The organism is Streptomyces coerulescens, assembly GCF_042657965.1.
GTDB classification, from domain to species: domain Bacteria; phylum Actinomycetota; class Actinomycetes; order Streptomycetales; family Streptomycetaceae; genus Streptomyces; species Streptomyces coerulescens.
Window position 1 is genome coordinate 230,687 of record NZ_JBHSKM010000044.1, and the last position, 57,671, is coordinate 288,357.

The window sequence follows — 57,671 nt, forward strand, 5'->3', positions numbered from 1 at the left end:
CGGCCAGGCCCGCACCGCCGGACTCGGCACCGGCCGGAGAACCCACATCGTCGCCGCCGAGAGCCGATTCCCCGTCCCACGGTGCGGCGCTGGAGTCCAACAGCCCGGAGGCGTCCGTCGGTTCCGCCGTCAGGCCGGCCCCACCCGGCGACCCCATGCCGCCCATGCCCGGCAGATACGGCATGCCGCCTCCTGCCAGGCCCGAGGGCAGGCCGGACTCGGTGGACAGAGCATCGCCCAGGCCGCTTCCGAGTCCGCTGCCCAGACCGTTGCCCAGACCGCTTCCGAGCCCGCTGCCCAGACCGTTGCCCAGACCGCTTCCGAGCCCGTCGCCGAGGCTGGTGTCGCCCGGGAAACCGGCGGCCGGGATGTTGTCACCCCAGGTGGCGGGGTCGGACGTCGACACGCCTTGGCTGAGGGAGCCGAGGCCGCCGGTGTCGGTGCGGCCGCCGAAGCCTGTCGGGGACAGCAAAGACGGGCCGACGCCGCCAAGGCCGCCGGCACCGAGACCGCCGGCGCCGACATCCGTATCGCCCGGGAAAGCGTCGAGGCCGGCGCCGTCCAGACCGGCGCCGTCCAGACCGGCGCCGATGCCGGTGTCCGGAAAGCCGGAGAGGTCCGACAGGTTCCCCGAGCCCAGGTCACCGAGGCCGCTACCACCACCCAAGCCACCCAAGTCACCGAGGCCACTGCCCTCACCCAAGCCCCCACCGAGGTCGTTGCCACCGCCCAGGTTGCCAAGGTCGCCGAGGTCACCGAGGTCGTTGCCACCACCCAGGTTGCCGAGGTCACCGAGGTCGTTCCCACCCCCCTGGTTCCCGGTCCGATCGTCCGCGGTCGGGCCGCCCGGCCCATCGAGGGGCGACACCACAGGGGTCGGCGACTCGATCGCATTGATCGTGACCTGGTAGTGATCCGCCAGGCTGACAAGCACCTTTCGCATGTCCTCGGTCATCATCGCCACCAGCTCCGGCCGAAGGCTGATGGGGATGAGGCCGTTGGACATCGCCCTGACCCCCATGTTCCGGGCCTGATTGGCGTACCAGCTGTCGATCTCGGCGATCGTCGCCCTGGCGTTGGTCAGATTGACCGCGTTGTTTGCCAGTTGCTGAGGGACCGAGTGTCTGCCGGTCGAACCGCCGGACAGCACATCGACGTTCGCCTGCACCTGCCGGGAGAAGTTGGTCATCATGTCGAGGAATGAGTCCGCTGCGGGACCCCTCCACGGTCCGTCCTCCCCTGCGAGCGCCCTGGCCTGTTCGGCGAGGCTCTTCGCGACGGCCTCCAGGGTCTGCTGGACCCGGTAGAAGGCGTTGGCCGCGTCCTGGAGCGTCTGCGGGTCGGAGACACCGCCGGCGTGGGACAGGTTGGCGCTCGATGCCACCCCGGAGGACATGCCGAAGATCGCCGCTTTGATCTGTTTCCAGTCCCAGATGAGGTAGTCACTCGTACTGCCCGGGCTTTCGCCCTCGGAGTGGCCGAAGACGGTACCGTCGCCGCCCTGGCGGAAACCGCCGCCGTTGTAATCAGGCACTTGTACTCTCCAGACGGTCCGCTCCGGTCAGGCGGCTGTCGTGGTGGCCGTGTTCGCCGTGTTCGCCGTATTGCCGCCGACGCTGACGTTCCCCTCGCCGCCCTGTGCCTCCATCATGGCGTTGAAATCATTGGCGGCACTGGACACGGCGTCCTGAAGGTCTCTGGCCGTCATGTTGTTGGCCTCGTGCTGCGTCTGGAACATCGAGCTCAGCTCCCGTACACCCGTACTGACATCGTGAAGACCCCTTTCCAGCGCGTCCAGGACTTCTATGAGCTTCTGCTTGAGCCCGGAGTCGGCGTTGGGGCCGTTGATGTTGTTTTCCATGAGATTGGCGTGGTAAAAGGCGCCCGGGGCGATATTGATGGGGCTGAGCGCCTCGGAAGCGGCTCGCACGGGCTGGATCAATCGCTCGATGTTGGCGGCGAACATGTCCATCGGCTCCGTGCTGACCGTTGTTCCGTTCGAGACGCCGACACCGTTGACGGGCACCGGCGGGAGATCGACCGGACTGTCGTTGCCGGCAGTTCCGTGTCCCTCGCCGATGTCGGGGTTGCCGGTCCAGGCCGGGGAACCGGTGCCGGACGAACTGCCGGCGGGGTGGGAATTCTGGTCGACAGTGGTGGACGGGGTGTTGTTGTCCTGGCTCCCGTACCCCATCGGTCAGAGATCCCAGAGCTGGCGACCGTAGTTCTGGCCCGCGTGGTATGCCTCAGTGATCACGGTCAGGCTGCCCTGCGCAGTCAGGACGTTATTGGTCATTCGGGTGGCCGCCTGGTCCCATTCGAGTTTTACCCTGTCGTAAGGCTCCCGGACTTCGTCAGCCCACTCATTCAGGCGCATCCTGCTGCCGTCGTCCAGGACCCTCAATGTCTCATTGAGTTTCTGGGTGAGCATGCCCATCTCACCGATGACGTGTTCCAGTTGGTTGTTGAAGCTGAATGTCGGCATGTCGTGGCTCCTTCTTGTTCGCCGTGTGAGCTGTCGATATGACGCAGGGGAGGTTCGAGCCGGATGACGGTTCAGAAACCCGGCAGGATTCCCGGCTGGGCCATGGTCTGGTCGATTTTTATGGCGGCGTCCAGGGTGGCCTCGTGTGTATTGGAGTTGATACCGGTGTTCTCCCGGAGTTTCTCGAGTATGACCTCCAGCTTGCTCCTGATCAGTGCGCAGTCCGTCAGCCAATCGTTCATGGCCCTGACGTAGATGTCGCGGGACTCCCCCGTCCAGTTCGCTATCAGGGTTTGGATTTGTCCCTCCATGCTGGCGTGGGCATTACCGACATCGCTCACCGCCTCCTCGAAGTAGGGCTGGGCGGCCCTCATCCCTTCGACATCCACTACGTTGTTTCCGTTGGCGGGCATTGCCGCTCCTTTCGTCTCCGGTCGCGTTGACCGCCATGTTTGTCCGTTCGTCACCGGTCGGGAAGCGAGTCGTGGGCGCGCTGCCCGATCGTCCCGGCGGTTCTGCCCCTTCGCCCGTCAGTGCCGGCCCCATCACGAGGGCACCATCGCGGGGCCGGCCGGAGCCTGGCCGACCTCCCGGTGCGCGGCGAGCGGGAGGTCGGCCAGGGTCACGGTCCGGGCACGGGCACGCTCGGCGATGTGGTCCGCCAACCGGTGCGCGCCGTAGGCGCCGTGGGCCGGGTCCTGTCCGGCCAGCGCCCGCACCGCCTCCTCGTCCACCTCCAGGCCCAGGGCCGCCAGCCGCCGCCGGGTCAGTTCCGCGAGTCCGGGGCCGGTGTAAGCGGGCAGCCGCAGGTACTCGGCGAACGGCCCGGCCAGGTCGGTACGGTCGCTCAGCAGACCCATCAGATGCGGCGGGCCTCCGGAGAGCACGAGCACGGAGCCGTGCCCGTCCCGCGCCACCGCCGCGGCGGCCAACGCGTCGATCACCGCGCTCCGTTCGACGTCCGGGCGGCTCTCGAAGCCGGCGTCCGCCTCAAGCAGCAGGACTCCGCCTGCGGCCTGCCGGAAGACATGTCCGACGTATGCGTGCGGCTGCTCCGGCCAGCGGGCCGGGACCGAGGACAGCGCCAGCCGGTCCAGTGCGCCGGTGGCGATCACGCCGAGTTCGGCGAGGGCTCTGCCGTACGCGGCGGCCACCGCACGGCGGCCGCTTCCGGGCGCGCCCTCTAGGACGATGTCCGCCAGGCCCGCGGTGCCCTGCCCCAGTTCGACGAGAGTGTCGAGCCGCGCGGCCAGAGCGTCCCGGACAGGGTCGAGGCCGGTCAGGGCGGCCAAGTGGCGGGCAGCCCGCACGGCCACGGTCCCGGTGGACACGCTCCGGGCCGACGGGACCTCGGTGGAAGGCTCCGTCTGGGGGGCGGAAGGCTCCGACGGGGACTCAGCGGAAGGCGACACCTCGGCGGAAGGGACGGACGGGGACTCAACAAGAGGCGTCGCCGGGCCGGAAGGGGTCGACGAGACCGGTGTCACCAGGATGTCGGCGGCGGTCAGCAGGCTCAGTTCGCTGTCGTACGCCGGCGGGTGGACGGCCAGCCGGGACGCCTGGTTGCCGATCATCGTCTCGAAGACCTGGCGGGCGACTCGGCCGTTGCCGAAGGTCGGGCCCTTGGGGACGTCCACGAAGTAGCGGGTCAGCGCCGCGAGGGCGTCGTCGCTCAATTCGTACAAGTGCTTGGCGCACAGGCCCCGGACGATGGTGACCAGTTCCTCCGGGTCGTAGTTGGGGAACTCGATCGTGCGGGCGAACCGGGACGCCATGCCGGGGTTGGAGGCCAGGAACTGGTCCATGTGCGCGGAGTAGCCCGCCGCGATGACGACGATCTCGTCGCGGTGGTCCTCCATCATCTTCATCAGCGTCTCGACGGCCTCCTGGCCGAAGTCCGGCCCGGTGCCCCGTGACTGGTTGGTCAGGGTGTACGCCTCGTCGATGAAGAGCACCCCGCCCAGGGCCTTGTTGACGACCTCCGTGGTCTTGATGGCGGTGCCGCCGATGATCTGGGCGACCAGGTCGGCGCGGGCCACCTCGACTATGTGGCCCTGGCTGAGGACGCCGAGTTCGGCGAGCACCGCCCCGTACAGCCGGGCCACGGTGGTCTTGCCGGTGCCGGGCGGCCCGGCGAAGACCAGATGACGGCTCATCGGGGGCATCGGCAGGCCCATCTCGGTGCGCCGCTGGGTCATCTTGTTGAGGTTGATCAGGCCGGTGACCTCCGCCTTGACGCTCTCCAGGCCGACCAGGGCCTCCAGTTCGGCCAGCGGCCCGGTGCCGGACCGGGCCGCAGGCTCCTTGCCTGGAGCGGCGGGGGCGTTGTCGCGGACCTCACTGTCCTGCAGGTGTACGGAGTCGTCGGCGCCGACGGATCTGACACCGTCTCCCGCGTTGTCGAAGACGGCGCAGTTGCTGAGGTCGGCGCGGGCGCCGTCCTCGATGCTGACGCCGTCGCCCCGCGCCCCGGTCATCCGGCAGCCCACGGCGGTGAGTGAGCCACCGGCGAGGACACGGATGGCGTCGGTGCCGGATCCGATGAACTCGCTGTCGCGGGCGGTGAGTTCACCGCGGTCGCCGACGACCGCGCCGCAGTCGCGCAGCGTGGAGTCGGTCAGGAGCGCGGTGGCCCCGCCGTCCAGGCTCAGCCCGTGTCCCTTGCCGGTGGTGGTGAGCCGGACACCGGTGAACCGGCCGTCTGCCCCGCCCGCCAGCTCGATGGCGTGACCGCCGCCGAGGGTGATCTCGGCTTCCCTCAGGGTGAGTTGCGCGCTGCCTGCGGCCCGGGCACCGGAGCCGGAGGTGCCCGTGACGGTGAGCCCGTCCAGTTCCGCGGCGGCGGACTCCGTGACCTGGACGGCGGCGGTGGCGGCGTCCCGTACCGCGAGCCCGGTGGCCATGGCCTCGCTTTGGGCACCGCTGACCTGGAGGCCGATCGGGGTGTCCGTGATCTCGCAGTCCTCCAGCCGGGGCCGGGCGCCTGCGGTGACCTGGACGCCGACGCGGGCCGCGCCGGTGACCTTGCAGCCGCGCAGCCGCGGCGCGGCCTCACCGCTGACGTGCACCGCCTGCCCGGCCGAGCCGGAGAAGACGCATTCGGTGATCGTGGTCTCGCCCCGGCTGGTGAGGTACGCGTCCACTGCGGCGCTGCCCGTGACCGTGACCTGGTGCAGGACGGCCCGTCCTTCCTGCTCGACGGCGAGGGCCGGCTTGCCGCTGCCGGTGATCCTGGTGGCCGCCACGGTCGCCCGGCCGCTGCCGTTGACGCAGATGCCGTTGCCCCCGGCGCGTTCCAGCAGACAGTCCCGGATGTCGAGGCGGCCGTGCTCGGCGACCACGATCGCCGACGAACCGGCTTCGGCCACCTCGGTGTCCTCCAGCACGTTTCCGCCGCCCGAGGTGACGACCACGCCGGCGCCGTGCGGATTGGTCACCCGGCAGCCGCGGGCCGCAAGGGTGCCCTCGTGCCAGGCGAGCACCGCGGTCCAGGCCTCGCCGGCGATCCGGCAGGCGTCGAGGGCGGCCTGTCCGCGGCGCACGTCGAGCACGGGAGCCTCCCGGTCGGCGCCGGACAGCACCAGGCCGGAGAGCTGGACCGCCTCCGCGTCCACCACGACGGTGCTCCCCTTGGCCGCGTGCACCTGCACGGTCCCCGCCCCGCCCTCGGCGGCCACGGTGACCGTGCGGGTGATGTCGAGGGTCTCCTCGTACCGGCCCGAAGCCACGGTGATGAGCGCACCCTCGGCGGCCTCGGCCAGCGCGTCGGCGATCGACCGATGGGTTCCGGGGCGGTCCGGGGAGACCAACAGGACCTGCCTGCTCACGACTTGGCTCCTTCTTTACGGCGGGCGACGATCAGCCCGGGCGGGTCGGCGCTCTCGGCCCGGTCGTCCGTCCCGGCCTTCTCCAACGCGTCGAGGATCTTCTGCAGACCCTGCAGGGCGATCGTGTCGAGCTTGCCCCGCTGGACCTCGACCCTGCCGTCCTCTGCGATCTCCGAGGGCGACAGCTCGCGCAGCAGCACGGTGGTGCCCTCGGTGCGCAGCACCTTGAAGCTGGTGCCGGGCAGGAACAGCACACGGTCGGCTACCGCGGGGTCGAGCTGACTGGTCCGGCGGGCGGTCATCGACCAGATCAGGAAGTCCGTGCCGCCGCGCGGGCCCTCGTGCAGCACGGTTCGGGCGTGACAGAACGCCCACTCGGTGGCCAGCCTGCCCTCGCGGTACCAGGCCCGCTCGGCCGCACCGAGCCGGGACCGCAGCAGGGCGGGGCCACGGTAGGAGGGCAGTCGCCGCAGCCCGGCCGTCACACAGCGGGCCAGCGGCACATGCGGGCCCGCTGCGGCGGCGCGTACGGCGTCGTCGGCCCGGCGGTGGTCGCCGGACAGATACAGGCGCACCGCGACCAGTTCGGTCAGGGCCTCCGCCGCCTCGCTCTTGGATCCGCCGCGCAGGCCCGGCGACTCGGAGATCACCCGCGCGACGACTCCCGCCGCCGCGTTGTACTGCTCGCTGAAGGTCCGGCGCACCCAGTCCCGCTCCTGCCCGACCCCACGTTCGGGCGGCAGCGCGCAGGCGGCGGCCTTCGGCGTCGGCTGCACACTTACGCCCGTGCGGGCCGGGCTCGCCGGGGCGGGCGCGGGGGGCGCAGCGGCCTCTTCGGGTGCGGCGGACTCCAGCCGGAACCCGGATGCGGCGGGCCGCGCGGGGATCGCGGTCGAGGGCCGGCCAGGGCGCGGAGCCGGAGCGCCGACGGCCACATCGGCTGCCGACGGCTCCGGTACTCCGGCGGTCGACGGAGGCTGCAGGGTCTGCTCCGCGGTCTCCGAAAACTGCGCTGGGGCCGCCGGAGCGGGGACAGGATCCGGAACTCCGGCCGTCGGCGCAGGCGGCAAGAGCCGCTCCGCGGTCTCCGAAAGCTGCGCTGGGGCCGCCGGAGCAGAGACGCGCTCCGGAACTCCGGCCGCCGGCGCAGGCGGCAAGAGCCGCTCCGCGGTCCCCGAAAGCTGCGCTCGGGCCGCCGGAGCAGAGACGGGATCCGGGGTCCGGCCAGTCTGGGGGGCGGCAGAGGCGGCGTCCTCCGAGGCGGGGCCGGCTTCCGCGAGGCCGGGCCGGGCCGCTGCGTCATGGTCCGACGCTTCGGCCGCTCCGGGAGCCGTCGACGTGTCCCCGGCCGTGGGCTCTTCGAGCCGGGCCGTCACGTCCGATCCCCCGGATGGCCCTCGCCCCGCGGCATGCCTGGTCCGCGCGAAGGGCGCAGTGGCGACGCCGCCGAACGCCGGATCCGGACCGGCCCGGCGAGGCGAGGCAGCCGGCTCCGTCGCCGACGGGACCGGCGGGGCCGCGGTCGGACCGCCCCCGTCCGGGGCGGGCGGCATGGGGTCCACGGGAAGCGGCCGACGCTCCCCGATCCGGGCCGGGCGGGGCAGGGCGACAGGCTCTGTCGTCGGCAGGACCGGATCGGCCCGGCCGGGCCTGGCAGCAGGCTCCGTCCGCGGCGAAACTGGATCAGCCGGGCCAGGCCGACCAGCAGGCTCCGTCGCCGGCGGGACCGGCGGATCGCCCGAAGGGCCGGACCGGCGCGTACCGCCCCGGACCGCGGGCACCCGGAGCGCCGGGTCGACCAACACCCCGTCAGGCGTCGTCGGAACACCGCCCCGAACCGGAGGCACCCCGACCACCGGGTCGACCAACACCCCATCAAGCGTCGTCGGAACACCGCCCCGAACCGGAGGCACCCCGACCACCGGGTCGACCAACACCCCATCAGGGGGCGTCGGAACATCGCCCCGGATCCTGGGGGCAGGAGAGGACAGGGCGCCGGACTCCGTGTGGGTGCGCTGTGGCGGGAGTGCTGCCGATGTCAGCGCACCTGCCTCGGGCGCCGGAGACGGACGGAGCGGCGCCCGCTGCTCCGGCGGCGGCGCCGTCCGCTCCGCCGGTGACGCGAGGGCTGCCGGTGGCCCGCCGTCGAGCCCGTCGCCCCAAGCGGCCGCCAGGCCGTGAGCCGCTTCCCCCGCGGCGAGGCCGGGCTGCTCGTCGGCCGGGGCGAGGACGATGGCGGCACCGGTCTCGGCGTGAAGCCGCCGGCGGAGGTCCTCGGCCAGGGCCCGCATGCGGTCCGCCGTCTCCTGGCTGCCGCGGTCGACGTGGAGAGTGACATGGCCGGTCGCGGCGGGAGCCCGCCGGACGGCGTCGGCACCGGACGGCTCGGTGCGGGACCGCAGCCACAACCCGCTCTGGACCACCTCCAGGACGGTGTCCGAGGCGTACTCGTACAGCCCGGCGGCGATCTCTGGCACCTCGGCCAGCGGCGGGCGCAGCCCGGCCAGCACCGGAGGCGGCGCCTGGCCGCCCCTCACCGGCACATAGCGCAGCTCCTCCGCGTACGGACGCCAACCCGGCATGGTGTCCCCGCCGTACACCCGTATCTCCTCGGCGCCGCGCGGGCCTGCGGGCAGTCCGGCGTACAGCACGACCGGTTCGCCCAGGGCGTCCGCCAGCCCCTGCCCCGGGGCGACGGCCGCGGGGACGTCGAGCGTGCCGTACATCGCGAACCTCACCGACGGCCGGGCATTGGGCAGGACGGTGTCCCAGAAGCGGGCCAGGTCATCGAGGCCGACCGCCGGAGCACCGGGGCCGCCGACAATCACGAGGAGCACATCGGGACGGGCCGGCAGGTCCTCGACCACTCGCCTGCGCTGGGCCGCCGACGGATCGGCGCGGGTGTCACGCACCCATACCCCGCCAGGCACCGGCTCGGCCACCGTGTGGGTGCCGGTCGGCATGGGCCGGGCCGGCAAAGAGAACTCCCAGTGCGGCTTGGGGAATCGCTGGGAGTCCCGCTCGGCCGGGCGCCCCGGTCGGCAGCGCAGCCACCCGTCGCCCCGGTCACCGGGCACGAACAGGCCGCCCACCACCGTGGGCACGACAGGGCCGTCCGGCACCAGGACCTCGCGTCCGAGCCGGTCGGCGATCCGCCGGCCGGCCGTGCGGATCTCCTCACGCGTGCCGCGTCCGAAGACCAGCCGCAGGCTGCCGTATCTGGCCGGGGCCAGCAGGCGGGCGACGGACTCCCACTCGCGGTCGACGGCGCCGGGCGGCAGGTCGACCACGACGAGGGTGTTGTGGACATCACGGGCCAGCCCTTCGGCGAAGCCGACGGCCCGTTGGTCGGGCTTTCCCTTGGGATGGATCAGTACGGCGTCACCAACCGCCGCGCGGAGCCGGAGTTTCATGGCCTGGCCGTCCTTTTCATCCCTTGGCGGCCGCGGCGCGGCTCAGCACCGGGCCTTCGGGGATCAGCGCGAGGATGCCTCCGGGCAGGATGAGCCGCCGGTCGGGGGCGCCGAGACCGAGGGCCGAGGCGGCATCGCTGTCCGCGAGCCGGTACTTCTTCCCTTGCTCGGTGATGAGGTACTGGAAGGTGTTTCTGCCGGGAGGGGCCGCGAGGACCGCCTCGCCCGGCGGGATGACGACCTGCCGGGTGCTCGGGGTGCCCACCACGACGCGGGTCCTGCCGCCCGGCGCAACTTTCAGGCAGACCGTCCCGGCGGTCAGGGGACGGGCCTCGGACACGTCGGGGAGCCGTCGCTTCAGGCCGCGTTCGGCCGAGACCGGCGCCACAGCGATGTCCGACTGGCTGACCTGACGCGCGGCAGGCGCGCCTCGGCGTGCTGCGAGCAGGGCGTACTCGGTTGCGTTGACGGGTGCGAGGCCGTCGGCCCGCAGGACGTAGTAGTGCGCGCCGCGGCCGGTGCTGGTCCGGAAGACCTGACCGACCTCGGCGGCCCGCCCGGCGACCTTGCCGCCCGGTGTCCCGGCGCCGGGCGGCGCGGGCGCGGTGAGGGCGGGGCCGGTGGGGATCGCGGCCAGCCAGTCGGCGGGGGCGGAAACGGCCGGCCTGCCGTCCAGGCCGAGGGCGATGAGGGCGGAGCCGGCGGGGACGCGGTACTTGGTGCCGCCGACGAGCAGGTAGCGGGTGTCGCCTTCGCCGAGCAGCACCTCCCGGTCGGCCGGCAGGGCAGCAAGCGCGGCGGCGGACGGGCCGAAGACGAGGGTCTGGCCGCCGCGGACGGCGCCCTTTGCGGCGGGGTGACCGGTCTCCCCCGACCGTAGGCAGCGGGCCCAGGCGCCGGTGACCAGTCCGGAGGCGTCCGGCACGGTGTCGGGTGCGTCCTGGATGCCGACCGGGGAGCCGTGCGGGACACCGGCCAGGGACTTCGCGGACACCGTGTACGGGATGGCCCGTCCGCCCGCGATGAGCAGGGCCGAGGCGTGGTTGCGGGCCGGGTACAGGACGCCGTCGGCGTAGATGTAGCGGTTGCCGGTCTCCTTCTCCAGGACGACGGCCCCGTTCTTCTTCCAGTCGGTCTTCGCGACCGGTGACAACAGGCCGTACACGCCGAATCCCGCGCACAGCAGGACCACCACACCCACCCCGAAGACCGTGCCGAGTGCGGATCGCCGGGTCGGGCTGTCGCCCCGGCCGGGATCCCCGCTGACCAGCGCGGAGGCAAGGCGGCCCATGGCGAACTGGTACGCCTGTACGTGGTCGCGTCGAGTCTGCATGCGCGCCCCTAGCCCGCGAGGCCGCGGAAGTAGGCGTACCCGTCGAGCACTTGGAGCAGCAGCGGCAGCACCGCGAGCGCCGTGACGATCTCCATCAGATCGCCGAGGTGCCCCCACACGGGCAGCAGCCGCCCGTGAGGCAGCCGCCAGGCGCCGACCAGCAGCAGGGCCGCGGCGGCCAGCAGTAGCGCGAGCACCGCGGCCCGCCCGGCCGGCGCGGCGCGCACGACCAGGACCACACCGAGTCCACCCGCGCCCACGAGCACCGCCGGGACGCGCTGGAGGACGCCGTCCATGCCGCGCGCGCGGAGGAGGACCGCCATGCTCAGGGTGAGCGGGAGGAGCCATCCGGCCCAGTCGCGCTCGTGGACGGCGAGCAGCCAGGCGGCGACCCCCCACACGATCGCGGAAGCGATGGCGAGCATGTCGAGGAAGGCCGTGGCGATCCTGGCCCGGCGTGCCACCAGGTCCCCCTGCTCGGGTTCGATGTCCTCCTGGAGTTCCTCGGCGTCATGCGGCAGGTGCGGCACGCGCAGCCGGGCCGTGCGCAGTGCCACGCGGGGCGCGATGTGCCCGAGGACGAACAGGGCGACGGCGATCACCGCGGCGGCCTGCGCCGGCCTCAGTCCGGCGCCCTCCACCAGGCCCGCACCTGCGATGACCGACACCGCGGTGGCCAGGATGCTGCCCGCCGGCAACGGCAGCGCACCGAATGCGAGCAGCACTCCGGCCAGTGCCACGAGTCCGGTGGCGGCGACCAGCACCCCGGGGGTATAGCCGCCGTCCGGACCCACCCGCGAGGTCAGCCCGGCCAACCCGGTGAAGGCGAAGGCGCCGATCCCCGCCACCAGGACGCTGCCCCGGTCCGCACGCAGCCTCGTGGCCCCGACGCAGCCCGCGGCCAGCACCAGCGCGATCAGCCCGCTCGCCCCGGCGGTCGGAACCCCGGGTCCCGCGCCGATCAGGGCGGCGGCGAGGGCGGCCAGCGCCAGGCAGGCGAGGGCCAGCGCGAGGTTGCGGGTGAGCTTCGGCTGCCACCGGCCGGGGCCGCCGCTGACGCTGTGCGCGACCCCGTCGGAGACGTCGTCGAAGTGCAGCGCCGGCAGCGGCGCGTCGGCCGGGCGGAGCTGGAGTACGTCGCCGTGGCGCAGGCCCGCGGTCTCCGGGGTGGCCTCGGGGTCGAGTGGAGCGTCTCCGAGCCGTTGCAGCACCCACGGTGCGCCTTGCTGCTCGGGTGTTGTGGTGACGTGCCCCAGCAGTACGGGCAACAGCGCGGAGACCGGGGTGGTGACCGGAACGGACAGGTCGGCACGGCACGCCGGGCCGTCGACGGTGAGGCGGCAGACTTGGGTGGCCTCCGCCGCGGGGGGTGCGGTGGTCATCGTGCTCCTGTCGGGGCGGGGGGCGCCGGCACCAGGCCGGTCTGGACGAGTCCGACGGTGCGCCGGGTGACGAGCTGGGCGCGTCCGGCGGGCAGGGTGCGGGGCTTGGCCTCGCCGATGAACCTGCCCTCCTCCTTCGGGTAGGAGAACAGCAGCGCCGGGTTGCCCAGCTCCCACAGGCGGCGGATGAGCGGGTCCATGACGGCGCGCATCGCGCCTGACGTGCTGCGTGCGACGATCAGGTGCAGCCCGATCTGGGCGCCCTGGGCGAGCAACCGCACCAGCGGGGCCGTCGGGGAGGGGGCACCCGGCGCGGCGGAGAACAGGTCGTAGTCGTCGATCAGGACGAACAGCTGCGGGCCCTGCCACCAGTCCCGCTTCGCGAGCTGCTCCGGGGTGACGTCGGCGCCGGGCAGCCGCTTGCTGACGGAGAGGGCGGCGCTCTCGGCGAGTTGCCCGAGCGCGTCGTTGTCGACGACGTAGCCGACGCGGTACTCCTCGGGCACGTCCGCCAGCAGTCCGCGGCCGGGGTCGGCGAGCAGGATGCGTGCCTCGTCCGGTCCGTAGCGGCTGGTGATGGCGCGGATGGCCAGACGCAGGGCGTTGGTCTTGCCGGTCTCGCCGTCGCCGAAAACCATCAGGTGCGGGGTGGTTGCGAAGTCGTGCCAAACGGGGGCGAGCCGCTGCTCGTCCCAGCCGAGGCAGAACTTGAGGTCGCGTTCCCGCGCCGCGGCGGGGAGGCTGCCGGCTTCCAGCCGGGTCGGCAGCAGGCGCACGCCGGGAGCCCTGTCGCCGGTCCAGAAGGTGTCGATCTCGGCGACGGCGCCCTTGGTGGCGGCCGTCAGGTCGTCGGTGCGCGAGGAGCTGTCGAGCCTCGGCAGGGCGGACAGGAAGTGGTGGCCGGACCCGGTCAGGCCGCGCCCGGGCTGGTGCGGCACTCCGGCCGCCGCCTTCGAGCGGACCTCGGACTCCATGGAGTCGCCGAGCCGCAGTTCGAGCTTGGTGCCCAGCATGTCGCGCAGCCGGGCCCTGATCTCCGACCAGCGGACCGCGGAGGTGATCACATGCAGGCCGAAGGACAGGCCCCGGGCGGCCAGCTCCATGACCCGCTGCTCCAGGTCCTCGAAGTCCTGGCGGAGGGTGGCCCAGCCGTCCACCACCAGGAAGATGTCACCGTGGGGGTCGTCGACCGCGCCCTGGTGGCGCAGCGCGCGATAGGCGGCCATGGATTCCAGGCCCTTGTCGGTGAACAGCTGCTCGCGGCGCTCCAGGAGCTGGGTGAGTTCCGCGACGGTCCGCAGCACGCGGTCACGCTCCAGCCGGGTGGCGACCGAGCCGACGTGCGGCAGTCCGGCGGTGGAGACCAGACCGCCGCCGCCGAAGTCCAGACAGTAGAACTGGATCTCCCGGGGGGTGTGGTTCAGGGCCAGCGAGAGCATCAGGGTGCGCAGCAGGGTCGACTTGCCGGTCTGCGGCGCGCCCACCACGCCGACGTGCCCTTCGGCTCCGGACAGGTCGGCGACCAGCAGTTCGCGCAGCTGCTCGAACGGGCGGTCCACCATGCCGAGCGGAACCCGCAGCGCGCCCTGGGCCCCAGGGTCGGCTGCGCCCATGCCACGGTCCGGGTCGGGGACGATGCCGGGCAGCAGCTGGTCCAGGCTGGGCGAGGAGGTCAGCGGCGGGAGCCAGACCTGCCGGGCGGGCGGACCGCTGTCCGCGAGCCGTTCGACGAGGACCTCCAGCAGAGTGTCCTGGCCTTCCTCGGCCGTGGCCTCGTCGGAGGGCCCGCCGCGCAGCGACTCCTCGGCGAGCGAGACCAGGGCGGCCTCCTCCTCGGCTCGGGCCGAGGCGAGCGGGCCGCGTTGTTCCAGGCCGAAGACGGTCACCTCGCGGTCGGCGGTCGCCGCGTGTGTCGGTTCGGCCGGACCCGACGCGGCGGGCGCGGGGCCGGAGACGTAGGCGGCCTTGAACCGTACGAGGTTGGTCGTGTCCACCTTGAGGTAGCCGTTGCCGGGCGCGGACGGCAGCTCGTAGGCGCTGGAGGTACCGATCACGCTGCGGGACTCCATGGTGGAGAAGGTGCGCAGCGCCAGCCGGTACGACAGGTGCCCCTCGACCCGGTGGATCCGTGACTCGTCCAGCCGCTGGGAGGCGAGCAGCAGGTGGACGCCGAGGCTGCGCCCCAGGCGGCCGATGGAGACGAACAGATCGACGAATTCGGGCTTGCCGGCCAGCAGTTCCGAGAACTCGTCCACGACGATCAGCAGTGACGGCATCGGCGCCAGAGTGGCGCCGGCACCGCGGGCCTTCTCGTATTCGAAGAGCGAGGCGAAACCGGCGTCACGCAGCATTTCCTGACGGCGGATCAACTCGCCGTTGATGGAGTCCCTCATGCGGTCGACGAGGTGGAGTTCTTCGGCGAGGTTGGTGATGACGGCGGAGGTGTGCGGGAGCCGGTCCAGGCCCAGGAAGGTGGCGCCGCCCTTGAAGTCCACCAGGACCAGGTTGAGGACCTCGGAGGAGTGGGTGGTGACCAGGCCCATCACCAGGGTGCGCAGCAGCTCGCTCTTGCCGGAGCCGGTCGCACCGATCAGCAGACCGTGCGGGCCCATGCCGCCCTGAGCGGACTCCTTGAGGTCGAGTTCGACCATCTCACCCTCCTCCGTGACCCCGATCGGCACTTTGAGGCGGGCGTTCTGGACGGCCCTCGGGCGCCACTTGGCGGCCACGTCGAAGGTGCGCACGTCGCGGATGCCGAGCATGGCAGCCAGGTCGAAGTCGGATTCAAAGGGCCGGTCCGCCAGGTCGACACCGCCGCCGGTACGCATCGGGGCGAGCAGCCGGGCGAGCGTCTCGGCCTCGGTGACGCCGAGCCGGTCGGCACGGCCGGAGACGGTCTCGGTGCCGGAGGGAAAGTCGACCCTGCCGTCGCGGGCGGTGAGCCGCAGCACCTTGCTGCCGCCGGGCACGGCGCCGGTCAGGTCGAGGAGTACGACACCGCGCATCCCGGAGCCGAGCAGCCGGGAGGTCTCCGGGATCCGCACGCCCTGGGCGACGATCACCACAAAGGGTTCGGCGACGCTGGGCGAGGAGGACAGGTCGTGGTCCGGGCGGTCGCGGACGTCGGAGCCCAGCAGGTCCAGCAGCGCATCGTGGTCGTCGGCGGCCAGCCGGACGGGGCCCGCGGAGTCCTCCTCGTACGGATGGGCGTTGTGCGGCAGCCACTTCAGCCAGTCCCACTCACGGCGGGCGTTTTCGTCGGCCAGCACCGCGATCCGCAGTTCGTCCGGGGAGTGGAGGACGGCCAGTTGCCCGATCACCGCCCGTGCCAGGGGCAGCGCATCGGTGGCCTCGCCGGTGAACTCGACGCTGGTGAAGCTCTGGAGTGCGACCGGGACGGGCAGCCGCGGCACGGTTTGGTGGGCTCGGGTGAAACGCCGCAGCGAGATCGCGCACAGCGGTTCCAGGTCCTCCACCGGTTTGGTCTGCGGCGGCAGGAACTCCAGGGCGGCGCGGCGCGTGGCGAGCCCGATCCTGACCCGGGCGAAGTCGTCGTGGCCCGGCCTGCGTTCCCACAGCCGCGGGCCCGACGCGACGGCCCACAGGCCCGCCGGGTCCGGGTTGTCCCACAGCAGGGCGGTGCGCTGTTCCTCTGCGGCCTGCCGGGCCTGCCTGCGCTTCTGGTCGAGGTACCGCAGGTAGTCGCGGCGTTCGGCGCGCATCCGGCGGCGCCGTTCGGCACCGGGCCGGCCGATCTGGACCAGGGTCATGCTGACCATGGCGATGCCCATCATCCCGGACATCATGTACATGGACGCTCCGCCCCGGCCGACCGAGAACATCAGCACCATGGCACCGGTGCCGAGGCCCATCGGCAGATACATCATCGCGGAACCGAAGTCGGCGACGGCCGGTTCACCCAGCACAGGAGGCTCAGCCAGTTCGATCTGACCTTCCGGCATACGGGGACCGTCGCCACGTGGCGAGCGCCTGACTGCCACAGTGCTCAACGTGCTCTCTCCTGCCCTGTGCTGGTACTTGCGGCACCTGAGAGTAGGAAGAAAGCAGTGCGCGTCATCGCCACCCGAACCATGACCTGCCCTTACGGACAGCGAAGCCTGGTCGAACGGGCAAAGTGACCGCGCCCCGGGACTCATGTCGTGCGCCGACAGATCCCGTGATGCAGGGACGAGGACGGTGCTCAGGCGCTGGGCTGCTGCTCGCGCGCCAGGACCGTGGCCGTCCGGATGGACCGGGCCGGGCCGGGCCGGGCCGGGCGAGTCAGGGTGCCGGAGTCTCCGTCCGGCACTCGGGACACAGGCCCCAGAACGTCACCGCGGCCTCTTGCGTGTCGTACTCCTCCGGCAGGTGCGGGTCCATGCAGGGAGCAGTACCCACCGAGCACACCACGTCACGGATGGTGCCGCAGCGGCGGCACACGAAGTGGTGGTGATTGTCGTGGCGCTCGGTCTCGTAACGGGCCGGGTGACCGGGAATCTGTGTGCACCGCACCAGGCCGGCGTCCGTGAGGGCGCGCAGGACGTTGTAGGTGGCCTGCACGGACAGGCGGCCGGTGACCCGCTGGGCGTGCGCACGCAGGGCGTCGACGTCGAGGTGGCCGGATGACTCCTGGACAGCCACGAGGATGGCCATGCGCGGGGCGGTCACCCGTAGGCCCGCGGTGCGCAGCAGTCCTGCGGCCAGCGCCATGGGCTCCTCGGCGTCGGTGGCGGTCGTCATGTCGCTCCGCCCTCCCTCTCGTCGGTGCCGATGTCCCGGCCGGGCGGGTCGGCGTCCGAGGAGAGCTCGAACCATACGCTCTTGCCCACGGGCCCGTGCTCCCAGCCCCAACGCGCGGCCAGCATGCCCACGAGCGCGAGTCCGCGGCCGCTCTCCGCCTCGAGGCCGGCATCGATCGGGCGGGGAGGTGCCGAAGAACCGTCGGAGACCAGGCAGCGCACATCGGACACCCGCTCGAGCGTCAGACGCAGCGGGCCGACGGCATGGCGAAGGGCATTGGACACCAGCTCGCTGACCAGCAGCTCGGTGGTCGGGACCAGATCATCCAGGCCCCATCGGGAGAGTACGTCGCCTATGGCCGACCTCGCCTGGCCGCATGCCGTGGCAGACCACGGCAGAGTCCAGGGTCCGGCCACGAACGACTGCACCTCCGGCTCACCTGCGGATGCGCTGTCGGTCATCGGTGGCGCGCAGGGCCGAGGGGCGGGGAAGGCCTGATCGTCGACGGTTTCACCGGGGGGAGGTTCGAGGGGGGCTGTGCGGTCCATGAGGGGTGCACCTTCGAGTGGAGGACCGGGGCGTACTTCTCAAAGTACGCCTTTTCTGGAATAGGTCAATTATCTGGATGAAATCTTCTGCCCTGACTCAGTCCAGACGTCATCGCGGCCGGGACCGGTAGGGCACAAGCTCGAGCGCCACTGTGGCGGGGTGGAGCCAGGGCGCCCGGAACTTGTTGGGATGGACCGCTGCCGAGGCTGTCGGCCGATCGGCGGACGAGCTGCGAGGACCGCGGCGGCCGCCCGGTGGGTGCCCTCCTGACCGCGCCCGGTGAGGCCGACTCCGGACCAGCATGACCACCGCCGAGTCGGGCCATCTGAAACGGGTGGACGAGTTGCGCGGCCACCCCCTCGATGACGCCCCGCTGTCCAAGGCGATGATCGAAAGCGTGAACGCTCGGCTGCGCGACGTACGGCGCACCGGCGAACCCTCGTACCTCTTCATCACCGATCGTCTCCGGGCCGAGGAAGAGGCCCACCCGTGGGCGGTCAGATTCTGGCCGGTCAGAGACGACGACGGAGACCTGTGTGCGATCGCGTACTGGGGTGTCGACGTGACAGCCGAGTACGAGGCCCGTCACCGGCTGCTACTGCTCAGCGAGGCCAACAGCGCCATCGGCCGCACCCTGGACGTGGAGCACACGGCCCAGGAACTGGCCGAAGCGTTCGTGCCCGTATTCGCCGACCATGCAGAGGTGGACCTGTTCGCCGGCGTCCTCGGCGGTCAGGAACCCCCGCTGGTTCCCGCCTCGGGGGCGATCCGGCTGCGCAGCGCGGCGCATGCCCCCTCCGGGCAACCGGATCGTCGGGCCCCTCCCCCGAGACCGCCGACGTCACGGCCATTGCTCCCGGCTCCGCTGTGGAGGCCTGCCTTGCCACCGCGGCGCCCCAGGAGCGCCTGGCCGACGACACGGGCCCACGCCACAGATACGCCGCAGGACCGCAAGTGGCCGCGGAACGGGCGGACTGGCCGCCCGGCCTGCCCGTGGTAAGGGCCCTGATTCAGGAGGTGGAAGGGATCCACTCCCGGATGGTCGTCCCGCTGCAGGCACGCGGCGCGCTGCTCGGCGTCGCCGAGTTCTCCCGTACCGCCATTCCCGAGCCGTTCACCGCCGACGATCTCGTCCTGGCGACGGACGTGGCCGGCAGGACCGCCATCGCCATCGACAACGCGCGCCGCTGCACACGGGAAAGGGCCACCGCACTTACCGTGCAACGCAGCCTGCTCCCCCAAGCCATGCCCGAGCAGGCCGGACGAGGAGTTCGTCGCCGAACTCGTGGTCAGCGAACTGGTCACCAACGCCATCCGGTACGGCGCCCCACCGATCCAGCTGCTCCTCATCCACGGCCGTACGCTCACCTGTGGAGTCTCCGACGGATCAAGCACCGCACCCCGCCTGCGGCACGCCCGCGTGTTCGACGAGGGCGGACGCGGCCTGTTGCTGGTCGCCCGGCTCACCGAGAACTGGGGCACCCGCCACACCACCACCGGCAAGGCGATCTGGTGCGAACAAATGCCCGCCACGGGCGCGCCCCTTGCCTCGGCTCAGCCGGCCGTATCGATCAGTTGAGCCTGGCGTGCCGCGCCGATGCGGGCGTAGTGGGCGATGAGGTCGGGGGCGTCCACGGCGGCGGGGTTCACCACCTGCTCGACCGGAGCGCCCTGGAGCAGGCGTTTGACGGGGACTTCGAGTTTCTTGCCGGTGCGGGTGTGCGGGATGCCGGGGACCTCGATGATCTCGTCGGGGACGTGACGGGGGGAGGCGCCGGTGCGGATGGCGTCGCGGATGCGGTCGCGCAGGGTGTCGTCCAGGCTCACTCCGGGCGCGAGGACGACGAACAGCGGCATCCAGTAGCCGCCGTCGGGTTCCTCCGCGCCGATGACCAGGGCCTCGGTGATCTCCGGGAGGCGTTCGACGACGTCGTGGATGTCGGCGCTGCCCAGGCGGACGCCGTTGCGGTTCAGCGTGCCGTCGGAGCGGCCGTGCACGATCACCGAGCCGTGGGAGGTGAGGGTGATCCAGTCGCCGTGCCGCCACACGCCGGGGTAGGTGGAGAAGTAGGCGTCGCGGAGACGGCTGCCGTCGCGGTCGTTCCAGAAGTACAGCGGCATCGACGGCATGGGACGGGTGACCACGAGCTCACCCACCTGGTCGGTGATCGGGCGGCCGTCGGTGTCGTAGACGGCCAGCGCCACGCCCAGATACGGCGCGGACAGCTCACCCGCCCGGACGGGGACGGTGGGTGCTCCGCCCGCGAAGCCGGAGACGACGTCGGTGCCGCCGCTGATGGAGGCGAGCTGGACGTCCTCGCCGACGTGCTCGGCGACCCAGGGATAGGCAGAGGCGGGCAGGGCGGAGCCGGTGCAGCCGAGGGTCCGGATGGACGACAGGTCGTGGACGGAGGGGTCGATGCCGACCTTGGCCATGCCCAGCAGGTACTGGGGGCTGGTGCCGAAGACGGTGACACGGTGGCGTGCCGCCAGCTCCCACAGGAGGCCGGGCCGGCTGAGCGGTGCCGGGCTGCCGTCATAAGTGCAGGTGGTGGCGCCGGTCAGGAGGGTGGAGACGACCAGGTTCCACATCATCCAGTGCGTGGTCGTGTACCACAGCAGGCGGTCGCCGGGGCCGAGGTCGGACTGGAGACCGAGGGTCTTGAGGTGTTCGAGCAGCACGCCGCCGTGGCCGTGCACGATGCCCTTGGGCGGGCCGGTGGTACCGGAGGAGAACACGACCCACAGGGGGTGGTCGAACGGTACGGCGGTGCAGTGCAGTTGTTCGTCGCGGGAGGCCGCGTCCTCCCACGGGACGATCAGGGAGCGGCGGTTCGCCGAGGGCCACGACAGGCCGACGTAGTCCACCAGCACGGTGGCCTTCAGCGTCGGCAGAGCACGGGCCAGGTCGAGCGTGGCTTCGCGGCGGTCGTGGACGGTGCCGTTGAAGAGGCAGCCGTCGGCGGCGATCAGCACGGTGGGGTCGAGCTGAGCAAAACGGTCGGCGGCCGCCGTGGAGGCGTAGTCCTGGCCGCACACCGACCACACCGCCCCGATGCTCGCGGCAGCGAGGAACGCGACGATCGCGTGCGGAGTGTTGGGCAGATAGCCGACCACGCGGTCTCCCTGCCCCACGCCGAGGTCGCGCAGGGTGGCGGCGACGGAGGCGACCTGGGCACGCAGCCGCCCGCCCGACACCTCATGGGCGAAGCCGGTCTCGTCCAGCGCGATGACCGCCGGTTCATCGGCGCGCAGATTGCGCAGGGCGTGGTGGGCGTAGTTGAGCGTGGCCCCGGTGAACCACCGGGCACCAGGCATCATCTCCTCGGCCAGCACCCTCTCGTACGTCGTGGCCGCGTCGACGTCGAAGTACTCCCACACCGCTCCCCAGAAGCCCTCCAGGTCCGTGACGGACCAGCGGTGCAGGGCGGCGTAGTCGGTGGGGTCGTGGTCGGCCTCGGCACCCCGGGCACGAGCGGACCGGCGGGCGAAGTCCGCGATCCGGCTGCGGGCCGCGGACTCGTGATCCGGTGTCCGGATGGGGCCTGGATACGGCGTGGTCATGGTGTGGTGCTCCTCGACGAAACGGGCGACGACCGCCGATCGGCGACAGCGGGGCGGCGGATGGTGCTGAGGAAGTCGTCACTGCCTGCTACGCGGCGGGGTGGGTCGGGGTTCTCTGACAGCCCGATACTCAAATGCGACGCCCCGAACGGATCCGTGGCCCGAGGTTCGGGTGTGGATGTGCCCCGACCTGCCCATCGGTCTCAGCGGCCGGCTGGCGGTGCTCTTCGGGGACGCAAGCAGTGGCACGTGCAGGGCGGGTCACGTAGATCCTTCGACGCGTGCGGAGCCCGGGGCGGGTGGGGCCCAATCGGGGGGAAATGGTCCCACCCGCCCCGGAGATCAGAGGTCACGATCGGACACGGCGGCCAGAGGGCCTCGCCCGATCGCCCGTCTCCTGCTGCGTGACGTCCGAAGCAGGGCCGGCAACCCCTTCTACGGAGCCGGCCCCGACGGGGTTCTCCCGCTGCCGCCCGATACACGACCGTGACAAGCGATCCCAGCGGCCGGACCGATGTCGGCTCAGCGCAGGTGCCACTTCTGGTTCGAGGTGTCCGCGCAGTCCCACAGTTGCAGGCGTGCGCCGTTGCCGGTGGCCGCGTCGGTGACGTCGACGCACTTGGCGCTCTGCGCGTTGACCAGATGGTGTGCGCCGTCGAGGGCGAACTGCTGAGCCCATCCGCCGTTGCATCGGGCCAGCTGGATCACGGTGCCGTTCGCCGTCGAGGCATTGGCGATGTCCATGCACAGGCCCAGGGAACGGATGCTCCCGTCGGACCGGAGCACCCACTTCTGCCAGTCGTCACCGCCGCAGTCCCAGAGCCGCAGCGGGGAACCGTCCGTGCCGCTCCGCCCGGCGACCTCGATGCACCGTGACGATCCGGAGCCGACGATCACGCGGCCGGCGGCGCCCGGTGAGGCGGTGGTGGACGTGCCCTGCTCGGCGGTGTCCCCGCCCGTCCCTCGTGTCGCGTCCCCGGTCCCGACGGATGCGGCCGTGCCCGGCGCTCCGGTTGTCCTCGTGGGGGCCGTGCTGTTCGGGCCGGCGGGCGCCGAACGTTTCACCCCGGCCTCGTCGGCGGTGGGGTCGCTCGTGGCGAACGCCGAATCGCCCGGCATCCCCTCGACTGTGAGATCGCCGTCCGAGGCGACGCCCGACTGCCCGGAAGGGCCTGCCTGTGCCCCGCTCTCACCGGAGAACGCAGCGAACGACAAGACGCCGAGTGCCAGGACCGCCAGGACGCAGGCCGCGATCACGGGCCCGGAGATCCTGGCGTTCCGCTCCGGCTCGATCCTGTACGGCTCGGCGAGCAGCCCGGCTGCTTCGTCAGGTGCCGTGGACGTGTCGCCGCTCGAAGAGGCGCCGTGCACGGGCATCAGCCTGTCGAGCCATTCGGGTCGCTCTTCCGGGTGCTCGATGTCAGGGCGCGCCTCCGGGACGGCGCCGTCCCCTGCGTCTGTGGCGTACCGCCTCGCGTTCCAGAACAGCCACCTCCCCCAACGGTCTTCTCCCGTACCGTGCCCGGTCCTCGGCGCGGAGGACGACTCCCCCGGTCTCACGACGTTGCCGAACAGATCCACAGCGGGTTCCTCGCCCCTGGCTGCCGGTCTCGTTCTGCGTTCCATGTGCTTTTTGCTCCACTCCTCGTGCGGCGGCAGACCCGGCCCTCGCCCCTGCCCGCGAAGGCATACGGGGCGGGCGTCACCGACGACGGCGCAGGCCAAGTGCCGGGGAGCACAGGGCGGCGTACTCCCCGGCACTGCACAGCGACTTGCCTCCTGTCCGGTCCTCCGGTGCCGACGGCGGTGACCCGAAATCCTCAAGACGCCGTGCAGCCATGACCCTAGGAATTGCCGGAGCGACATCCGGCCCGGTCCTGCCTGGCTCTGCCCGGACGGACCTGGAAACGTTCCCTCAAGTACCGCGGGCCTGTCCGAGACGGATGCCGGCCTTGCGGCGCTATGGGCTTCACAGAGCCCCGGAGCGCAGTGCGTAGGCGACCGCATGAGTGCAACTGCGCAGTCCGAGGCGGCTCATCACGCCGCTGATGATGTTCTTGATGGCGCGCCGAGTAGCTCAGCTTCTCGGCGATCTCCGTGGTGTCCAGCCCGTCAGCGTACGGGCCGGTGCCCGCGGAGGTGCTGCGATCGTCGGCCGGTCACCCAGAGCCGGGTGTGAGCGACTGCGGCCACAATCGACAGCGGAACCGACACCAATCGCCTCCTCGACTGGCTTTCCTCGGCGGCCAAGGCGGGTCAGCGGGCCACTTTGACAGCACGCCCGGGACGGATGGAGCAACACGTGTCGGTCCGGAGGCTGTTCCCCGCGAGCGCCGCGGACCCTGATGTGGTTCCGGCCCGCCGCGGGTGAGTTCAGACCCGCGGGTCACGCGCCCGCTCATGCGGGCCACCCGCCGCCCGGGACCACCGGCCGTCATCGGGGACGCTGTGCCCCCGGTCGTCATCGGGGACCCGGCGCCCCTGGATTCCTGGCGAACTCCGCAGGACCGCCCTCCGCCCGGGCTTCTGCGAGGGCGTCAGGTGACCCCACGAGGCCAAGTCAATGATCGACAACTTCTGTTCGGGCCCGCTGGTCGACGAGGTCCAGTGCGGCAGCGACGATGCTGTCGGTGTCGATGCCGTGGTGGCGGTATACGTCCTCGATCGAACCGCACTGGCCGAACCGCGTCACGCCGAGCGTGGTGACGGGTGTGTTCCGGATCGTACCCAGGAAGGCCAGCGTGTGCGGGTGACCGTCCAGTGCGGTGACGAGGGGCGTGGCCCGGTCGGCGGGGAAGACCTGGTCGAGGATCCAGGCCGGGTCCTCCGACAGGCCGCGACGCGCCTGGAGCGCGCGGAACAGCAGGTCCGGGCTGGTCACGCAGACCACGTCGGCGTCGTGGCCGAGGGCGGCGAGCCGGTCGGCGGCGGCCAGGGCTTCGGGGATCAGGGCGCCCATCGCGGCGAGAGTCACCACCGGGCTCTCACACCCGCGCAGCCGGTAGGCCCCGGCGGTCACGTGCCTGCGGCGGCGTTCGCGGGCGGCCGGGTCGCGGGGCACGGCGGCCGCGGACTGGTCGACGGGCCGTGTGGACAGTCGCAGATAGGCCGAACTGCCGTCCGGACGGCCGAGGTTGCCGAGCGCCGCGAGCAGACACCACTCGGTGTCGATCGTGAACGCGGGCTCGTAGGTGACGCAACCGGGCTGCTCGATGCCGAGTGAGGGTGCGGTGACCGACTGGTGCGCACCGCCTTCCGGAGCGAGGGTGACACCGGACGGCGTGCCGACCAGAATCGACTGGCCGCCGGCGTAGATGCCGAACGACCACGGCTCCAAGGCTCGGTTGACGAAGGGGTCGTAGACGACCCCGATCGGCAGCAGCGGCTGGCCCCAGCGGCTCCAGGTGGCGCCCAGTTCGCCGAGCAGGCCGACCAGGTTGGTCTCCGCGATGCCCAGCTCCACGTGCCGGCCGGTCGGCAGCTCCCGCCAGTGCAGGATCGTCTCGGCGTCGTCGGCGAACCAGTCGGGACGCTCGGTCGACGACCACACGCCGACCTTGTTGAGCCAGCCGCCGAGGTTGGTGGAGGAGCTGACGTCCGGGCTGACGGTGACGATCCGGCTCGCAGCCTCCGGCGCCTTCCGGGTGAGGTCCAGCAGGACACGTCCGAGGGCCTGCTGGGTGTTGGCGGTGCCGGTCGGTGCCGGTCGTGCGAGGTCGACGGGGACGGCGGGGGCGGGCTGTGACGCATGACCGGGGCGTCGCAGCCGCCCGGCGACGGCCGCGCACCGGGCCGCTTCGGGCGAGCCGTCGGCGAAGGCCGCCCAGGGGCGGTCGAGGTCGGTGCACAGCCGGTCGGCCAGGGAGCGCATCTGGTCGGCGGTCAGCAGCGAGGAGTGGTTCTGCGGGTGGCCCTCGGTGGGGAGACCGTAGCCCTTGACGGTGTAGGCGAAGATCACGGTCGGGCGGGTGTCGTCGACGGCGTCGAACGCGTCCGTCAGCGCACCGATGTCATGGCCGCCCAGGTTGCGGAGCGCGGCCAGGAGCGAGGTGTCTTCCAGGGACGCGACGAGATCGGCGATCGGCCCGGCGGTGGAGCCTTTGCCGGGCAGGCGCGCGCGCAGTTCGTCGGCGGAGCAGCGCAGCAGACGCTGGTACTCGGGATTGCCCATGGCATCGATACGGGCCCGCAGTGCCGCGCCGCCCGGTCGGGTGAACAGCTCCTGGAGCAGCTGCCCGTACTTCAGGGTGATGACCTGCCAGCCTGCCGCGGCGAACATGCCCTGGAACCTGTCCGCAGCGATGGCGGGTACGACACGGTCCAGCGACTGGCGGTTGAGGTCGACAACCCACACCACCTCGCCCAGGCCCGGCACCATGGGATCCTGTACCGCTTCCCAGATCGCGCCCTCGTCCAGCTCCGCGTCGCCCAGCAGGGAGTACTGCCGTCCCGTACCGGCCGCGCCGAAATGGTCGTCCACGTAGCGCCTTGCGAGGGCACCCCACACGGGGGCGGTGGCGCCGATGCCGACCGAGCCCGTCGAGTAGTCGACCGGGTCGGGGTCCTTGGAGCGGCTGGGATAACTCTGCAGGCCGCCGAAGGCGCGCAGGGTGGTCAGGTAGGACTCGTCCAGCTCGCCCAGCAGGTAGTTGATCGCATGCAGCACCGGGGAGGCGTGCGGCTTGACCGACACCCGGTCGTCCCTCGTCAGAGCGTGGAACCACAGCGCCGTCGCGATCGAGGTCATCGAGGCGCTGGATGCCTGATGTCCGCCGACCTTCAGTCCCGAGGGATTGGGGCGCACCCGGTTGGCGTGGTCGATGATCGCGGTGGACAGCCACAGCACCCGCTGCTCGATCGACTTCAGCACAGCGAGTTCCTCCTCCCCGGCAAGGACCGCGCTGTTACCGCCGACCGTCCTGGACTGGGACTCGGAGACCATCACGGACCACCTCCACTGATCGCCATGCCGGAAATTGGCATTGTGATGCGCCAGTAGACAGATGACTCCGCAAGTGCACAAGATGTGCCCGCGGGATTCAGCATTCTGCTCAGGCACATCGTCGGACGAGAGTGATCGATTGAGCACCATGAACAACCAGCGCACCCTGGACTCCACCGACGCGCGGATTCTGCTCGCCCTGGCCGCTGATCCGCGGGCCACCGTCGTCGCCCTGGCCGAGCAGCTGGGGCTGTCCCGCAACACCGTCCAGGCCCGGGTGACGAGGATGGAGCAGGGCGGCGCGCTGGGCTCCTTCGAACGCCGGATCACCCCCACTGCACTGGGTTACCCGCTCACCGCGTTCGTCACCGCCCAGGTCAACCAGCACCGGCTGGCGGAGATCTCCGAGGCCCTGGCGGCCGTCGACGAGGTCGTGGAGGTCTTCGGGCTCAGCGGCGAGACGGATCTGCTCGTACGTGTCGTCGCCGCGGACGCGGAGGATCTGTACCGGATCGCAGGGCGGATCCTGGCCGTACCCGGCATCGAGCGCACGGCCACCGCCCTGGCCATGCGCAATCTGGTGCCCCACCGCATCACCCCGCTGCTGCGACGCGCCTCCGACGGCAAATAGCCGGCACCCGGGCGGCGGGAGCCGCTGCGGACCCAACGGGCCGGACACGGCTCGGCCTTGCTCTCGGCCCGGAAGCGGGGCTCTGTCACCAGGTGCCGAAGACGGCGCCCACATGTGTCCCCGCCGCTGCCGGCCGGGCTTTCTCCGTCGCCAGATGCGAGACGTACTGGATCACCCCGGGCACACCGAGGAGCGCAGGCCACACCAGGGCCCCGATGAACCGATGACGCCCTGAAGGAACCTTGGACAGGACGGCGGCGATGCAGGTCCGAGAGCGGTGAGGCGGACCGCTTCTCGGGTCGCGGGTGTCGGCGAGTCTGCCGCGGGTCACGGTTGTGTCTCGGAGTCATGTGCTGAGAACCCCTCAGGGGCGCGGCCCGTAGCAGGAGTTGATCGCTTCGGAGCGTCCGGAGCGGCGTGATCAGCAACATTCGGGGGTATTACTCAATGTTCCGTACACGAGCCACAGCACTCGCCTCCCTGGCAACCGTGGGCGTCCTGTTGTTGTCCGGCTGCGGCGGGAACGACACCAAGGACGCGGCCGCGTCCGGCGCGTCCTCCGCGGCCGGTGCCGGCGAGCTGTCCTTCCAGAAGGGCACGGCCAAGCAGAACAACGCGCCCGCGCAGACCGGTGACTTCGCGCCCGACGCGGCTCCCGCTGCGGCGGCCAAGAAGCCGACGGTCCGCAAGTGGGTACAGCTGTCGGCGGGCCGTGCCGGACAGCTGGACCCGGTCGTGGTCAACGGGGCCGGCTTCACGCTGTACCGCTTCGACAAGGACACCGCGGACCCGTCGAAGTCCAACTGCAGCGGGGAGTGCGCCACCACCTGGCCGCCGTATCTCGTCGCTCGCGGCGGCAAGGTCTTCATCGACGGGATCGACAAGTCGGCGATCGGCTTCATCGCGCGCGACGGGGCACTCCAGGTCACTATCGGCGGCTGGCCCGTCTACCTCTTCAGCAAGGATCTGAAGGCCGGTGACACCAACGGCCAGGGCGTGGGCGGCACCTGGTTCGGTGTCACGCCGGACGGTGAGAAGGCCGGTGGCGGTCAGCCCGGCGGCGATGGTACCGATCAGTCCGGAGCCGACGCCGGAGCCGACGTCGATCCGGAGGCTTCGCCCGCGGGCAGCGCCACCTTCTTCCAGGGTGCGAACTTCGCCGACCCCTCCCAGGGAGTGGCGGGCCCCGGCTGCAGGAACGTCCGCTTCTCCGGCTCGATCCAGGCCAGCGGCGCTCTCAAGATCTGGGACGGACCCGACTGCACCGGCAACGTGAAGGTGGTCAGCGGGAACGTCCAGGATCTCGCCGCCATCGGATTCCCCACGGTGAAGTCCGTTCGCTTCCTCGGCTGACGCCCGGTGCCGGACGCGCCGGCCTGCCCGCTCCGAATTTTCGGAGCGGGCAGGCCCGCGGCATCCCCCCTGACCCTGACATACGCGGCCTGCTCTCGGCGTCGGGTGATCGCGGTGCCGCAGCGAGGTCGAGATGGTACGCCCGTCGCCCGAACGCGTGGCCGAGCCCGACGCCCCCAGGCGGCCGTGCCCCTGGAGGAGGAAGATCCATGGATCTGAAGCATTGGCTCGGCCGAGCCGCCGACGCGGTACAGGACTGGGCCGGCACCTTGGGTCCCCACCAGCCGCACCCGTCACTACTGGTCGACGACGACCGGTTCGGCGGTGTCTTCGAGGAGTTCACCGGGAGGCTGAAGGACAACTACCCGTTCTTCCACCCGCACTACGCGCACCAGATACTCAAGCCCCCGCACCCGGTGGCCGTCGTGGGCTACCTCACCGCGATGCTGATCAACCCCAACAACCACGCGCTGGACGGTGGGCCTGCCACCGCCCGCATGGAGCGCGAGCCGTCGCCCAGCTCGCCTCGATGTTCGGCTACGACACTCATCTCGGCCACCTCACCACCAGCGGCACCATCGCCAACCTCGAAGCCCTCTTCGTCGCCCGCGAACTCCATCCCGACCGGGGAGTCGCCCACAGCGCCGACGCCCACTACACCCACGGCCGCATGTGCGGCGTCCTGGGCATGGAGAGCCATCCCGTCCGCACCCACAGCCGGGGCCGCATGGGCCTCGACGCGCTGGAGGGCCTGCTGCGCACCGGCCGGGTGGGAACCGTCGTGCTGACCACCGGCACCACCGGACTCCCGTCCACGAGGTGCTGCCGATCGCCCGGCGCCATGGTGTCCGTGTCCATGTCGACGCGGCGTACAGCGGCTTCTTCACCCTCCTCGCGGGCGCCGACGGCCCCGAGGGACTGCCGCCGGAACCCTGGCGCGCGATCGCGGAATGCGACTCGATCGTCGTCGACCCGCACAAGCACGGACTCCAGCCCTACGGCTGCGGCGCTGTCCTCTTCCGCGACCCCGACGTGGGCCGCTTCTACCTCCACGACTCGCCCTACACCTACTTCACCTCCACCGAGCTCCACCTCGGCGAGATCAGCCTCGAATGCTCCCGCGCCGGCGCCTCCGCAGCAGCCTTGTGGCTCACCCTCCAGCTCCTGCCGCCAACCCCCGACGGGCTCGGGCAGGTCGTGGGAGCCGGCCGGCGCGCCGCGCTGGCGTGGGCGGACCTGATCACCGAGTCCGACGCCCTTGAGCTCTACCAGCAGCCCGAACTGGACATCGTCAGCTACTTCCCCACCGTCGAACTCGCCACCCTTAGCGGCATCGACTCCGCATCCGCCCGCATCCTGGCGGACGGCATGACCGGCCCCGACCCGGTGTACCTGAGCACCCTGAAGGCCGGCCGGGAAGCGTTCACCGCACGCCATCCCGGGATCATCGCAGACGCCGACGGCGCCCGGATCCTGCGCAGCGTCCTGATGAAGCCGGAGTCCGAGCACCACTTCGCACACATCCATGCCGGCGTTGAGCGGATCGCCCGGTCGGCGTCGGCACGGCGGTGAACTCGTGGCGGCCTGACGATCACCTCGTACTGATCGTTTCAGGATGGTGCGCGGACGACCCGGTGGTGCCGGAGCCGGCGCCTGGAGCACTCTTCGTCGACGGCGCCGAGGCCCTCCGAACGGCTGCCTGCCGTGCTACGGACTGTCGGACAGGCGGGTGATCTCATATCACGGTTGTGTATCGGGCAGGCAGCGGGAGAACCCCGTCGGAGCCGGCCCCGTAGAAGCAGTTGCAGGGTCCGCTTCGGACGCTGTGCGGCAGGCCACGCCCGCCCTGTGGAGTGCGCGGGAGGAGCAGGCAGAACGAGGTGCGCAAAACAGCGGTCGGGCGGGGCATGTGGGCGCCGGGGTCCGGACCGCGGCCCCTGATCTCCGGGGCGGGTGGACTGTGCTTTCCCCCAGTGCAGTTCCACCCGCCTCGGACACCGCACGGCACTGGCCGGTGCCTCAGATGAGTCCGACTTCCTCACAGTGTGCGCCCCGTAGATGACTCATCTGAGCCGCAGTGCCGCCGAGCACTGGTGAGCACCACCCATAGCCATTCCGGCCCCTGATGGCCCGTCATGTCAGGACCATAGGACCTCGTCCGGGTCGTGCTCCGGTCTTCTCGCGAACAACTCGCAGTGCTGGTCGGACAGACAGCGCTGGTTTGCTCTTCAGGGTTGTCGTTCGTGCCCATCAAGGCAGTTCTCGCAGGCTGGGGCGGAGGCGGGAAGGCGAGGTACCTACCCTCGGCGGCATCATGCGTCGCCGTGTCATTGGGGTCGGCGCAGTGATCGGCAAGGAGGAGGCAGCCGATGTCGGACGGGGCGTCTGCGTTCACGTTTCGGATGTGGTCGCGTGCCTGGAACTCGGGGGCGTGGTCGCCGCGTCACCAGCTGCTGCTGCACGTGGAGGAGGGCGGGAGCACGGCGCCGCGGGCGCTGTCTTGGGGCACGGTCGACGGTGCACAGTTCGCGGTTGTCATGTCGCTGGATTTGACGAGTTGTTATGGCCACCACGTCACCGCCGGCCGTGACGTGGTGGAGGTACGGGGTGAACTCCATGGCCGGCCGGGCGATCCCCCGCACATGGGTGATGTCGGTGGGTATGAGTTCGACGCGGAAATCGAGGACACTGCCGGCACATCTGCCAATGACGCACCTGACCGCGACCCAAGGTCGTGGGCCCTGCATGGCTCAACGGATGGCAATCTGTGGCGGATCCTGGACTGCCGCGGGGCGGTGAGTCGTTCGCCGACCGGCACCAGTCCAGGGCATATCGGATCTTCGTCAAACCCGGATCCTATGACCGATACCGCCTCGACATCTCCGGGAACAACGGTTCCCCGCACCTGCAACCTGAAGCCGTGCGGTTCCTCGCCGGGACCAGCGGTTTCACTGGCTACCGCCACCGCGCGGGCCATGCTCCAGTCGCGCACCGGGGCGTGCGTGTCGCACAAACATCACCAGACCTGCCCCTGAGGCCGCTTCCTGAGGGCCTGCCCATTGTCACGGAGTCGCTCGGCGCCCGAGAGGAGTCACGGCAGCACGAGGCTGAGCTGCCTTGTCCGTGCCCTGGCTTGTGGCGGGGACGCTGGTCGAGGTCTTGACACTCTGCACGTCGATCACACACGCCGACGGCTCGCGTTCCGGCCCTCCTGCTGGCGCACCAGCTCCCGCAGCAGGCCGTTGAGCTGGGCGAACACACCGCCCTTCTGCCACTTGGCGAAGTAGCCGCACACCGTGTTCCAGTTCGGGAAATCATGCGGCAGGCAGCGCCACTGCACCCCGGTGCGGTCCACGTAGAGGATCGCCTCCATGACCTCGCGCAGTTCGTGTTCGGGCGGACGCCCGAAGTCCAGGGCCCGGCCGCGGCGCTCGAAACGCCATGCAGCCAGGACCGGCTCAATCAACTCCCAGCGGGCATCGGACAGATCACTCGGATACGCACGGCGGACGGCCATGACCTGGACGTACCGCCGATGAGGGGCGGGCGCCCAGCGCGTGTTCTCCCGCGCTGAAGCACGGAACACATCCGGGCGTCCTGGAATGAGACAGGCGCAAGCCGACTTCCGCACCAGACGCCACACCATCCGAGTCACCAAGCACAGACAACCCGGCAGCCCCAATCGCACCAAGACATCGGCGGGCTCAATAGCCCAGATACCACCGCACTACAGATGAAAACGACGTCTCGGAAGCTGTCTTTCAACCTCGATGATCGGCTCTTCATGGGGTGCGGCAGGGCAGCGAGCAGCAGGGTGTCCTTGGTTTCCTGAGTGCTCGTCGTCGCCTCGCGGCCCAGCCGTCGTTGGCGCATCCGCGGCTTAAGCGGTGTCCTTCTTGTCGTTGGTTTGGAAGGTGATGACGTCGACTTCGTCGGTTCCCGCCAGATCTGGGTAGTGGCCCTTGAGGGCTTCCCGGAGTTCGGCTGCGGTCGTCAGCCCCTCAGCTTGGGCGTCCCGGTTGGTGAGCTCACTGACCAGGCAGTGCCTGATGCCGGTCACCTCTGCCGACAGGACGACTTCCGGGTCGCTCTCAAACACCAGCCGTGCCGGACCGAGCTGCGCCGGGTCCCGGAATCGGGTGGTCTTGGTCTTGGCACCGGAGCGGACGACTTCGAGGTAGCGGGGGTTGAAGCGAATGATCGGGGGACCGGCCGACTCGGGATCTTGATAGAGCAATGGATCGAGACCGTTCATGCCCGCCTCCGGGGTCCATCGCTGAGCCAGCGGCATCAGGTCGGCGGCGAGCACGGACCTGAGCCCCGCGGGGGTAGGCACGATGACGCGCATGGTGGGGTAGTAGTCCACGAAGACCTGCCGATCGCGCCCGCACGGGCCGATGACCCCGCGCCCGTGGTTTCCCACGGCGACGATGCAGCGCATCTGGCGCGCGCCCTGGGCCCGCGCAGCCCCCAGAGCCACGAGTTCGGCGCAGGGCCCGCCGGTGAAGTGGTAGAGGTTCACGCCAGCGAACATCCGGTAGTCGGCAGCCATGACCGCGGCGCCCACCGTGTGGATCCCATCTTCGTCGGGGCCGGCGTCGGTATGCGCGTCTATGGTGCGGCCTGCCAGCTCCACGAGCTCACGCTCATCATCATCGAGAGCTCGTGCAGATGACGGAACGTACACCTTTTTGACCTTCCCTTCCTTCAGCAGTCGCCCAAAGCATTCCACGCCACGCAGGCGGGCTCCACAGGGTTTCGGCTTGCCTTGGCTGGACCTTTGGAACCCGTCATTCCGTGAGCTCAGGCCTGCTCAGCGATCCTGCGGCGGGCAGCGACACCGCCGCCGATCTCTTCTCCTTGAGGTCTTGCCGACCACGACGTCAACGTCCTCGTGCGGTAACAGGCAAACGAAGGCTTGAGCAGAGATCGGCTCGCTCGTCAGGAAGCTTTCACAGCAGGTTGCGGGCGGGGCATAGCGGCGTTCGGCTGGGTCGCAGGCCCGGTCAGGCGGCGGGCCATGAGTGTCATCACGGCGAGGGTGAGCATCGCCTCGGAGTAGTCGCGGACGTTGCGGCGGCCATCAAGCCACCACGCCAGGCTCCGCTCGACCACCCAGCGGACCGGCAGGAGGACGAAGCCCTTGGCGGACTTAGAGGTCCTAACAAAGGCGTTGGACGTGTCGGTGGTGATGAGGCAGGTGGCGAGGCCGAGGAAGGCTTCGTGGATGTCGCCGCGTCGTTCCCAGCGGGTTCGCAGCCGTCGGAAGCCATGGAGCCAGGCGATCGTGCGCTCGACCACATAGCGGAAGATACCCAGGCCGGAGCCGTGTTCCTGTCCTCGTTCGGCGATGACTGGCGTGATTCCTCGTGCCCGGACCAGGCGCCGGTACTTGCTGTGGTCGTAGCCGCGGTCCGCGAGTAGGGCGTCCGGGCGTCGTAGCGGGCGGCCGACGACACCGGCGCCGGTGGAACCTTGTCGAGCAAAGGCAGGAGTTGGGTCACGTCGTTGCGGTTGCCGCCGGTCAGCGACACTGCGAGTGGGATGCCCCGGCCGTCGGCGAGGACGTGGTGCTTGCTGCCCGGGCGGGCGCGGTCGACCGAGCTGGGGCCGCTTTCGGGCCCCGTCGGGCCGCCCGGACGTGGGAGGAGTCGAACACCGCCCGCGACCAGTCGAGCTTGTTAGCCGCCCGCAGCTTCTTCAGCAGCACCAAGTGCAGCTGGCCCCAGACGCCGGCCTCGTTCCAGGCGGCCAGGCGCCGCCAGCAGGTCATGCCCGAGCCGAAGCCCAGTTCCTGCGGCAGGTGCTCCCACCGAATGCCGTGTGCGGCACGAACAGGATCCCGCACAGCGCCTGTCGGTCCGGAACCCGTGGCCGCCCCGCTTTCAGATCCGGCCCGCCCCCAGTTCCACGCGTCGATCAGCCAGATTCTGACCCTCGGTGGGTCCGATTCCGCCCTCAGATCGGCCGCGATCCGCTCGAACACCGAGATCCCGCGCGGACCGGTTCCCACGATGCGACGTTCAGAACCTAGTCGGTCAGGTGTCGCACGACCTGTCACCCCCGTCCCTCGTCCCCCGTCCGGTGAAACTTGTCCTTCAGTGCGCTGCCGCGCCCTGGTCGTCCATGACCGGCAGGCGACCGAGTGATGCGGCTATCAACTCGTCCGAAGCCGCCATGTCTGTCATGCCTCCGCTGAGGAAATGCTGGTAGGCCGACAGATCGAGCAGGCCGTGGCCGCTGAGGTTGAACAGGATGGTTTTCTCCCTGCCCTCCTTCTTGGCCAGCAGTGCCTCGTCGATCGCGGCCCGGATGGCGTGCGCCGACTCGGGGGCCGGGATGATGCCCTCCTCGTTGGCGAAGGTGATGCCGGCCTCGAAGACCGCCTGCTGCGGGTAGGCCACCGCCTCGATCAGCTTCTGGTGGTACATCGCGCTCACCAAGGGGGCGGCGCCGTGGTAGCGCAGGCCGCCGGCGTGGATGCCCGGGGAGACGAAGGTGTGCCCCAGGGTGTACATCTTGGTCATCGGCGTGATGCCGGTGTAGTCGTTGTAGTCCCAGGCGTAGCGGCCCTTGGTGAGCTTCGGGCATGCCTCCGGTTCCACCGCGACGAACCGGGTGTCCAGGCCGTCGCGCACCTTCTCGTGGAAGAACGGCAGGGAGATGCCGGAGAAGTTGCTGCCCGCGCCGACCGAACCGATCACCACGTCCGGGAAGTCACCGATGGCACGGAACTGCCTGACCGCCTCCTGCCCGATCACGGTCTGGTGCAGCAGGACGTGATTCTCTCCGCTCCCCACCGACAGGTTGCAGCGCTCCACTTCCCGGGCGTGCTCGAAGGCCTCCGCGTTGGCGATGGACAGGCTTCCGTCGGTGTTCGGGTCGCGGGCCAGCGCGGCGCGGCCCGCCTCGGAGTCCTTGGTGGGGCTGGAGATGACCTCGGCCCCGTTCATCTCCATCATGATCCGGCGGTAGGGCTTCTGGTCGTAGCTGACCCGCACCATGTAGACGGTGCACTTGAGGCCGAAGATGCGGCAGGCGACAGCGAGGGCCGACCCCCACTGGCCGGCGCCGGTGCCGGTGGTCAGGCTGGTGATGCCGGCCTGCTTGTAGTAATACGCCTGGGCCAGTGCGGTGTTCAGCTTGTGGCTGCCCGTAGTGTTGGTGCCCTCGTACTTGTAGTAGATCCGAGCCGGGGTGCCGAGCAGCCGTTCCAGCCGATGCGCCCGGTTGAGCGGGGTCGGCCGCCAGCGCAGGTACTCCTCGCGCACCGGCTGCGGGATCTCCACGAACCGCTCCCGGCCCATGCTCTGCCGGTACATCGACAGCGGGATCTGCGGGGTGACCGCGCTGCCGTCCTTGCGGGTCTCCGGCCTGGCCTGGCGCAGCTTCGCCGCGTCTTCGACGCCGGTGAGGTCGGACAACACGTTGTACCAGTGCGTGGGAACGATTTGTTCAGCTGTCAGCGAGGCTTCTGCCGAATTTGCCATTACGTTTCCGATCCTGATTTTTAGGAACTTCCGACATGGGACTTGACCAGCTTCGCGATGTCACCGACCCGACTCAGCCCGGCCTCGAATATCTCACCGTCTCCGATCTTGATGTCATATTCCTGCTCAAGTCGGACAAAGATTTCAAGAATGTTCAGTGACTCGATTCCGATCTCATGCAACTCGTCATCGAGGCTGATATCGGCCGGCGCAGACGAGCCGATTACGGCCGTGATGACCTCGCGCACCCGAGTGTCGACCTTCTCAGGAGACGTCAAATCAATCCCTCTTCCTGGACAAGTCCTTCGCTTCTTTCGGCCACTCCGCTAGGCCATGGGGCCTGCCATCACCGCGGTGCGCAGCCCGAGCAGCAGCAAGATCCCTCCGCTCGCCCAGGCCAGTCCCACCCGCACCGCCGGTCTGACCAACAGCCGCCTTGCCAAGCCGACGAGGGCAACCACTACCGCGTACCAAGCGGCACTGATCATGATCTGTACAGCAGTCAGCGTGGCCACCTCGGCGGGCGAACCGCCGTCGGTCGGCAGGAACTGCGGGATCAGCGCCAGGTAGACGGTGGCCATTTTGGGGTTGGCGGCGCTGGTGACCAGCCCTGATCGATAGGACTGCCGCAAGGTGGCCGCATCGCGCCCCTCCGGCACCTCCGACGGCTGCCGGCCGTAGTTCCGCCGGTTGTACACCGTCGTCACCGCGAGGTAGCAGAGGTAGGCGGCACCGGCCAGCTTGAAGCCGGTGAACACCAGTTCGGAGCTCTGCATCAGCGCGGCCAGCCCGACGGTGGAAGCCACTGCCCACATGAGCAATCCGGTACTGCTACCGAGAATGGTTGCAAGACCGGCCCTGCGGCCGGATCGCAGCGTCTCGTTCACCAGTACCGTGAATGATGGCCCCGGCGCGACCACCATGACGAAAACCGTCGCAACGAAAGCCCCAGTCACCACGAGGTTGGCTCAATTCCGGTCATCATTCGACTGGAATATGACTCGAGTACTCGCGCAATCAAGCGGAAGCCCCCCTCCCGATTTCGGCATCCTTGGTTGTCGATTGTCAGCGACGACTTTCGGGCGTCTACGGTAACCACCTCGATCCATTCAGGCAACCAGCCTCCATTGCATTGAAGATGGCGATGCGCGAAACAGGCATTAACCACGGTCGATTTCTGGCCACCCAGAAGTGCGGCCAGAAACACGTTCTTCCGGATGTAGTCACGGCAGCCGTAGTTCTTGGTCACAGCTGGCCGTGATGGCGGTGTCGTTGCTGGTGGCAGGCTGTCGCGATGGCTCGGTGTCGACGGTGCCGGGCGGTCCGGTGCAGGACGTGGTCGCGGTCATGGACGGGCGGCGGCAGCACGAGGGCGCGCAGGAGACGGTCGAGTTCGGGACAGGTCAACTGGTGATCCCGGCCGGACGGTCAACACACGCCACAGGAGACAGGCGCATCGACAGCACATCGAGAGAACAACTCGGCACGGAAGAATCGCCGTGCAGCGTCCAGGCGGACCCACTGCTGCTGAAAAGGTGTGGCCTTCGGATGAGTCCCAGGGCAGGAGCCGGACGTCGTGTGCCCGTGTCCTGTCCGTCCCAACCGCGGTGATCGTGGTTGTTTGGGAGGCATGATCAGCAAGGTTCGTGCCCGCGTCCTGCCGGCTTCCCAGCGCCGCTCGCTGGACGAGCTGACGCAGGATCTGATCCTGTCCTCCGGGGACACCACGTCCAAGCGCTCGGCCTTCTGGACGATGCTGACGCTGTCGTCGATCATCGCGGCCGGCGGGGTGCTCACGGACTCGACGGCGACTGTGATCGGCGCCATGATCATCGCGCCGCTCTCCACACCGATCATGGGCATCGCCCTCGGGTCGGTGCAGCGCCGCCGCACCGGATCGGCCACGGTCGTCCTCCTCGCGTGCCTGCTGGTGATCGCGGTCGGGATGGTCATGTCGTTGGCTCTGCCCAGCAGCTACGACCTGCTGTCCAACAGTCAGATCTCGTCGCGGACGTCGCCGGGCCTGATGGACCTGATCGCCGCCCTGGCGACCGGCTTGGCCGGCGCGGTGGCGCTGGCCCGCAGGGACGTGGCCGCTGTGCTGCCCGGCGTTGCCATCGCCATCTCTCTTGTCCCGCCGCTGGTGGTGGCAGGGGTGTGCCTGGGAAAGCTGTCAGGGTGGCTGGCGCTGGGCGCGTTGGCGCTGTTCGTGTCGAACCTCTTCGCCCTGGTCTTCGCCGGCATGGTGGTCTTCGCCTCGCTCGGTTACGGCACGGAGGCCGACAAGGCAGCCGGGCGCCCCGCCCGCGGGGCATATGCAGCGATGGCCCTGCTGTTCGTCGTCGTACTCGCTCCGTTGACGGCCAACACCGTGGCCACGTTGCTGCTCAACGCGTGGACCGGCCGGACCAAGGAAGCGGCGGATCAGTGGCTGGCCGACGAGCCGGACGCGTCCGTCACGAGTGTCGACGCCAATTCCCGGACCATGTACATCCACGTTCGTGCCCCCGAAGAACTGCCGCCGGTGCAGTCGCTGCTCGAGCGGCTCGAAGGGCGGATCCCGGACGGCATCCCCGTCGTGGTGGATGCCACGCGTGGTCGGCGCATCGACGCAGGAGAGGTCGGCGGCTGAGCATCGCATCCCGTGTCTTGCCTCCAGGAGCTGCCGCTCAGGGGCTCCTGGCTTCGGGGGAGGCGGGCCTCACCGAGCGGGCGCACGAACCGGCGGGAGACAGGCGTCAAGGTGCGGCGGCTTCAGTCCGTGAGTCGGCGGGCGGTGATGAGGGAGCATCCAGGAATTCACCGATCGCGAAGCCCATCAGCGTGATCACGGCGGTCCACACCACGACCGCCGTGGTCGGGTAGTCCCAGGTGAACAGGACGACGGCCGCGATCACCAGGATGGCCGCCCCGACCCAGTGCTTGAAGCGATGGACGAACCGTCCGACCGCACCGAGACGAAGTCCCGCCGATGTCGCCACCTCGCGCAGACCACCGATGCCTCTCCGGCAGCCCGTGCGCGTGAGAACGGCGATCCGGGACGGGCCGGCCAGAAAGGCGCCGGCGGGCAGTGAAGAGGGCGACCGCGGCGAGCGCCCGTACGCCGTCGTGGCTCGACTGGTCGCCGTGGCTGCCCTCATTGCCGTCGCCATCTCGGCTACTTGCGTGGTGGGCATCAAGGCTTGGGTCGTGGGCATCAAGGACGCAATCCGGCGTCCGTATCAGCATCGACGGCACCGCTTACGAGACGGTGCTGATCGCGGCCGCGGTCAGCCCGTTTGTAGCGGCGTTCGCTTCCAAGCTCGGGGGGCGCCTTGGGACTTTCCAAGCTCGGGGAGCGCCTTGGGACTACGGTGAGGATCCAACGGATCTCGTGGCTACAGCGCCGACGGAGCGAGGGTGAAATCGTGGTTGCCCAGCCGTTCCGCCGTGCCATCACCATCGAAGTGAGAGCGGGCTGAGTGATGAGGCTCGGCTTGTGCTGATCGACTTGGATGTCGAGCAGCCAGAGCTGCGGGGACACCTGCTTCGCTGGGACGACGACGTAAAGGCGGCCACAAGCAGGCGCTCAGGTGAGGGGTTCGGCGAGTTGGGTCGGCCCACAGTCCCCGGCAGCGAAGCCCCTGGTCATAGCCTCCCCCCTACTGATATGCGTTTCCCCCAGGGGTGGCGGCGGTCGGGCAAGTGGAGCGCCAATGGCTCTGGCGGTGTACGTGCCCGACCTCCTGCCAGACCCGTTCGATCCTGTGGGCAAAACCGGGGTGGCGCGCGCTATTTCATTCGTGCGGTCGACCGCTTGGCGGGACTCAGAGTCGGCTACGGTCCAGGCCAAGCTGTGGGCCTATGAGGTCGCCCTGCGGGCCAGGGCCAGGCCTGAGGGTTCACCATCGACCAGAGCGCGGAGGAAGTCGCGTACCGCGCGACCGTCATGGGAGGCCGCGACCGCATCGATACGGTCGTAGAGGCGGTCCTCCACATCCACCACCTGCGAGGCGGCCTGCGAGCCCTTGGGGGTCAGGGTCAGTTCTACGCGGCGCCGGTCCTCCGCGGCTTCGGCCCGGTGGACCAGGCCGGCCGCGACCAGACGGTCCACGAGGCGGCTGGGGTTGCTGCCCGACTCACAGACGAGGAGGCCGCCGAGCGCATTCAGCGCCAGCGGTTGGCGCTCGGCGAGGAGACGCAGGACCTCGGCCTGGGACGGGGTGAGGCCCAACGGCCGCAGCTCTTGGGCCAGCCGACGGTTGCCCTCGCGCTGGGCCGCAAGGACCAGGTACCGGATCTCCTCGGCGGGCCTCATGGCCAGTCGGCTCCTCACCACGTCACGTGTCATGTCATTGGATGACCTGTAACAGTCTAGCGCCCCGAAGTCAGAACGACCTTGCCGGAGAACTCCCCCCGCTCCAGCGCCCGGTGGACATCAGCGGCTTCGCGCAGGGGGCGGACGGCGGCAACAGTCGGGGCCAGTTCGCCGTCGCGGACCATGGTCAGCACGCGGGCCAGAGCGGTGCGGTACCAGGAGTGGTCGCTCTTCAGCTCGCGGGGCACCATGCACAGCGCCGCGCGACGGCCCGGGCGGAGGTTCATCGCCTTCACGCGGGCTGCACCGAGCACGGTGTCGCGCATCATCCGGCCTGGGCGTCCGGTGAATGCGTAACTCACCAGGGTGCCGCCGGGGGCCAGCAGCCGGTAGCCCTTGCGGAGGTTCGCACCGCCGATGTGGTCGAACACGGACTGAATGCCGTGCGGTTCGGCCTCGCGCACCACGCTCTCGAAATCCTGACTGCGGTAGTCGATGTGCGTGACCCCCTGAGAAGCCAGCCGCGCGGCGCCGGACGCGGACGCGGTTCCGTACATCCGCAGGCCCGCGAGACGGCCCAGTTGCGCGACCGCCTGGCCGACACCACCGGACGCACCCTGAATCAGCACGGTGTCGCCGCGGCGAACCCGGCCGTGGGTGTCCAACAGACTGAGCGCGGTGAGGTAGTCCAGCGGCACCGCCGCCGCGGTCACCGGGTCCAGTCCTTGCGGCAGGGGTACGAGCTGCCACGCCGGGAGGTTCAGGTGTTCGGTGTACGCGGCCATTCCCGCCAGCGCGACGGCGACGAGGGTGCCCACAGGAGGTACAGCCGGCCCTCCGTCCGGGCGTCCCTGGTCGACGACCTCCGCGACCAGTTCGTATCCCGGAGTGAACGGGGTCCTTCGCTGGAGCAGGTACTCACCCTGCCGGGCCATGAGGTCGGTGAAGCCGACACCGGCGGCCACGACCCGGAGTCGGGCGTGACCCGCGGGCGGGGCAGGGGTCGTGGCCTTCGTCCAGCGCATGGCGTCGGGCGCGCCGAACTCCTCCACCACCCAGGCGTGGCCCTGCAAAGTCTGTGTCGTCGTGGACATGGGACTCCTCTTGCCGTCGATTGAGGACGCAAATAAGTGTTACGTCATTCGATTACACAACACTCAATCGCACGACACTCAATCTCCCTGGTGAGCCCGCCACACCCACTCGCGGGGACCAGGAAGCACAGGGCACCCGCACCCTCGGTGCCGTGTGCCGGACCTTGTCCATCCGCACCGGCCACCGGTGGTGGTACACCCACGTGCAGCACGGCGGGATGACCGTACGTCGGGTTCGCTGGGTACGTAGCCGTCGCCTGCGACGGCCGGGCCCGCTCCGGATGGAACCTGAGACGGACCCAGCCGTGACGCCCAGGGCGATCAGCCGCCAGGAGACCGACATGCAGCGGACCGTGAAGTCCTAGGGGTCCTCGACCGGCCACCGCCCCACTCGCCGGTCTCGCAAACCGGCCCGGCACGCCGCGGGGATGCCCGCAGGGAGGACCCGCTGCCTCCGGCGGTGGCACCCGGACACGGCCGCTCGACCCATACCGGAAGCAGCAGCCGAACCCCAAGCCGCCGCGTCACCAACCTCTCCGGACAACACACCCAGGGCGTTTCGTTTGGATCAAGGCGTGGGGCGGAGGAAGATGCCTGCCATGTGCACTGGGCTGAACTCGACTGGTTGAGCCGGGGGCAGTCGTGCGATGAGTTTTCCTCCTCGCTCGGGTCTGCATGGTGAGTGCCTCCGTTACGAGGAGAGAGTCATGTTGCTCGCTGACAGGACGGCGATCGTCCATGGCGGTTCTGGAGCGGTGGGGGCAGCGGTCGCCCGCGGCTTCGCGCGGGAGGGCGCCGTTGTCCATCTCACCGGCAGGACGGTTTCGCCGCTCGAAGACGTCGCGCGGCGCATCCGGGACGACGCTGGAGCTGCACATGTCGCTGAGCTGGATGCGACGGACCGCGACGCCGTTGATCGCCACGCCGACACGGTGGCCGCACAGAGCCAAGGAATCGATATCTGCTTCAACGCCACCTCCAACGACGACCTGCAAGGGATCCCGCTCCTCGACATGGCCGCGGCGGATGTGCTCCGCCCGGTCACGAAGGCGGTGACGACCACCCTCACCACAGCTACGGCAGCGGCACGGCACATGGTCCGAAGGGGCAGCGGCGTCATTCTGGTCATGGGCGGCGGGCGCGAGACCATCCCCAACCTGGGCGGTTCACACATCGCCTGGTCCGCCCTTGCCGGTGTATGCCGGCAGCTCGCATCAGAGCTCGGCCCGAAGGGCGTGCGCGTCGCCTGGCTGCTCTCCCCCGGCTCTCCTTCGCCGGGTGAAGAGAACCGAGCCGCCGAAGGAGCGCTGCTGACCAAGCGCCCGAACTACGACGATGTCGCCAACGCCGCGGTCTTCGCCGCATCCGACTGGGCCCGAACAATGACAGCCTCGGAGCTCAACCTCACCGGCGGCCTCGTGGCCGACTAAAGGGTGTCCCGCAACTGCCGTTCGCCGTCTGTGCCGACGAACACGCCGACGAACCTTTGGATGAGTCGCCTGGTTTGAGCGGCGGCACGCGGCAGCGGGCTCAGCCTTGCGGCTCCTGCGGCTTGACGTCGAGCTCGCGCAGATTTTGGTCCTTGAGCTCGGTGCGGGCCTCTGTGCGGTGGCCACGGGCGATGTAGTCCCGCACGATCGCCTCGATCGCGTCCTGGGGCGAGCCGATGCCGGCCAGGACCATCACTTCCACTACGAGTTCGGCGTCGAGACTGATATTGACCTTGGCCATCGTGCCCCCTCATCGCGTCGCACGCGCACTCTAGCTCCCCACGGTTGCGTAGCGTGCGCTGAAGATGCGATCTCAGGAGACGGTCCAGAGTGAGATGATCTTGCTGTGGCTGGTGTGATCACGGCGTCGGAGCCGTCCTGGATAGCCCGTTCACCGGGTTGAGCCCGCGTCAGTTCGACCGGCTGATCACCGCCCGGCGGCGTGAAAGCGCGGATCCGGTCCGCAAGGGTCGGCCATGGAGCCTGCCGATGGACGTCAGGGTTCTGCTGGTCGCCGCGTACAGGCGCACACACATCACCCTGCGGCGGCCGGCCCCGCTGTTCGGCATCTCGAAGTCGGCCGCAGACCGCGTCGTCGACCACCTTGGGCCGTTACTGGCACTACAACCCCGCAAGCCGGTTCCGCAGGGACACCGTGCTGATCGTGGACGGCACCCTGGTGCCCACGCCTGACCACACCGTCGCCGAGCAGTCGAAGAACTATCGGCGTCAACCAACCATCAAGCTATCGGTACTCAACCAACCATCAAGTCGTCATCAACGCCGACGCCCGGCTCGTCGTCACCGTCGGCCGGCCCGTGCCCGGCAACCGCAACGGCTGCAAGGCGTGGGAGCTGTCCGGCGCGAAAGACGCCGTCGGCAAGACCACGGTCATCGCGGACGGTGGCTTCAGGGCCCTGACTTGGCTGCGGCCAGTGAAGCCGAAGTCGTCGCGTACTTCGAGAAGCATGGCGAGCACCTGCGGGAGCTGGTGTTCACCGCCGTGGGCGCATACACGGGCGTGGCCGTCGACCAAGACGCCGTGCAGGCCGGTGACCTTCCCGGTGTCCTCATCGCCCCGGCCTGACCGATTGCCGCGCGCATGAGACCGGACCGGCCCCCGCCCTGAGCGCCGGGTGGGGGCCAATGCCTTTGAGGGCAGGGGTGTTACTGCGCAGCCAACTTGCAGATCACCGGCTGACCGCCGCCGATGCCGTACGTACCAGTGCCGCCGTCATCCATCCGCGTGCCCAGCCAGTTCGCATCCTTGGCCATGATCCGCATGTCCCTCATGAACGTCACGAAGTGGTTGCCCATGGACTCCTGGTTGTGCATGCCGGAGATAGCCGACCGGCCGCACACCTCGCTGAACGGACCGCGACGCGGCCCGCGCCCGGCCGCTAGGCGAGGCGCCGGGCCAAGGACAGCAGCGCCACCCCGGCCCCGGCACGAAGGCCGCACTACGAGGCGGGCCCGCCCTTGACCGGCAGCAGGGCGTACTCCCTGGCGAGGGCCGCGCCGGGTGAGGCCGAGTCCCTTTCGGGGCCCTGGTCGCTTCGGACCCGGGCCGTTGCACGGCGCAGCTGGAGACCTGGCAGGGCGGACGGCGGGTATACACGTATCCGTCACACCGTGTTCGTTGAGCGTTCGACTTATGATGGGGCGCGCTCGGCTTCCCCGTGTGACAGGTGCTCGGGAATCGGCAGGTCAGCCGCGCCGGGCGGCAGAGAAGGGGCGGGGCACGTCATGCGGACCGGATCGGGGCGCGGCGCCCGACGCAGAGCGGCCGACCGGGTCGTCATCACTCAGGGGTCCGTGCGGCATGCGGCGCAGTCGACCGTGGCCGGCCACTGGCTGGTGCGGGGCAAGGACGGCCGGCTGACCGCGTACGCCCGTGCCGGCGGCGGGCTGCTTCGCTGGACCGAGACCCGGCCGGGCGGCCCGGACTGGACAGGACCCGAGCTCATCCCGGTGCCTGACCTGACCCATCTCTCTGTGTCCCAGGGGGCGGACACCTACGTCCACTTCGTGGGCCGGCGTGAGGTGCGCAAGGGCGATGGGCCACCCGCCGTGGACATCGTGCACGCCATCCAGTACCAGACGGGCCGGCCGGTCACCGAGTGGCGGTCGCTGGGCAATCCGCACAAGGACCGGGAGAAGGCGGCCCGGTTCGGCGTGCCGGTGGCGGCGGTGAGCGCGTCGGGGCGGGTGCATGTCCTCGTGCGCAACGCGGGGCGCGGGCTGATGCTGCGCCGGGAGGGGCCGACCGGGAAGTGGGAGGCGTGGGAGGACCTCAAGGGCAGCGGGGTGCAGGACGGGCTCGCTGCCGTGGCCCATGCCTCCGGGCGTATCGAGGTGCTGGCGGGCGGCGGGCAGGACGCCATGTGGTGGCGGCAGGCCGACGCTGACGGAACGTTTCGGCAGGAGCCGAACATCGCGCTGCGGGTGACGCCGGGTACGGCTGCGGCGCTGGAGACGGCGCCGGACCGGGCGACGTACTACTGGGCCGACCAGGGAACGGGCCAGCTGGTCGCCCACCGACCGGGCGGGTGGCTGATCCCGCTCGGGGGCGCCCCGGCCGCAGAGCCCCCCGCGCTGCTGCGGGCCGCCCTCGACGGTTACGACTGCACCGTGCTGGCCCTTCGCGGCCTCGACGGCCAGATCGCGCTGGCCGTCTGCGGCACGGAGAACGAACAGGCGGGCCTGTGGTGGTCCCCCACCGGCGAGCACTCCGTCGGCGCCCCCGCCCTGGCGCTGGACGCCCACGGCCGTGTCGTCCTCGCCACCGTCGCGCAGGACGGCGCCCTGCACATCGCCCGCCAGACCGGGGGCCAAGGTCTGTCCCTGGCCCCCTCGGTCCGGGTCTGAGTCAGGACGTCGAACCGCCCGTCGCCGGTGACTTCTTCGCCGACTCGGGGATCTCCTGATCCTTGCGCAGGGCCTGCCACAGCCGGCCCGCCTGGGGCTCGGCGGCGACCACGCGGTTCGGGTCCTGCGTGTCGTACCGCACCGGGAGCATGATCGTCTCCATGGTGGCGGGGTCGATGCCGTTCATGCTGCGGGCGAACTCGGCGAGCGCGGTGAGCGAGGCGAGGCCCGAGTCGGTGGTGAGGGACTCGGTGAGGCTGTCGGCGATCCTGAAGGCTTTGGTGGGGCTGCCGAGCAGGTCCTGCTTCTTGATCTCGCTCAGCAGGGCGATCATGAACTGCTGCTGGAGACCGATGCGCCCGAGGTCGCTGCCGTCCCCGACGCCGTGCCGCGTGCGCACGAACTGAAGTGCCTGCGTGCCGTCGAGCCGATGGGGGCCGGCGGTCAGGTCCAAGCCGCTGGACTTGTCGTGGATGTCCTGGTCGACGGTGACGCTGACCCCGCCGATCGCGTCCACCAGCCCTTTGAAGCCCGCGAAGTCGATCTCCATGAAGTGGTCCATCCGGACGCCCGACATCTGCTCGACCGTGTTCACTACACAGGCGGGACCGGCGAGCGAGTAGACCGAGTTGAACATGACCCGCTTCGCCGACGGGAGCGTGGAGCCGTCCTTCGCCGTGCACTCGGGGCGCGTCACCAGCGTGTCGCGCGGAATGCTGACGGCGACCGCCTCGCTGCGGCCCTCGGGTATGTGGATCACCAGTGCGGTGTCGGAGCGCGCCCCGGAGACCTTGCCCGTGTTCAGCGAGGCGTTGGCGCCGGAGCGTGAGTCCGAGCCGAGGACCAGCAGGTTCTGTCCGGTCGTGGGCAGCTTCTCGGGACGGTCGTCACCGATCGCCTTGTCCAGGTCGACACCCTTGATGTTGCCGTTCAGGTCGCTGTAGAGCCAGTAGCCGACGCCCCCGGCGGCCAGTACCAGCAGGACGAGACTCAGGGCGAGCCACCGCCAGACCCGGCGGCGCCGCCGGGGTGGCTTGGCCCGCCGGCGCGACGGTGCGCGCCGGGAGTCCCCGTGGCCCCGCTCCGTCAGGGCGTGCGTCATGTGCGTCGGTCCTCTCTCCTCGAACAGGTGGCGCGCGGCACGAGTGGGGGGAGAGCCGGGCCTGTCTGCGGTGATGGACAGTCGTCCACCGGTCATCAGACGTTCATTAGGCGTTAATGGTTGTATGTGTCATCTGTCATGCCCGAATGCCGTTGACAGGCCGGTATGCGCTTGCTGATGATGTGCCGGTCCTGTGAAGGTTAAGTTCAAAATTAAATGGGCGGTGGAGTGGCTGTGCTGGTGCGTGCGTCAGCCCGTGGGGGGCGAGGGGCGTGACGGCCGTATCGGATCGTGCTGTCGGAAGGATGCAGGGCGTGGCCGCCGGCCGGACCGCTCCAGGCGGCACCACGCGGCACTCCGCGGATCGGACCGCGCCCAAGGCCGGCGCCGAGCACGCGGACGTCTACGTCGAACCCGGCCTGACCCCGCTGTCCGCACGGGAGGCCAACCGCTCCGCCCTCACCGCGCTGCTCGATACAGCCGGCGTCCCGCACTTCGCCGTCCGCGGCACCGCCGACCACGGCACGGTCGTCGCGGTGGCGGAGGAGGACCGGGAGCGGGTGCTGGGCGTGGTCTTCCGCGGACTGAGCCAGTACCCGGGACACCTGAGCGTGATCGACCCCGACGCGCCCCGCCCGGCCAAGCCCGTCCCGTCCCGGGACCCCAAGGCATGGCGCGACGTCGCCGCCGCACGGGTCCTCCAGATCAGCTGGTATCGCACCGACCCCGGCCGGCACCTGCTGCTCGGGCACGAGTACGGCTGCGCGATCGAGTTCTGGCAGCGCGACGGCGCCTACCTCGTCGCGCCCCGCGCCAACCGGGCCACCTGGGCCGTCGCCGCCGACGGCCCGAACGTCCTCGGCGCCGCCCGGCTGTTCAGCCGTTTCGTCTCCGACTGGACACCCGGCCACCTCGCCCCCGCGTTGCCCACCCGCCCCGAGTTCCTGGTGAACTGCGCGGACGACATCGCCTTTCCCGTCGACGCCGTCTACACCTGGGTCGACGGCAACGACCCTGCCTGGAAGCAGCGCAAGGCCATGGCGAAGGGCGAGGTGTACCACGCCGAGTCCGCCAGCGACGCCCGCTTCATCAGCCGGGACGAGCTGCGCTACTCGGTGCGCTCCCTGCATCTGTTCGCGCCCTGGATCCGCAACGTCTACATCGTCACCGACGACCAGGTACCGGACTGGCTGCGCGAGGACGTGCCCGGGCTGCGCATCGCCACCCACCGCGAGATCTTCCGCGACCACTCGGTGCTGCCGGTGTTCAACTCGCACGCCATCGAGTCGCAGCTGCACCACATCGAGGGCCTGGCCGAGCACTTCCTGTACTTCAACGACGACATGTTCATGGGCCGCCCGGTGGCCCCGCAGGCCTTCTTCACCCCCAGCGGCACGGCCCGCTATTTCCCGTCACGCAACCGCATCCCGCAGGGCCCGGTCATGGAGACCGACACCCCGGTCGACGCGGCGTGCAAGAACAACAGAGCCCTGTTGCTGAAACGTTTTGGCAGGGTGATCACCCAGCCCATGGAGCACATCCCGTACGCGCTGCGCCGCAGCGCGATGGACGAGGCCGAGCGGGACTTCCCCGAGGCCTGGGCCCGTACGGCCGGCAGTCGCTTCCGCGCCATGACCGACCTCTCGCCGACGTCGTCCTTCGCGCTCTACTACGCGGCACTGACCGGCAGGGCACAACCGGGGTCGATGCCCTTCACCTACCTCCAGCTGGCGGTGCCGGATCTGGCGGACCGGCTGCAGCGGCTGCTCGACGGCCGCGACCAGGACTCCTTCTGTCTCAACGACGCGTTCTCGACACCCGAGGACATCGAGGCGCAACAGGAACTCCTCGACGGCTTCCTCAACGCCTACTTCCCCACCCCCAGCCCCCACGAGAGATGAAACGGAGTTCATGACGTGTCGGACCCGACGTCCATGAGCTCCGCGGTCAACGTCTACAAACGCCTCGTCCCCCAGCCCGTGCGCTCCGCCGCCGCGACCACCGTCCCGGCGGGCGTACGGCGCAAGGTCAAGCGGCGCCTCGCGCGTACCCTGAGCCGCCGCGAGGCCCGGCTGCACCGGCGCGCCCTGCGACGGGTGCGCAAGGCGGGCCTCGGCCACTCGGAGCGCCGTACCCACGCACCCGACGGCCGGGTCGGCCATGTGCACACCGGCCTCACCGCCGATCTGGCCCGCCGGCTCGACCACGACCTGGTCACCCAGGCCCTGGACGCGGCCGAGATCCCCTGGTTCGCGGTTCCCGCGCTGGACGACCGGCGCGTCTGCCTGGCCGTCGACCACAAGGACAAGGGCGCCGTCCGCCGCGTACTACGCGCGTTGCTGGAGGAGCACACCGGCTACGTCGTCTCCGTCTCGCCCGCCGGCAACGACACCGGCACGCTGCCCGGCAGCCATGTCAAGGCCTGGAAGCACTACGGCAAGGCCAAGGTGATCCGGCTGACCTGGCTGCGCACCGACCCGACCGAGAACCTCTGGGTCGGCGAGGAGCAGGGCATCGAGATCGAGTTCTGGACCACCAACACCGACCTGCCCACCGAGCGGCTGATCGGCCCGCGCCCCAACCGTGTGCAGCGCGCGGTGCCCAGCGACGCCCCCGGCATCGAGATCGGCCTGGACCGGCTGTCCGGCTACTGCGACATCGACGGCGACCTGGAGCCGACCGTCACGCTGGAGGACTTCGACGTCCTGCGCCTGGAGGAGATCACCTTCCCGGTCGACGCCGTGCTGCTGTGGCAGCACCGCACGCCGTGGGGCGAGGCGCTGCTGCGGGCCGCGCTGCGCTCCCTGCACCAGTACGCGCCCTGGGTGGACGTCGTCCACGTGATCGCCGAGGCCGAGCCGCCGGCCTGGCTGAGGGCCGACGACCGGCTCACCGTCGTACGCGCCCGGCCCGGCTCCGAGTGGTACCTGCACCAGCTGCCCGACCTCGCCGACCACTTCCTGCTGCTGCGCCCCGGCGCGCTGCTGGGCCGGCCGTCGCGCCCCTTCGACTACTTCACCCCGAACGGTGCCACCCGCCCCCGGCGCGGCCCCTGGAACGCCCAGGAGTCCTTCGCGCCGTGGACCCGGACCGCGTACACGGCCACCGGCCGCGTCACCGCCCACGGCTATGCGCACGGCCCCCAGCCGCACCGCGCCGAGACGCTCACCCGGCTCGCCGCGACCGGCGTCACGCCACTGCCGCTCGACGACGCACAGCTCTCGCCCATCGTCCCCGGCACGCAGCCGCTGGACGGCGTGGTGCACCACTTCGGCCACACCACTGGTCTGGCCGACCCCTCCGGAGAGGCCTTCGTGGCCCTGCACGCCGCGCTGCCCGGCATCGGCAATCAGCTGGAGCGGCTCCTGGTGCGCCGGGACAGCCGGCAGATCCAGCTGTTCGGACTCGGCACCGACGAGGCACGCGCCCGCGGCGGCACCAAGGCCGTCCTGGACTTCCTGCACCGCTACTTCCCCGTCCCGAGCGTCTTCGAGGGCGACCACCACACCGACGAGGCGGACAACCGGCCGTGAGCATGGACAACCCCGAGGCCTCCGCCGCGGTCGGCGCCTACCGCACCCTGGTACCGGCCGGCCTCAGACGCCGCATCGCGCGCCGCATCCCGCTGCGCCTGCGCATGGCGCTCAAGCAGCTGCTGCGCCGCCTGCACACGCTGAACCTTGGCACTCGTATGGTGCGCGGTGCGCGGGCCCGCCGCCGCTGGCCGCATCTGTTCGGCGCGGGCGAGCGGCTCGCGGCCCTGGCCGGACACGGCGCACGGATCGCGCTCGTACGGCCGACGGTCTCGCCGCTCGGCCTGCGCGAGGCCAACCTCGAACTCGTCATCACCGCTCTGGAGGAGCTCGGCGTCGACCACTTCGCCGTGCGCGGCGCCTCCGAATTCCGCTCCTGCCTCGCCGTCGCCACGGCCGACCGTGAGCGGATCGGCCGGGTCCTGGAACGGGTCGCCGAGCGCGGCCCCGTATACCTGCGGGCCTGCCGGGGCGAGTCCGCGCAGGGCCGTGCCGTGCTGGCCGGATCGCGGGCCGGCCGGCAGCTGGCCCGGCGGGCGGACGTGCTGCGCGTCGGCATGGTGTGGAGCGACCCGGCCGGCTCCCTGGTGCTCGGCCTGGAGCACGGCTGCGACATCGAGTTCTGGCGGCCCGAGGACGGCCGGCTGCACGCGCCGCGCCCCAACCGGGTCACCGAGGACGTCGCCCTCGACGAACCCCGCGTCACCGTGCCCATCAGCCGGCTCACCGGCTTCGCCGCCCTCCACACGCGCCGCACCCGCTCGGTGCGCACCATCCGGCCCTGCGCCGACGCGCTGCCCGAGGACGTGCGCTTCCCCATCGACGTCGTCTACACCTGGGTCGACGGCAGTGACCCCGCATGGCAGCGGCGGCGCGGCGCGTACGGCGAGAGCGGCTACCACACCGAGTCCGCGAACGCGGCCCGCTACATCAGCCGCGACGAACTGCGTTACTCCCTGCGGGCGTTGGAGCAGAACGCCCCCTGGGTGCGGCACGTGTTCCTGGTGACGGACCGTCAGCGCCCGGCCTGGCTCAACGACGGCCACCACCGCATCACGGTCGTGGACCACTCGGAGATCTTCGACGATCCGGCGGCGCTGCCCACCTTCAACTCGCACGCCATCGAGAGCCGGCTGCACCACATCAAGGGCCTGTCCGAGCACTTCCTCTACTTCAACGACGACATGTTCCTCGGCAGCCCCGTCACCCCGCAGGACTTCTTCCTCTCCAACGGCATGACCCGCACCTTCTTCTCCCCGTCCCAGGTGCCCCGCTGGGACCTGACCCCCGTGGACCGCCCGGTCGACGCGGCCGGCAAGAACAACCGCCGTCTCCTCCAGGACCACTTCGGCAGCGCCATCGTGCAAAAGCTCCGGCACGCCCCCTACGCGTTGCGGCGCAGCGTGCTCGCGGAGATCGAGCGCGAGTTCGCCGAGGAGCACCGCGCCACCTCGCACAGCCGCTTCCGCAGCGCGAGCGACATCTCCATCCCGTCCTCGCTGTACCACTATTACGCCTATTTCACCGGCCGCGCCGTGCCCTCGAACATCGCCTTCGCCTACCTCGACCTCGCCAAGCCCGAGATCCAGCGCCGCCTGGGCATCCTGCTGGCCCGCCGCGACCGGCAGGCCTTCTGCATCAACGACACCCTCTCCGACGGCCACGACGTGGAGCGGCAGACGCGGATGCTCAGCACGTTCCTGCGCGCCTACTACCCGGTGCCCAGCCCCTTCGAGCGCAAGGAGGGCGAGCTCCGGTGAAGATCTCCTTCCTGATCAACAACATCTACGGCATCGGCGGCACCAACCGCACGGTCATCAACCTCGCCGAGGCACTGTCCGTCCACCATGACGTGGAGATCGTCTCCGTGTTCCGGCGCGCAGGCGCCACCAAGTTCGAGATCTCGCCGCGCGTCACCGTCCGCGCACTGGTCGACCTGCGCCCCGGCTCCGCCGACAAGAACGCCGCCGGCAGCGACGAACCCAGCGAAGTCGTGCCGCGCCAGGAGGAGTTCTACGCCCAGTACAGCCGCTTCACCGACGACCGCATCATCCGCGAACTCCAGAGGACCACCGCCGACGTGGTCGTCGGCACCCGCCCCAGCCTGAATCTCTTCGTCGCCGCCCACACCCGCGACGGCGCCCTGCGCGTAGCCCAGGAGCACATGACCCACCTGGCGATCCCGCTCGCGGTGCGCGAGGAGATGGCCCGCGTCTATCCCCGCCTCGACGCGATCACCACGGTCACCGAGGCCGACGCCCACTCCTTCATGGAGAACACGCCGATCCCCGGCATCCGAGTCGTCGGCATCCCCAACAGCGTGCCAGAGCCGTCCGTCGAACCCTCCGACTGCTCACGCAAGATCGTCGTCAGCGCCGGCCGCATGCACGAGATCAAGCGCTACGACCTCCTGATCCGCGCCTTCGGTCAACTGGCCGACGAGTTCCCCGACTGGCAGCTGCGCATCTACGGCGACGGCGGCGAGGCCGCCAAGCTGCGCGCCCTGGTCAGCGAACTCGGCCTGACCGGAAGGGCGTTGCTCATGGGCGGCTTCTCGCCCATCGAGTCCGAATGGGCCAAGGGCTCCATCGCCGCGGTCACCTCCAGCGCCGAGTCCTTCGGCATGACACTGGTCGAGGCGATGCGCTGCGGCCTGCCCGTCGTCTCCACCGACTGTCCCGTCGGCCCGCGCGAGATCCTGAGCGACGGCGAGGACGGCTTCCTCGTGCCCAACGGCGAGGTCGAAGGCATCACCTGGGGCCTGCGCCGCCTCATGGCCGACGAACCGCTGCGCCGCACCATGGGCGCCGCCGCACTGCGCAACGCCGCTCGCTACGACCCCGCGGCCGTCGCCGACCGCTACGTGAAACTGTTCGAGGACGCCGCCCGCCGCCGCGCCACCGCCCAGCGCGGCTACCGCACCCCGGCCGCAGCCCACAGGAGCGGCCCGGTCCGGCTCACCGTGCCGCCCGTCTCCCTCGGCGCGGCCACCGTGGACGTCGTCACCGACGACGCGGGCTGGCTGCGGCTGTCGGCCGACGGGCCCGAAGAGGGCCGCCGCCGCTGGCAGTTCGTGCTGCGCCACAAGCCCGCGGACGGCGACCGCCGCCCTGACCTGCCCCTGCGCACCTCCCGCAAGGACCTGGACAACGGAGGCACCCGCTACACCGCCGTCGTCGCCCCCTCCGCCCTCGACGAACTCGGCGACGGACGCTGGCAGGTGACCATGAGCGCCCCCAAGTCCTCTGCCGTCCACATGAAGGCCGGCGTCCGCGACACCCGCGCCCTCGTCGACGCCCGCGCCCGGCTGATCGCCCGCCCCCCGGCCGGCCCGATCGGCTGGAACCTGCCCTACGCCCAACCCAATGGCCGACTGATGCTGCGCACCGTCGTACGCGACGAACACGCCGAGTGCACGCACGTCGAATCCGCCGACGGAGGCATCACCGTGCGGGGCGTACTGACCGGCGGACGACGCATCGAGCCCGGCGCGCTGTTCATCGTCAGCCGCCGCGGCCGCCACGGCCGTACCTTCTCCGTGCCCGTCGAGGTCCTCGGCCGCCAGGCGTTCCGCGCCGAGGCACCGCTGCGGCATGTCGTCGACCACCGTCTCGAGCGCTGGGAGGACTGGGACTGGTGGCTCCAGCCCGACCCGTTCGACCGGCGCAAGGTGCGCGTCTGCCATCTCCTGGAGGACTTCCCCGACGTCAAGGGCGCCTACGTCCACCCCTCCGTCCCCCTGGTCGGAGACGAGGCCTCGCCGTACGCCGTGGTCCACCCTGCCCGCCCCGTGTGGGTGCGGCCCTACTGCTCCGCCTCGGGCGCCATGGCCATGAACGTGGTCGACCGATGAACCCTGCCCACCCCGACGGCCGAGGAGGGCCGATGACCGAATCCACCCGCTCCATCCTGCACATCGTCGCCCACCAGGACGACGACCTGTACTTCATGAACCCCGATCTGGTGCGCTCCCTGCAGGACGGCGACCGCATCGCCACGGTGATCGTCACCGCGGGCGAGGGCGACGGCGTCAACGTCGACACCGGCGAGCCCCAACGCGCCGCCGTCGCACCGGACTTCGCCCGCTACAGCACCGAGCGCGGCTGCGGGCTGCGCTCCGCCTACGCCCGTATGACCACCGGCGACCGCAACCACCCCTGGCGACGCGAACCCGTCGACCTGGTCCCCGGGTTCGCCGCGGAGCGATTCACCCTCGTCGGCCACGACGAGGTGTGCCTGTACTTCCTCCAACTGCACATGGGGGCGCCCACCGAGCGGGGCGTCCGCACCCGCCTGCACGACCTGTGGGAGGGAGCCCTGCGCACCCAGGCCACGCTGCCGGTGCACGGCTGCACCGTCGGCGAGGTCCAGCACGTCTCCCGCGAGCAGGTGATCGACGGTCTCACCGCCCTTCTCGGCCATGTCCGGCCCACCGCGGTGCGCACCATGGACCCCGACCCCGAACACGACGGCGGCCGCGCGGAGTTCGTCTGCTCCGACCACGTCGACCACACGACGACCACACAGTTCGCGCTCGCGGCCCTCGCCCGGCACCGGGAGGCCGGCCACAATCCGGTCGTCGAGCACTACCGCGCCTACGCCAACCGCTTCTGGGGCTACAACCTCGACTCGGCCGCGATCACGGAGAAGGCCGAGTACCTGGCGACCTACGGCGGCCTCGACGCACCCACGGTCTGCCCGCACGGCACCTGCCGGACCTGTGGCGACCGCCAGTTGGGGACCGACCCGTACCGCAGCACGCACATGATGAGCGCCGCGTACCGCTACTCGCCGACCACGAACTGGCTGCGCCTCGGGCCGGGCGGACGGCTCAACGCCTTCGGTGTACTGGCCGGACGGCTCGCCTTCTGGACGGAGACCGGCCCGGCGAGCGGCGAGTGGAAGGGCCCCTTCGCGCTCGGTGACGGCTGGATCGCTCCCACACTCGCCGTCGCCGGCCTGCCCGGCGGCCCGGCCGAACTGATCGGCCTGCGCCGCCAGAACGTCGTCGGCGGCGGGGCCACCGTCGACGTCGTGCACACCGTGCAGGACCCGGGCGGCAACGGCTTCAGCGGCTGGCAGACCCTGCAGAACCCCGACTGGGCGCACGGCGACGGACGCCGGCAGCGCGAGGCGGGCGTGCCCTCGACAGCGGTGGACGCGACCGGCCGGCTGTATGTCTTCATCCGCAACTTCGACCAGGGCATCAGCTGCCGGCGTCGCGAGCCCGACGGTACCTGGCTGCCCTGGGAGGACCTCGGTGGCAGCTTCGTCCAGGACGCCGGCACGGCCCTTGCCACCGCGCGCGGCACCGTGGAGCTGTACGTGCCGGGCAAGAACTCGGTCTGGCGCTGGCACCAGACGGAACCCGGCGGCCCGTTCCTCCTGGACGACACCCTGCAGACGGGCCGGCCGGCCACCGGCGGGATCACCGCCGTGGACTCCGGCGACGGCCGCACCTGCCTCTACTTCCGCGAGGCGGGCACCCAGCAGGTGATGGCCTACCGCCAGCACGCCGACGGCCGCTGGCCCGGCTCCGGCGCGGGGCTCGGCGGCCACGGCGGCACCGGTGCGGTGGCGGCGCTGTGGGCCCCCGAACGCGGCGCTCGCGAGGCATTCCTGGCCCACCGCGGCCGCCGCGGCCGGCTCGTCACCTCCCTGCCCGACCGGGACAAGAACGTGGCCGGCACCCGCTGGCAGGAGTCGGGCGAGATGTTCGCGCAGGCACCGGCCATGGCATACGACGCGACGGGCGCCGTCGTCGTGGCCGTCATCGGCACGGACGGCAAACTGCACGTCCGCCGCCAGCTGTCCCCCTCAGTGGGCAGCCCGCTGGGGCCGTGGCGGCCCTAGAAACTCCTGGTAGGAGCCCTTGCAAGTGCTGGTCAGCCAACGCGTCGTCGAGACAGCTGTAGGTCGAGCCTGCCGCCAAGGCTCCAACAGGGACGACCGCCGGCACGCCGCTTGATGTGCTCTTGGAGCAGCTTCTTCCCGGGCCCATGGGCGTAGTGCTCCGCGACGTCCATGGGACTGTCCCCACCGGGGTCACGCAGCTGTGGATCTACGCCGAAAGCCAGCAGTCCTCGCAGCCTTCGAGCGCTGCCGAGACCGTTACTGGTCCACCGGACAGTGCCCAGCCTTCACCCACCACACCCTGCTTCATAAGCCACCTCGCGCTCAGCGCACCGGTCCAACGACATGCGCCACCGCCACGCCCCCCCCTCGCACGCCTCCGACGGGCGCACCTGGCAGATACCTCGTAGGTTGGAGATGAAGGCGGTCGCGCTCGTAAAGATCGGCAGGGCACGCGCGTGACGACAGCGGAGATCGATTTCGAGGAGCTGTTCGACGCCGCGCCGAACCCGTACGTGGTGCTGGACGCCGACCTGGTGATCCGCTACGCCAACCGGGCTTACCTCCAGGTCACCGGCAGGACCCGCGAGGAGCTGGTCGGGCGGCACGTCTTGGAGGCCTTTCCCAAGACACCCGCCGCCCAGGACATGGCGCGGGACTTCGCTGCTTCGCTGCAGCGCGTTCTGGCATCCGGGGAGCCCGATCCCGTGGCTCCGCGGCGATTCGACCTTCCCGTCGCCGGCCGTCCCGAAGAACTCGAGGAGCGGTGGTGGTCGGGGATGTCCAGCCCCGTCCTGAGGTCTGACGGCTCGGTGAAATGGATCATCGCACGGGCCGAGGACGTCACTGAGTTCATGCGTTCTCCAGGCATGGGTGAGGCCACCCAGCCGCTGGGCACGCGGTCGGCAGGGATCGCGGCCCAGATGTACGCGCGTTCGCGTGATCTTGAGCAGCTCAATGATCAGCTGCGCCAGGCACATATCCGCGAACGTGAAATCGTCCTCACCCTTCAGGAGGTCATGCTCCGCTCGCCCGACCTGGACAGACACCGGGACATCGCCGTCCGCTACCTGCCTGCCCTTGGATCACTCAACGTGTGCGGCGACTGGTACGACGTGGTCGATCTACCACCCGACCGCTTCTCCATCGCCGTTGGAGACGTCGTTGGTCACGGTCTGCAGGCCGCCGCCGTCATGGGCATGCTGCGCAGCGCTCTGAGCGCCGCCATCCGGGCCGTTCCCAGCCCCGCACAAGCCCTGGAGGTGCTGGGCCTGTATGCGCGGGCGGTCGACGGCGCACTGGCCACCACCGTCGCAAAAGTGCTCATCGACCCGCGCAGCCGCCTGATCATCTACAGCAACGCCGGTCATCCACCGCCGGTGTTGCTCCATCCAGACGGCAGTTGCGAGCTGCTGGACCAGGCAACCGACCCACCGCTGGGGGCTCGACCGGACCACGTCCCCCGCCCGCAGGCAGGACTGTCCTACACCCGGGGGGACACCCTCGTGCTCTATACCGACGGGCTTATTGAACGCCGTAACGAAGACATCGATACGGGCCTGGCCCGGTTGACCGATTCCCTCGCCCAGCACAGCACCCTGCCGGTAGAAGAACTCGCCGACGCGCTGCTGTCCCACTTGGGCGTCACCGGCGGCAGCCGGGACGACATCGCCCTCGTCGTCGTTCGCCTGTGACCAGTGTCCTGTCCCGTTTCATGTTCCCACC

The 57,671-nt window shown here is 70.4% G+C and carries 38 protein-coding genes and 6 pseudogenes (1 of these 44 cut by a window edge); 18 read left to right on the forward strand and 26 right to left on the reverse strand.

All coding sequences use genetic code 11. From position 1 onward, the window contains the following. From ACFPQ9_RS38455 to ACFPQ9_RS38505, 11 genes are all read right to left on the reverse strand, one after another. A protein-coding gene (locus ACFPQ9_RS38455; RefSeq protein WP_380863755.1) for a WXG100 family type VII secretion target crosses the window boundary here: on the reverse strand, positions 1–1,534 show its 5' portion. The gene continues 947 nt to the left of window position 1, outside the view; only the first 1,534 of its 2,481 coding nucleotides appear in the window; the start codon lies at positions 1,532–1,534; the stop codon falls past the left edge of the window. Between the two features lie 27 nt (positions 1,535–1,561). Then, positions 1,562–2,194 carry a hypothetical protein gene (locus ACFPQ9_RS38460; RefSeq protein ID WP_380863757.1) on the reverse strand — a complete coding sequence of 211 codons (633 nt, stop codon included), beginning with the start codon at positions 2,192–2,194 and terminating at the stop codon, positions 1,562–1,564. Positions 2,195–2,197: 3 nt separating this feature from the next. After that, positions 2,198–2,485 (reverse strand): hypothetical protein, encoded by a 288-nt coding sequence (locus ACFPQ9_RS38465; protein ID WP_380863759.1) that lies wholly within the window; start codon positions 2,483–2,485, stop codon positions 2,198–2,200. A gap of 71 nt (positions 2,486–2,556) precedes the next feature. After that, positions 2,557–2,898, reverse strand: a complete 342-nt coding sequence (locus ACFPQ9_RS38470) for a WXG100 family type VII secretion target (RefSeq protein ID WP_380863762.1) — start codon at positions 2,896–2,898, stop codon at positions 2,557–2,559. A 132-nt stretch (positions 2,899–3,030) separates the two neighbouring features. Next, entirely contained in the window at positions 3,031–6,312 is a 3,282-nt protein-coding gene (locus ACFPQ9_RS38475) for a right-handed parallel beta-helix repeat-containing protein (RefSeq protein ID WP_380863764.1), read from the reverse strand. After that, positions 6,309–9,725 carry a hypothetical protein gene (locus ACFPQ9_RS38480; RefSeq protein ID WP_380863767.1) on the reverse strand — a complete coding sequence of 1,139 codons (3,417 nt, stop codon included), beginning with the start codon at positions 9,723–9,725 and terminating at the stop codon, positions 6,309–6,311. Before ACFPQ9_RS38480 ends, ACFPQ9_RS38475 begins: the two co-directional genes overlap by 4 nt. Before the next feature lie 16 nt (positions 9,726–9,741). Beyond that, complete coding sequence (gene eccB / locus ACFPQ9_RS38485; protein WP_380863769.1) at positions 9,742–11,058, reverse strand: type VII secretion protein EccB; 1,317 nt, start codon at positions 11,056–11,058, stop codon at positions 9,742–9,744. Between the two features lie 8 nt (positions 11,059–11,066). Then, positions 11,067–12,440 (reverse strand): type VII secretion integral membrane protein EccD, encoded by a 1,374-nt coding sequence (gene eccD, locus ACFPQ9_RS38490; RefSeq protein ID WP_380863772.1) that lies wholly within the window; start codon positions 12,438–12,440, stop codon positions 11,067–11,069. Beyond that, complete coding sequence (gene eccCa / locus ACFPQ9_RS38495) at positions 12,437–16,402, reverse strand: type VII secretion protein EccCa (RefSeq protein ID WP_380863775.1); 3,966 nt, start codon at positions 16,400–16,402, stop codon at positions 12,437–12,439. The genes eccD and eccCa overlap by 4 nt, the downstream gene beginning before the upstream one ends. Before the next feature lie 319 nt (positions 16,403–16,721). Continuing rightward, positions 16,722–17,180: a Fur family transcriptional regulator gene (locus ACFPQ9_RS38500; RefSeq protein WP_380863777.1), complete on the reverse strand. Its 459-nt coding sequence runs from the start codon at positions 17,178–17,180 to the stop codon at positions 16,722–16,724. After that, positions 17,177–17,641, reverse strand: a complete 465-nt coding sequence (locus tag ACFPQ9_RS38505; protein WP_380863779.1) for an ATP-binding protein — start codon at positions 17,639–17,641, stop codon at positions 17,177–17,179. The genes ACFPQ9_RS38500 and ACFPQ9_RS38505 overlap by 4 nt, the downstream gene beginning before the upstream one ends. 389 nt (positions 17,642–18,030) lie before the next feature. On the opposite strand from ACFPQ9_RS38505, the gene ACFPQ9_RS38510 reads away from it, so the two are divergent. The 3 genes and pseudogenes from ACFPQ9_RS38510 to ACFPQ9_RS38520 all read left to right on the forward strand — a co-directional run. Then, positions 18,031–18,729, forward strand: coding sequence for a hypothetical protein (locus tag ACFPQ9_RS38510; RefSeq protein ID WP_380863782.1), 699 nt, complete (start codon positions 18,031–18,033; stop codon positions 18,727–18,729). A gap of 38 nt (positions 18,730–18,767) precedes the next feature. Then, a pseudogene (locus ACFPQ9_RS38515) lies at positions 18,768–18,842 on the forward strand (hypothetical protein); the annotation flags it as partial. A 148-nt stretch (positions 18,843–18,990) separates the two neighbouring features. After that, a pseudogene (locus tag ACFPQ9_RS38520) lies at positions 18,991–19,308 on the forward strand (ATP-binding protein); the annotation flags it as partial. Here ACFPQ9_RS38520 and ACFPQ9_RS38525 read toward each other — a convergent pair. The 3 genes from ACFPQ9_RS38525 to ACFPQ9_RS38535 all read right to left on the reverse strand — a co-directional run bounded on the left by ACFPQ9_RS38525 (position 19,284) and on the right by ACFPQ9_RS38535 (position 26,235). After that, positions 19,284–21,293, reverse strand: coding sequence for an acetoacetate--CoA ligase (locus ACFPQ9_RS38525; protein WP_380863785.1), 2,010 nt, complete (start codon positions 21,291–21,293; stop codon positions 19,284–19,286). The pseudogene ACFPQ9_RS38520 and the gene ACFPQ9_RS38525 overlap by 25 nt on opposite strands. 522 nt (positions 21,294–21,815) lie before the next feature. Then, on the reverse strand, positions 21,816–22,664 hold the full coding sequence (locus ACFPQ9_RS38530; protein WP_380863787.1) for an RICIN domain-containing protein: 849 nt from the start codon (positions 22,662–22,664) through the stop codon (positions 21,816–21,818). 1,189 nt (positions 22,665–23,853) lie between these two features. Next, complete coding sequence (locus ACFPQ9_RS38535; RefSeq protein ID WP_380863790.1) at positions 23,854–26,235, reverse strand: transketolase-like TK C-terminal-containing protein; 2,382 nt, start codon at positions 26,233–26,235, stop codon at positions 23,854–23,856. 148 nt (positions 26,236–26,383) lie between these two features. On the opposite strand from ACFPQ9_RS38535, the gene ACFPQ9_RS38540 reads away from it, so the two are divergent. From ACFPQ9_RS38540 to ACFPQ9_RS38555, 4 genes and pseudogenes are all read left to right on the forward strand, one after another. Then, positions 26,384–26,866 (forward strand): Lrp/AsnC family transcriptional regulator, encoded by a 483-nt coding sequence (locus tag ACFPQ9_RS38540; RefSeq protein ID WP_380864404.1) that lies wholly within the window; start codon positions 26,384–26,386, stop codon positions 26,864–26,866. Positions 26,867–27,313: 447 nt separating this feature from the next. Next, positions 27,314–28,219, forward strand: coding sequence for a hypothetical protein (locus ACFPQ9_RS38545; RefSeq protein ID WP_380863793.1), 906 nt, complete (start codon positions 27,314–27,316; stop codon positions 28,217–28,219). A 209-nt stretch (positions 28,220–28,428) separates the two neighbouring features. Then, positions 28,429–29,791 (forward strand): annotated as a pseudogene (locus ACFPQ9_RS38550) (pyridoxal phosphate-dependent decarboxylase family protein). Between the two features lie 830 nt (positions 29,792–30,621). Further along, positions 30,622–31,254 (forward strand): hypothetical protein, encoded by a 633-nt coding sequence (locus tag ACFPQ9_RS38555; protein WP_380864406.1) that lies wholly within the window; start codon positions 30,622–30,624, stop codon positions 31,252–31,254. An 84-nt stretch (positions 31,255–31,338) separates the two neighbouring features. On the opposite strand, the pseudogene ACFPQ9_RS38560 reads toward ACFPQ9_RS38555, so the two are convergent. From ACFPQ9_RS38560 to ACFPQ9_RS38585, 6 genes and pseudogenes are all read right to left on the reverse strand, one after another. Then, positions 31,339–31,736 (reverse strand): annotated as a pseudogene (locus ACFPQ9_RS38560) (transposase); the annotation flags it as partial. A 363-nt stretch (positions 31,737–32,099) separates the two neighbouring features. Continuing rightward, the gene (locus tag ACFPQ9_RS38565) at positions 32,100–32,855 is read right to left on the reverse strand and encodes an ASCH domain-containing protein (RefSeq protein WP_380863796.1); all 756 of its coding nucleotides are present in this window, start codon (positions 32,853–32,855) and stop codon (positions 32,100–32,102) included. 554 nt (positions 32,856–33,409) lie between these two features. After that, positions 33,410–34,099: pseudogene (locus ACFPQ9_RS38570) on the reverse strand (IS5 family transposase); the annotation flags it as partial. Between the two features lie 218 nt (positions 34,100–34,317). Then, entirely contained in the window at positions 34,318–35,709 is a 1,392-nt protein-coding gene (locus ACFPQ9_RS38575; protein WP_380863798.1) for a TrpB-like pyridoxal phosphate-dependent enzyme, read from the reverse strand. A 20-nt stretch (positions 35,710–35,729) separates the two neighbouring features. After that, a complete protein-coding gene (locus tag ACFPQ9_RS38580; RefSeq protein WP_380863801.1) occupies positions 35,730–35,957 on the reverse strand; it encodes an acyl carrier protein in 228 nt (75 codons plus the stop codon). Positions 35,958–36,035: 78 nt separating this feature from the next. Continuing rightward, positions 36,036–36,632 carry a LysE family translocator gene (locus ACFPQ9_RS38585; RefSeq protein WP_380863804.1) on the reverse strand — a complete coding sequence of 199 codons (597 nt, stop codon included), beginning with the start codon at positions 36,630–36,632 and terminating at the stop codon, positions 36,036–36,038. 707 nt (positions 36,633–37,339) lie between these two features. On the opposite strand from ACFPQ9_RS38585, the gene ACFPQ9_RS38590 reads away from it, so the two are divergent. Then, positions 37,340–38,341, forward strand: coding sequence for a TIGR00341 family protein (locus ACFPQ9_RS38590; RefSeq protein ID WP_380863807.1), 1,002 nt, complete (start codon positions 37,340–37,342; stop codon positions 38,339–38,341). A 106-nt stretch (positions 38,342–38,447) separates the two neighbouring features. Here the strand turns inward: ACFPQ9_RS38590 and ACFPQ9_RS38595 are convergent, their stop codons facing one another. The 3 genes from ACFPQ9_RS38595 to ACFPQ9_RS38605 all read right to left on the reverse strand — a co-directional run bounded on the left by ACFPQ9_RS38595 (position 38,448) and on the right by ACFPQ9_RS38605 (position 41,100). Beyond that, complete coding sequence (locus tag ACFPQ9_RS38595) at positions 38,448–38,861, reverse strand: hypothetical protein (protein WP_380863809.1); 414 nt, start codon at positions 38,859–38,861, stop codon at positions 38,448–38,450. A 689-nt stretch (positions 38,862–39,550) separates the two neighbouring features. After that, the gene (locus ACFPQ9_RS38600; RefSeq protein WP_380863812.1) at positions 39,551–40,006 is read right to left on the reverse strand and encodes a MarR family winged helix-turn-helix transcriptional regulator; all 456 of its coding nucleotides are present in this window, start codon (positions 40,004–40,006) and stop codon (positions 39,551–39,553) included. Positions 40,007–40,062: 56 nt separating this feature from the next. Continuing rightward, on the reverse strand, positions 40,063–41,100 hold the full coding sequence (locus ACFPQ9_RS38605; protein ID WP_380863815.1) for a zinc-binding dehydrogenase: 1,038 nt from the start codon (positions 41,098–41,100) through the stop codon (positions 40,063–40,065). Between the two features lie 707 nt (positions 41,101–41,807). Between ACFPQ9_RS38605 and ACFPQ9_RS38610 the strand changes: the two genes are divergently transcribed. Next, entirely contained in the window at positions 41,808–42,530 is a 723-nt protein-coding gene (locus tag ACFPQ9_RS38610; protein WP_380863818.1) for an SDR family NAD(P)-dependent oxidoreductase, read from the forward strand. Positions 42,531–42,630: 100 nt separating this feature from the next. Here ACFPQ9_RS38610 and ACFPQ9_RS38615 read toward each other — a convergent pair whose 3' ends face one another. Beyond that, positions 42,631–42,831 (reverse strand): type II toxin-antitoxin system VapB family antitoxin, encoded by a 201-nt coding sequence (locus tag ACFPQ9_RS38615; protein WP_190204072.1) that lies wholly within the window; start codon positions 42,829–42,831, stop codon positions 42,631–42,633. 105 nt (positions 42,832–42,936) lie between these two features. Between ACFPQ9_RS38615 and ACFPQ9_RS38620 the strand changes: the two are divergent. Both ACFPQ9_RS38620 and ACFPQ9_RS38625 read left to right on the forward strand, forming a co-directional pair. Continuing rightward, positions 42,937–43,501: pseudogene (locus ACFPQ9_RS38620) on the forward strand (transposase family protein); the annotation flags it as partial. Between the two features lie 11 nt (positions 43,502–43,512). Continuing rightward, entirely contained in the window at positions 43,513–43,677 is a 165-nt protein-coding gene (locus ACFPQ9_RS38625) for a hypothetical protein (protein WP_380864428.1), read from the forward strand. Positions 43,678–43,757: 80 nt separating this feature from the next. Here the strand turns inward: ACFPQ9_RS38625 and ACFPQ9_RS38630 are convergent, their stop codons facing one another. Then, positions 43,758–43,907, reverse strand: coding sequence for a hypothetical protein (locus ACFPQ9_RS38630; RefSeq protein ID WP_380863822.1), 150 nt, complete (start codon positions 43,905–43,907; stop codon positions 43,758–43,760). Between the two features lie 429 nt (positions 43,908–44,336). Here ACFPQ9_RS38630 and ACFPQ9_RS38635 point away from each other — a divergent pair, with 429 nt between their 5' ends. After that, entirely contained in the window at positions 44,337–45,458 is a 1,122-nt protein-coding gene (locus tag ACFPQ9_RS38635) for a PLL family lectin (protein WP_380863824.1), read from the forward strand. A gap of 1 nt (position 45,459) precedes the next feature. Here ACFPQ9_RS38635 and ACFPQ9_RS38640 read toward each other — a convergent pair whose 3' ends face one another. Next, positions 45,460–46,560: an LCP family protein gene (locus ACFPQ9_RS38640; protein WP_380863826.1), complete on the reverse strand. Its 1,101-nt coding sequence runs from the start codon at positions 46,558–46,560 to the stop codon at positions 45,460–45,462. Between the two features lie 305 nt (positions 46,561–46,865). Here ACFPQ9_RS38640 and ACFPQ9_RS38645 point away from each other — a divergent pair, with 305 nt between their 5' ends. The 6 genes from ACFPQ9_RS38645 to ACFPQ9_RS38670 all read left to right on the forward strand — a co-directional run bounded on the left by ACFPQ9_RS38645 (position 46,866) and on the right by ACFPQ9_RS38670 (position 57,640). After that, the gene (locus ACFPQ9_RS38645; protein WP_380863829.1) at positions 46,866–48,461 is read left to right on the forward strand and encodes a stealth family protein; all 1,596 of its coding nucleotides are present in this window, start codon (positions 46,866–46,868) and stop codon (positions 48,459–48,461) included. A 15-nt stretch (positions 48,462–48,476) separates the two neighbouring features. Then, positions 48,477–50,093 carry a sugar phosphotransferase gene (locus ACFPQ9_RS38650; protein WP_380863831.1) on the forward strand — a complete coding sequence of 539 codons (1,617 nt, stop codon included), beginning with the start codon at positions 48,477–48,479 and terminating at the stop codon, positions 50,091–50,093. 2 nt (positions 50,094–50,095) lie between these two features. Further along, positions 50,096–51,853 (forward strand): stealth family protein, encoded by a 1,758-nt coding sequence (locus ACFPQ9_RS38655; protein WP_417804980.1) that lies wholly within the window; start codon positions 50,096–50,098, stop codon positions 51,851–51,853. Then, positions 51,850–53,946: a glycosyltransferase family 4 protein gene (locus ACFPQ9_RS38660; RefSeq protein ID WP_380863837.1), complete on the forward strand. Its 2,097-nt coding sequence runs from the start codon at positions 51,850–51,852 to the stop codon at positions 53,944–53,946. The genes ACFPQ9_RS38655 and ACFPQ9_RS38660 overlap by 4 nt, the downstream gene beginning before the upstream one ends. Positions 53,947–53,978: 32 nt before the next feature. Then, positions 53,979–55,946, forward strand: coding sequence for a DUF8189 domain-containing protein (locus ACFPQ9_RS38665; RefSeq protein ID WP_380863840.1), 1,968 nt, complete (start codon positions 53,979–53,981; stop codon positions 55,944–55,946). 458 nt (positions 55,947–56,404) lie between these two features. Continuing rightward, entirely contained in the window at positions 56,405–57,640 is a 1,236-nt protein-coding gene (locus ACFPQ9_RS38670) for a PP2C family protein-serine/threonine phosphatase (protein ID WP_380863843.1), read from the forward strand. The last annotated feature ends 31 nt before the right edge of the window (positions 57,641–57,671 follow it).

Bases quoted from the DNA above. Each gene is read 5' to 3' on its own strand.
- ACFPQ9_RS38460 (WP_380863757.1), bottom strand. From the start codon at position 2,194: ATGGGGTACGGGAGCCAGGACAACAACACCCCGTCCACCACTGTCGAC.
- ACFPQ9_RS38465 (WP_380863759.1), bottom strand. From the start codon at position 2,485: ATGCCGACATTCAGCTTCAACAACCAACTGGAACACGTCATCGGTGAG.
- ACFPQ9_RS38470 (WP_380863762.1), bottom strand. From the start codon at position 2,898: ATGCCCGCCAACGGAAACAACGTAGTGGATGTCGAAGGGATGAGGGCC.
- ACFPQ9_RS38480 (WP_380863767.1), bottom strand. From the start codon at position 9,725: ATGAAACTCCGGCTCCGCGCGGCGGTTGGTGACGCCGTACTGATCCAT.
- eccB (WP_380863769.1), bottom strand. From the start codon at position 11,058: ATGCAGACTCGACGCGACCACGTACAGGCGTACCAGTTCGCCATGGGC.
- eccD (WP_380863772.1), bottom strand. From the start codon at position 12,440: ATGACCACCGCACCCCCCGCGGCGGAGGCCACCCAAGTCTGCCGCCTC.
- eccCa (WP_380863775.1), bottom strand. From the start codon at position 16,402: ATGCCGGAAGGTCAGATCGAACTGGCTGAGCCTCCTGTGCTGGGTGAA.
- ACFPQ9_RS38500 (WP_380863777.1), bottom strand. From the start codon at position 17,180: ATGACGACCGCCACCGACGCCGAGGAGCCCATGGCGCTGGCCGCAGGA.
- ACFPQ9_RS38505 (WP_380863779.1), bottom strand. From the start codon at position 17,641: ATGACCGACAGCGCATCCGCAGGTGAGCCGGAGGTGCAGTCGTTCGTG.
- ACFPQ9_RS38510 (WP_380863782.1), top strand. From the start codon at position 18,031: ATGACCACCGCCGAGTCGGGCCATCTGAAACGGGTGGACGAGTTGCGC.
- ACFPQ9_RS38525 (WP_380863785.1), bottom strand. From the start codon at position 21,293: ATGACCACGCCGTATCCAGGCCCCATCCGGACACCGGATCACGAGTCC.
- ACFPQ9_RS38535 (WP_380863790.1), bottom strand. From the start codon at position 26,235: ATGGTCTCCGAGTCCCAGTCCAGGACGGTCGGCGGTAACAGCGCGGTC.
- ACFPQ9_RS38540 (WP_380864404.1), top strand. From the start codon at position 26,384: ATGAACAACCAGCGCACCCTGGACTCCACCGACGCGCGGATTCTGCTC.
- ACFPQ9_RS38545 (WP_380863793.1), top strand. From the start codon at position 27,314: ATGTTCCGTACACGAGCCACAGCACTCGCCTCCCTGGCAACCGTGGGC.
- ACFPQ9_RS38555 (WP_380864406.1), top strand. From the start codon at position 30,622: ATGTGGTCGCGTGCCTGGAACTCGGGGGCGTGGTCGCCGCGTCACCAG.
- ACFPQ9_RS38575 (WP_380863798.1), bottom strand. From the start codon at position 35,709: ATGGCAAATTCGGCAGAAGCCTCGCTGACAGCTGAACAAATCGTTCCC.
- ACFPQ9_RS38585 (WP_380863804.1), bottom strand. From the start codon at position 36,632: ATGGTGGTCGCGCCGGGGCCATCATTCACGGTACTGGTGAACGAGACG.
- ACFPQ9_RS38590 (WP_380863807.1), top strand. From the start codon at position 37,340: ATGATCAGCAAGGTTCGTGCCCGCGTCCTGCCGGCTTCCCAGCGCCGC.
- ACFPQ9_RS38595 (WP_380863809.1), bottom strand. From the start codon at position 38,861: ATGGCGACGGCAATGAGGGCAGCCACGGCGACCAGTCGAGCCACGACG.
- ACFPQ9_RS38600 (WP_380863812.1), bottom strand. From the start codon at position 40,006: ATGAGGCCCGCCGAGGAGATCCGGTACCTGGTCCTTGCGGCCCAGCGC.
- ACFPQ9_RS38605 (WP_380863815.1), bottom strand. From the start codon at position 41,100: ATGTCCACGACGACACAGACTTTGCAGGGCCACGCCTGGGTGGTGGAG.
- ACFPQ9_RS38610 (WP_380863818.1), top strand. From the start codon at position 41,808: ATGTTGCTCGCTGACAGGACGGCGATCGTCCATGGCGGTTCTGGAGCG.
- ACFPQ9_RS38615 (WP_190204072.1), bottom strand. From the start codon at position 42,831: ATGGCCAAGGTCAATATCAGTCTCGACGCCGAACTCGTAGTGGAAGTG.
- ACFPQ9_RS38630 (WP_380863822.1), bottom strand. From the start codon at position 43,907: ATGGGCAACCACTTCGTGACGTTCATGAGGGACATGCGGATCATGGCC.
- ACFPQ9_RS38635 (WP_380863824.1), top strand. From the start codon at position 44,337: ATGCGGACCGGATCGGGGCGCGGCGCCCGACGCAGAGCGGCCGACCGG.
- ACFPQ9_RS38640 (WP_380863826.1), bottom strand. From the start codon at position 46,560: ATGACGCACGCCCTGACGGAGCGGGGCCACGGGGACTCCCGGCGCGCA.
- ACFPQ9_RS38645 (WP_380863829.1), top strand. From the start codon at position 46,866: ATGCAGGGCGTGGCCGCCGGCCGGACCGCTCCAGGCGGCACCACGCGG.
- ACFPQ9_RS38655 (WP_417804980.1), top strand. From the start codon at position 50,096: ATGGACAACCCCGAGGCCTCCGCCGCGGTCGGCGCCTACCGCACCCTG.
- ACFPQ9_RS38665 (WP_380863840.1), top strand. From the start codon at position 53,979: ATGACCGAATCCACCCGCTCCATCCTGCACATCGTCGCCCACCAGGAC.